59 protein-coding genes, 1 pseudogene and 1 riboswitch (1 of these 61 running past the window's edge) are annotated in these 53,447 nt (G+C 70.3%); of the genes and pseudogenes, 34 read left to right on the forward strand and 26 right to left on the reverse strand.

Translation table 11 applies throughout. From position 1 onward, the window contains the following. Window positions 1–118 precede the first annotated feature (118 nt). From DDZ18_RS14305 to DDZ18_RS10680, 6 genes and pseudogenes are all read left to right on the forward strand, one after another. Window positions 119–241: pseudogene (locus DDZ18_RS14305) on the forward strand (hypothetical protein); the annotation flags it as partial. 201 nt (window positions 242–442) lie between these two features. Then, window positions 443–742, forward strand: a complete 300-nt coding sequence (locus DDZ18_RS14140; RefSeq protein ID WP_233245807.1) for a hypothetical protein — start codon at window positions 443–445, stop codon at window positions 740–742. A gap of 424 nt (window positions 743–1,166) precedes the next feature. Continuing rightward, complete coding sequence (locus DDZ18_RS10665) at window positions 1,167–1,577, forward strand: TonB-dependent receptor (RefSeq protein WP_109253387.1); 411 nt, start codon at window positions 1,167–1,169, stop codon at window positions 1,575–1,577. 41 nt (window positions 1,578–1,618) lie between these two features. Further along, a riboswitch (yybP-ykoY riboswitch) is annotated at window positions 1,619–1,724 on the forward strand. Window positions 1,725–1,821: 97 nt separating this feature from the next. Further along, on the forward strand, window positions 1,822–2,100 hold the full coding sequence (locus DDZ18_RS10670) for a TMEM165/GDT1 family protein (RefSeq protein ID WP_109253388.1): 279 nt from the start codon (window positions 1,822–1,824) through the stop codon (window positions 2,098–2,100). 72 nt (window positions 2,101–2,172) lie between these two features. Continuing rightward, complete coding sequence (locus tag DDZ18_RS10675; protein WP_233245808.1) at window positions 2,173–2,511, forward strand: PadR family transcriptional regulator; 339 nt, start codon at window positions 2,173–2,175, stop codon at window positions 2,509–2,511. Then, window positions 2,508–3,155, forward strand: coding sequence for a permease prefix domain 2-containing transporter (locus tag DDZ18_RS10680; protein ID WP_109253390.1), 648 nt, complete (start codon window positions 2,508–2,510; stop codon window positions 3,153–3,155). The genes DDZ18_RS10675 and DDZ18_RS10680 overlap by 4 nt, the downstream gene beginning before the upstream one ends. On the opposite strand, the gene DDZ18_RS10685 is transcribed toward DDZ18_RS10680, so the two are convergent. Next, complete coding sequence (locus DDZ18_RS10685; RefSeq protein ID WP_109253391.1) at window positions 3,152–3,967, reverse strand: class I SAM-dependent methyltransferase; 816 nt, start codon at window positions 3,965–3,967, stop codon at window positions 3,152–3,154. The genes DDZ18_RS10680 and DDZ18_RS10685 overlap by 4 nt on opposite strands. A 393-nt stretch (window positions 3,968–4,360) precedes the next feature. Here DDZ18_RS10685 and crcB point away from each other — a divergent pair, with 393 nt between their 5' ends. The 6 genes from crcB to DDZ18_RS10715 all read left to right on the forward strand — a co-directional run bounded on the left by crcB (window position 4,361) and on the right by DDZ18_RS10715 (window position 9,562). After that, the gene (gene crcB / locus DDZ18_RS10690) at window positions 4,361–4,747 is read left to right on the forward strand and encodes a fluoride efflux transporter CrcB (RefSeq protein ID WP_109253392.1); all 387 of its coding nucleotides are present in this window, start codon (window positions 4,361–4,363) and stop codon (window positions 4,745–4,747) included. Beyond that, window positions 4,744–5,730, forward strand: coding sequence for an RluA family pseudouridine synthase (locus DDZ18_RS10695; protein ID WP_109253393.1), 987 nt, complete (start codon window positions 4,744–4,746; stop codon window positions 5,728–5,730). The genes crcB and DDZ18_RS10695 overlap by 4 nt, the downstream gene beginning before the upstream one ends. After that, on the forward strand, window positions 5,727–6,416 hold the full coding sequence (locus tag DDZ18_RS10700; RefSeq protein WP_109253394.1) for an HAD-IA family hydrolase: 690 nt from the start codon (window positions 5,727–5,729) through the stop codon (window positions 6,414–6,416). The genes DDZ18_RS10695 and DDZ18_RS10700 overlap by 4 nt, the downstream gene beginning before the upstream one ends. Further along, the gene (locus DDZ18_RS10705) at window positions 6,413–7,153 is read left to right on the forward strand and encodes an ATP12 family protein (protein ID WP_109253395.1); all 741 of its coding nucleotides are present in this window, start codon (window positions 6,413–6,415) and stop codon (window positions 7,151–7,153) included. Before DDZ18_RS10700 ends, DDZ18_RS10705 begins: the two co-directional genes overlap by 4 nt. Before the next feature lie 925 nt (window positions 7,154–8,078). Continuing rightward, window positions 8,079–9,179, forward strand: a complete 1,101-nt coding sequence (locus DDZ18_RS10710) for a hypothetical protein (RefSeq protein ID WP_109253396.1) — start codon at window positions 8,079–8,081, stop codon at window positions 9,177–9,179. A gap of 92 nt (window positions 9,180–9,271) precedes the next feature. Beyond that, window positions 9,272–9,562, forward strand: coding sequence for a hypothetical protein (locus DDZ18_RS10715; protein WP_109253397.1), 291 nt, complete (start codon window positions 9,272–9,274; stop codon window positions 9,560–9,562). A 7-nt stretch (window positions 9,563–9,569) separates the two neighbouring features. Here the strand turns inward: DDZ18_RS10715 and DDZ18_RS10720 are convergent, their stop codons facing one another. From DDZ18_RS10720 to DDZ18_RS10730, 3 genes are all read right to left on the reverse strand, one after another. After that, on the reverse strand, window positions 9,570–10,877 hold the full coding sequence (locus DDZ18_RS10720; protein WP_109253398.1) for a replication-associated recombination protein A: 1,308 nt from the start codon (window positions 10,875–10,877) through the stop codon (window positions 9,570–9,572). An 88-nt stretch (window positions 10,878–10,965) separates the two neighbouring features. Continuing rightward, entirely contained in the window at window positions 10,966–11,268 is a 303-nt protein-coding gene (locus tag DDZ18_RS10725; protein WP_109253399.1) for a hypothetical protein, read from the reverse strand. Between the two features lie 124 nt (window positions 11,269–11,392). Next, entirely contained in the window at window positions 11,393–11,713 is a 321-nt protein-coding gene (locus DDZ18_RS10730; protein ID WP_158272131.1) for a hypothetical protein, read from the reverse strand. A gap of 315 nt (window positions 11,714–12,028) precedes the next feature. On the opposite strand from DDZ18_RS10730, the gene DDZ18_RS10735 reads away from it, so the two are divergent. Next, window positions 12,029–14,413 (forward strand): cell wall-binding repeat-containing protein, encoded by a 2,385-nt coding sequence (locus DDZ18_RS10735; RefSeq protein ID WP_109253401.1) that lies wholly within the window; start codon window positions 12,029–12,031, stop codon window positions 14,411–14,413. 92 nt (window positions 14,414–14,505) lie between these two features. Continuing rightward, window positions 14,506–14,901 carry a DoxX protein gene (locus DDZ18_RS10740; protein ID WP_109253402.1) on the forward strand — a complete coding sequence of 132 codons (396 nt, stop codon included), beginning with the start codon at window positions 14,506–14,508 and terminating at the stop codon, window positions 14,899–14,901. Between the two features lie 348 nt (window positions 14,902–15,249). On the opposite strand, the gene DDZ18_RS10745 is transcribed toward DDZ18_RS10740, so the two are convergent. Beyond that, complete coding sequence (locus DDZ18_RS10745) at window positions 15,250–15,624, reverse strand: 6-pyruvoyl trahydropterin synthase family protein (RefSeq protein WP_109253403.1); 375 nt, start codon at window positions 15,622–15,624, stop codon at window positions 15,250–15,252. A 10-nt stretch (window positions 15,625–15,634) separates the two neighbouring features. Further along, complete coding sequence (locus DDZ18_RS10750; protein WP_109253404.1) at window positions 15,635–16,624, reverse strand: calcium/sodium antiporter; 990 nt, start codon at window positions 16,622–16,624, stop codon at window positions 15,635–15,637. 359 nt (window positions 16,625–16,983) lie between these two features. Between DDZ18_RS10750 and DDZ18_RS13910 the strand changes: the two genes are divergently transcribed. From DDZ18_RS13910 to DDZ18_RS10760, 3 genes are all read left to right on the forward strand, one after another. After that, complete coding sequence (locus tag DDZ18_RS13910) at window positions 16,984–17,127, forward strand: hypothetical protein (protein WP_158272132.1); 144 nt, start codon at window positions 16,984–16,986, stop codon at window positions 17,125–17,127. 140 nt (window positions 17,128–17,267) lie between these two features. Continuing rightward, window positions 17,268–17,609 carry a hypothetical protein gene (locus DDZ18_RS10755; protein WP_109253405.1) on the forward strand — a complete coding sequence of 114 codons (342 nt, stop codon included), beginning with the start codon at window positions 17,268–17,270 and terminating at the stop codon, window positions 17,607–17,609. Window positions 17,610–17,747: 138 nt separating this feature from the next. Continuing rightward, the gene (locus DDZ18_RS10760) at window positions 17,748–18,059 is read left to right on the forward strand and encodes a hypothetical protein (RefSeq protein ID WP_109253406.1); all 312 of its coding nucleotides are present in this window, start codon (window positions 17,748–17,750) and stop codon (window positions 18,057–18,059) included. On the opposite strand, the gene DDZ18_RS10765 is transcribed toward DDZ18_RS10760, so the two are convergent. Further along, on the reverse strand, window positions 18,056–18,826 hold the full coding sequence (locus DDZ18_RS10765; RefSeq protein ID WP_109253407.1) for an SDR family oxidoreductase: 771 nt from the start codon (window positions 18,824–18,826) through the stop codon (window positions 18,056–18,058). The genes DDZ18_RS10760 and DDZ18_RS10765 overlap by 4 nt on opposite strands. Before the next feature lie 82 nt (window positions 18,827–18,908). Here DDZ18_RS10765 and folB point away from each other — a divergent pair, with 82 nt between their 5' ends. From folB to DDZ18_RS10795, 6 genes are all read left to right on the forward strand, one after another. Next, entirely contained in the window at window positions 18,909–19,313 is a 405-nt protein-coding gene (gene folB, locus DDZ18_RS10770) for a dihydroneopterin aldolase (RefSeq protein WP_109253408.1), read from the forward strand. A gap of 346 nt (window positions 19,314–19,659) precedes the next feature. After that, window positions 19,660–21,582, forward strand: a complete 1,923-nt coding sequence (gene uvrC, locus DDZ18_RS10775; protein ID WP_109253409.1) for an excinuclease ABC subunit UvrC — start codon at window positions 19,660–19,662, stop codon at window positions 21,580–21,582. After that, on the forward strand, window positions 21,575–22,174 hold the full coding sequence (locus DDZ18_RS10780; protein WP_109253410.1) for a CDP-alcohol phosphatidyltransferase family protein: 600 nt from the start codon (window positions 21,575–21,577) through the stop codon (window positions 22,172–22,174). The genes uvrC and DDZ18_RS10780 overlap by 8 nt, the downstream gene beginning before the upstream one ends. 125 nt (window positions 22,175–22,299) lie before the next feature. After that, complete coding sequence (locus DDZ18_RS14255) at window positions 22,300–23,664, forward strand: globin-coupled sensor protein (protein ID WP_109253411.1); 1,365 nt, start codon at window positions 22,300–22,302, stop codon at window positions 23,662–23,664. 137 nt (window positions 23,665–23,801) lie between these two features. Beyond that, the gene (locus DDZ18_RS10790; protein WP_109253412.1) at window positions 23,802–24,512 is read left to right on the forward strand and encodes a response regulator transcription factor; all 711 of its coding nucleotides are present in this window, start codon (window positions 23,802–23,804) and stop codon (window positions 24,510–24,512) included. Beyond that, window positions 24,509–25,831, forward strand: a complete 1,323-nt coding sequence (locus DDZ18_RS10795; protein WP_109253413.1) for an ATP-binding protein — start codon at window positions 24,509–24,511, stop codon at window positions 25,829–25,831. The genes DDZ18_RS10790 and DDZ18_RS10795 overlap by 4 nt, the downstream gene beginning before the upstream one ends. A gap of 6 nt (window positions 25,832–25,837) precedes the next feature. On the opposite strand, the gene proC is transcribed toward DDZ18_RS10795, so the two are convergent. The 3 genes from proC to DDZ18_RS10810 all read right to left on the reverse strand — a co-directional run bounded on the left by proC (window position 25,838) and on the right by DDZ18_RS10810 (window position 27,595). Beyond that, the gene (proC, locus tag DDZ18_RS10800; RefSeq protein WP_109253414.1) at window positions 25,838–26,680 is read right to left on the reverse strand and encodes a pyrroline-5-carboxylate reductase; all 843 of its coding nucleotides are present in this window, start codon (window positions 26,678–26,680) and stop codon (window positions 25,838–25,840) included. Between the two features lie 9 nt (window positions 26,681–26,689). After that, window positions 26,690–27,187: a type III secretion system chaperone family protein gene (locus tag DDZ18_RS10805; RefSeq protein ID WP_109253415.1), complete on the reverse strand. Its 498-nt coding sequence runs from the start codon at window positions 27,185–27,187 to the stop codon at window positions 26,690–26,692. A 105-nt stretch (window positions 27,188–27,292) separates the two neighbouring features. Then, entirely contained in the window at window positions 27,293–27,595 is a 303-nt protein-coding gene (locus tag DDZ18_RS10810; protein WP_109253416.1) for an accessory factor UbiK family protein, read from the reverse strand. A gap of 108 nt (window positions 27,596–27,703) precedes the next feature. On the opposite strand from DDZ18_RS10810, the gene lgt reads away from it, so the two are divergent. The 3 genes from lgt to DDZ18_RS10825 all read left to right on the forward strand — a co-directional run bounded on the left by lgt (window position 27,704) and on the right by DDZ18_RS10825 (window position 30,712). Then, window positions 27,704–28,573, forward strand: a complete 870-nt coding sequence (gene lgt, locus DDZ18_RS10815; protein WP_109253417.1) for a prolipoprotein diacylglyceryl transferase — start codon at window positions 27,704–27,706, stop codon at window positions 28,571–28,573. Then, entirely contained in the window at window positions 28,570–29,700 is a 1,131-nt protein-coding gene (locus DDZ18_RS10820; RefSeq protein WP_233245809.1) for a class I SAM-dependent methyltransferase, read from the forward strand. The genes lgt and DDZ18_RS10820 overlap by 4 nt, the downstream gene beginning before the upstream one ends. Before the next feature lie 79 nt (window positions 29,701–29,779). Next, window positions 29,780–30,712, forward strand: coding sequence for a ribose-phosphate pyrophosphokinase (locus DDZ18_RS10825; RefSeq protein ID WP_109253418.1), 933 nt, complete (start codon window positions 29,780–29,782; stop codon window positions 30,710–30,712). 305 nt (window positions 30,713–31,017) lie between these two features. Here DDZ18_RS10825 and DDZ18_RS10830 read toward each other — a convergent pair whose 3' ends face one another. Then, complete coding sequence (locus DDZ18_RS10830) at window positions 31,018–31,653, reverse strand: DUF6629 family protein (RefSeq protein ID WP_109253419.1); 636 nt, start codon at window positions 31,651–31,653, stop codon at window positions 31,018–31,020. A 184-nt stretch (window positions 31,654–31,837) separates the two neighbouring features. On the opposite strand from DDZ18_RS10830, the gene DDZ18_RS10835 reads away from it, so the two are divergent. The 4 genes from DDZ18_RS10835 (at window position 31,838) to ychF (ending at window position 34,711) form a co-directional block, all read left to right on the forward strand. Next, window positions 31,838–32,533, forward strand: a complete 696-nt coding sequence (locus DDZ18_RS10835; RefSeq protein ID WP_109253420.1) for a 50S ribosomal protein L25/general stress protein Ctc — start codon at window positions 31,838–31,840, stop codon at window positions 32,531–32,533. Between the two features lie 78 nt (window positions 32,534–32,611). Beyond that, window positions 32,612–33,217 carry an aminoacyl-tRNA hydrolase gene (gene pth / locus DDZ18_RS10840; protein ID WP_109253421.1) on the forward strand — a complete coding sequence of 202 codons (606 nt, stop codon included), beginning with the start codon at window positions 32,612–32,614 and terminating at the stop codon, window positions 33,215–33,217. Between the two features lie 84 nt (window positions 33,218–33,301). Then, a complete protein-coding gene (locus DDZ18_RS10845) occupies window positions 33,302–33,484 on the forward strand; it encodes a YegP family protein (RefSeq protein ID WP_109253422.1) in 183 nt (60 codons plus the stop codon). Window positions 33,485–33,613: 129 nt separating this feature from the next. Continuing rightward, window positions 33,614–34,711: a redox-regulated ATPase YchF gene (gene ychF, locus DDZ18_RS10850; RefSeq protein WP_109253423.1), complete on the forward strand. Its 1,098-nt coding sequence runs from the start codon at window positions 33,614–33,616 to the stop codon at window positions 34,709–34,711. A 328-nt stretch (window positions 34,712–35,039) separates the two neighbouring features. Here the strand turns inward: ychF and DDZ18_RS10855 are convergent, their stop codons facing one another. The 5 genes from DDZ18_RS10855 to DDZ18_RS10875 form a co-directional block, all read right to left on the reverse strand. Further along, the gene (locus tag DDZ18_RS10855; RefSeq protein WP_109253424.1) at window positions 35,040–36,872 is read right to left on the reverse strand and encodes a M61 family metallopeptidase; all 1,833 of its coding nucleotides are present in this window, start codon (window positions 36,870–36,872) and stop codon (window positions 35,040–35,042) included. Window positions 36,873–37,083: 211 nt separating this feature from the next. Next, entirely contained in the window at window positions 37,084–37,668 is a 585-nt protein-coding gene (locus DDZ18_RS10860; protein ID WP_109253425.1) for a hypothetical protein, read from the reverse strand. Further along, window positions 37,665–38,783, reverse strand: coding sequence for a M48 family metallopeptidase (locus tag DDZ18_RS10865; RefSeq protein WP_158272133.1), 1,119 nt, complete (start codon window positions 38,781–38,783; stop codon window positions 37,665–37,667). Before DDZ18_RS10865 ends, DDZ18_RS10860 begins: the two co-directional genes overlap by 4 nt. Before the next feature lie 85 nt (window positions 38,784–38,868). Then, the gene (locus DDZ18_RS13915) at window positions 38,869–39,579 is read right to left on the reverse strand and encodes a hypothetical protein (protein WP_158272134.1); all 711 of its coding nucleotides are present in this window, start codon (window positions 39,577–39,579) and stop codon (window positions 38,869–38,871) included. A gap of 74 nt (window positions 39,580–39,653) precedes the next feature. Then, on the reverse strand, window positions 39,654–40,541 hold the full coding sequence (locus DDZ18_RS10875; protein ID WP_109253428.1) for a formate/nitrite transporter family protein: 888 nt from the start codon (window positions 40,539–40,541) through the stop codon (window positions 39,654–39,656). A gap of 100 nt (window positions 40,542–40,641) precedes the next feature. Between DDZ18_RS10875 and DDZ18_RS10880 the strand changes: the two genes are divergently transcribed. Both DDZ18_RS10880 and DDZ18_RS10885 read left to right on the forward strand, forming a co-directional pair. Then, window positions 40,642–41,523 (forward strand): enoyl-CoA hydratase-related protein, encoded by an 882-nt coding sequence (locus tag DDZ18_RS10880; RefSeq protein WP_109253429.1) that lies wholly within the window; start codon window positions 40,642–40,644, stop codon window positions 41,521–41,523. Window positions 41,524–41,760: 237 nt separating this feature from the next. Continuing rightward, window positions 41,761–43,008 carry a multidrug effflux MFS transporter gene (locus DDZ18_RS10885; protein ID WP_233245810.1) on the forward strand — a complete coding sequence of 416 codons (1,248 nt, stop codon included), beginning with the start codon at window positions 41,761–41,763 and terminating at the stop codon, window positions 43,006–43,008. A 6-nt stretch (window positions 43,009–43,014) separates the two neighbouring features. Here DDZ18_RS10885 and DDZ18_RS10890 read toward each other — a convergent pair whose 3' ends face one another. Together DDZ18_RS10890 and DDZ18_RS10895 are read right to left on the reverse strand one after the other, a co-directional pair. After that, window positions 43,015–43,908 (reverse strand): 23S rRNA (adenine(2030)-N(6))-methyltransferase RlmJ, encoded by an 894-nt coding sequence (locus tag DDZ18_RS10890; RefSeq protein WP_109253431.1) that lies wholly within the window; start codon window positions 43,906–43,908, stop codon window positions 43,015–43,017. A 44-nt stretch (window positions 43,909–43,952) separates the two neighbouring features. After that, on the reverse strand, window positions 43,953–44,171 hold the full coding sequence (locus DDZ18_RS10895) for a hypothetical protein (RefSeq protein ID WP_109253432.1): 219 nt from the start codon (window positions 44,169–44,171) through the stop codon (window positions 43,953–43,955). 247 nt (window positions 44,172–44,418) lie between these two features. On the opposite strand from DDZ18_RS10895, the gene DDZ18_RS10900 reads away from it, so the two are divergent. Next, window positions 44,419–45,936: a S10 family peptidase gene (locus tag DDZ18_RS10900; RefSeq protein ID WP_109253433.1), complete on the forward strand. Its 1,518-nt coding sequence runs from the start codon at window positions 44,419–44,421 to the stop codon at window positions 45,934–45,936. 429 nt (window positions 45,937–46,365) lie between these two features. After that, on the forward strand, window positions 46,366–47,208 hold the full coding sequence (locus tag DDZ18_RS10905; RefSeq protein WP_109253434.1) for a class I SAM-dependent methyltransferase: 843 nt from the start codon (window positions 46,366–46,368) through the stop codon (window positions 47,206–47,208). A 212-nt stretch (window positions 47,209–47,420) separates the two neighbouring features. Here DDZ18_RS10905 and DDZ18_RS10910 read toward each other — a convergent pair whose 3' ends face one another. From DDZ18_RS10910 to DDZ18_RS10945, 8 genes are all read right to left on the reverse strand, one after another. Further along, a complete protein-coding gene (locus DDZ18_RS10910) occupies window positions 47,421–48,077 on the reverse strand; it encodes a hypothetical protein (RefSeq protein ID WP_109253435.1) in 657 nt (218 codons plus the stop codon). A 26-nt stretch (window positions 48,078–48,103) separates the two neighbouring features. Continuing rightward, complete coding sequence (locus tag DDZ18_RS10915; RefSeq protein ID WP_109253436.1) at window positions 48,104–48,634, reverse strand: adenine phosphoribosyltransferase; 531 nt, start codon at window positions 48,632–48,634, stop codon at window positions 48,104–48,106. A gap of 75 nt (window positions 48,635–48,709) precedes the next feature. Continuing rightward, on the reverse strand, window positions 48,710–49,006 hold the full coding sequence (locus tag DDZ18_RS10920; protein WP_109253437.1) for a hypothetical protein: 297 nt from the start codon (window positions 49,004–49,006) through the stop codon (window positions 48,710–48,712). A gap of 195 nt (window positions 49,007–49,201) precedes the next feature. Further along, the gene (locus DDZ18_RS10925; RefSeq protein WP_109253438.1) at window positions 49,202–49,546 is read right to left on the reverse strand and encodes a UrcA family protein; all 345 of its coding nucleotides are present in this window, start codon (window positions 49,544–49,546) and stop codon (window positions 49,202–49,204) included. 391 nt (window positions 49,547–49,937) lie between these two features. Beyond that, window positions 49,938–50,630: a trypsin-like serine peptidase gene (locus tag DDZ18_RS10930; RefSeq protein WP_109253439.1), complete on the reverse strand. Its 693-nt coding sequence runs from the start codon at window positions 50,628–50,630 to the stop codon at window positions 49,938–49,940. Between the two features lie 4 nt (window positions 50,631–50,634). Then, window positions 50,635–51,516: an S-methyl-5'-thioadenosine phosphorylase gene (locus DDZ18_RS10935; RefSeq protein WP_109253440.1), complete on the reverse strand. Its 882-nt coding sequence runs from the start codon at window positions 51,514–51,516 to the stop codon at window positions 50,635–50,637. Between the two features lie 91 nt (window positions 51,517–51,607). Beyond that, the gene (locus tag DDZ18_RS10940) at window positions 51,608–52,411 is read right to left on the reverse strand and encodes a cytochrome c1 (RefSeq protein WP_109253441.1); all 804 of its coding nucleotides are present in this window, start codon (window positions 52,409–52,411) and stop codon (window positions 51,608–51,610) included. Window positions 52,412–52,423: 12 nt separating this feature from the next. Further along, window positions 52,424–53,447 carry the 3' portion of a cytochrome b gene (locus DDZ18_RS10945; protein ID WP_109253442.1) on the reverse strand. Its footprint extends 287 nt past the window's final position, so 1,024 of the gene's 1,311 nt are visible here — the last part of the coding sequence; the start codon falls outside the window, past its right edge; the stop codon is at window positions 52,424–52,426.

Genomic DNA, 53,447 nt, shown 5'->3' on the forward strand with positions numbered 1-53,447 from the left:
CCCTCCGTCAGCTTCGCTGACACCTCCCCCGCAAGCGGGGGAGGAAATCGCTACTCGCCGCCGTCTGCGATTGGCCACAGATATCCCCCGCCCCGGCGGGCGGGCGTAAGCTGGTCCCATGCCCGGACGGCCGAGATCGACCACCGAGCGCGCCCGCCTCGAGGCGCGCGCCAGACGGATGCGCGAGGCCGGCCGCGAGATGAACGACATCGTCCGCGCGACCGGCGTGGCGGGCTCGACGCTCTATCGCTGGGCGGCGGAAAACCGCTGGCGGGCGTGCGATCTCGTCGCGGAGGCGGAGGCGGCGTCTGAAGCGGAGCCCCCTCTCCCGATATCATCCACATCGCTCTTCCCCGACGAAAGTCGGGGCCCAGAGAGCGAAGGGCTCGGACATTCGCGTTCATCCTCACCTGGGTCCCGGCTTTCGCCGGGAAAGAGACATTTGGAGGAAGACGCCCCCGACCCCAAGCAGGCCGCCGCCGAGCACGCGCTGGGCCTGGCGATGACGCTCGCGCGGACGGGGCGGCTGCGCGAGGCCGAGGCCGCGATGCGACTGGCCGACCGCTTCGCCCGCGCCGCCGCCGATCCGCCGATGACGCCCGAGGCCCGCGCGGCGAAGGCCGCCCGCGACAAGGCCGAGGAGGAAGAATCCCTCGCCGCGGCGCGCGCCGAGCTCGAGGCCCGGCTCGACCGCCTGGCCGCGCAGCTGCGCGCCGAGGAGGGGGCGGCGGAGGAGGAATGAGGCGGCCCTCGTCCTTCGAGACGCCCCGATCCCCGTCCTTCGAGACGGCCTGTTCCCTCATGCTGAGGGCGAGCGTCAGCGAGCGTCTCGAAGCGCGAGGGAACAGGCCTCCTCAGGATGAGGGGATCGGGGCCCTCAGAGCCTGCCCCGGACGTGATCCGGGGATGAGGGCCGCGGAGAATGAGAGCAGCGCCTTCGGCCGGTCCCGGGTCTCCCCGCCCTGTCGGGCGGTTCGCCCGGGATGACGCGGATCGGGATGCGACGGGCGGAGCGCCCTCGCTCCCCGCGAGGGGGAGGGAGGGCGCCGATCGCGAACGTGCGCGCGCGGCCTCGCCCCCCGCGCATTTTCTCTTGCCGACCGCGCGCCGGCGTCGTCGAATACGGTATTCGCCGCTGGGGGCGATGGTTATCGGGGACGCACGTCATGAAGATCGAACGCCTGCATCTTCTCATCGGACTGGCCTGGCTGCTCGCCGGCATGGGGCTGGGCGACGCCATGGGCCGCTCGGGCGATCACGGCCAGATGCCCACCCACGCCCACATCATGCTGCTCGGCGGCGTGCTGTCGGTGAGCTGGGCGGTGCTCTACCGCGTGTTCGCGCTGGCCCAGGGCCTGGTGGCGTGGATCCAGTTCGTCCTGCACCACGCCGGCGCGGCGGTGATGGTCGGCGCGCTCTACATGCTCTATGGCGGCCGCGCCGAGGAGGCCGCGCTGGGCCCGGTGCTGGGGATCAGCGGCTATCTCGTCATGGCCTCGGTGCTGGCGATGATCTGGCTGGCCGCCGCCGCGACGGGGGCGAAGACGGCCGACGCCGCGCCGGCCGCCGCCGAGTAGGGCGGGGCTTGCGCCGGGACGCGGGCGCGGCCTATACCGCGCCCGCTGTCTCAGGGGAGTAGCCGCTCCTCCCGCGCGTTCGGGAGGAGGCGCGCGTCAACACGATCGGCCGGCAGGCCGTGGCGCGCGAAGCCGATCCGGTCGGCCCGGCGAGACCTGCGACGAGCCGTTCGGGCGGACGGGAGCCGGCCGGAGCGGATCGTCGTGGTTTCGCGAACCCGGCTCCCGGAGAGGTCCGATCCCCATGTCGCAGATCATCGCCATCTTCGCCGCCGTCTTCCTCGCCGAGCTCGGCGACAAGACCCAGCTCGCCACCGTGCTGTTCGCCTCCGAGGGGCGGACGCCGCCCCTCCTCGTCTTCCTCGCCGCCGGCGCGGCGCTGCTCGCCTCGACCGCGCTCGCCGTGGCGCTGGGCGTGGCCGCCGAGCGCTGGCTCGCCGGGGCGCCGCTCAAGCTGATCGCCGGGATCGGCTTCGTCGCCATCGGGCTGTGGACGATCCGCGAGCACTTCGCCGGCGGCTGAGCGGCTTGCCGTCGGCCCGCCGCCCGGCGTATTGATACGCGCTTGTAGATGAAACCGCCGGAGGGGCGCCGCGTGAGCAAGGGCCGGAATCTGGGCGAGTTCGAGATCCTCGTGCTCGCCGCCGTCATGCGCCTGGGCCCGGAGGCCTACGGCGTCGCCGTCCGCGAGGAGATCGCCGCCCGCGCCGCGCGCGACGTCGCCATCGGCGCGGTCTACGCCACGCTCGACCGGCTCGAGGCCAAGGGGCTGGTGACCGCGCGCCTGGGCGAGGCCACCGCGCGGCGCGGCGGCCGGGCGAAGAAGTATTTCGACGTCACCGCCGAGGGCGCGCGGCGCCTGCAGGAATCCGCCGCCGCGATGGGGCGCATGCTCGACGGGGTGGTCTCCTGGACCGCCCGGAGGGCGGGATGAGGCGCGACGCGCCGCGCCGCCCGCCCGCTCCGGCGCGCTGGCTGATCGCGGCGCTGGCGCCGGCGCCGGCGCGCGAGCCGGTGCTCGGCGATCTCGAGGAGAGCTTCCACGCCCGCGCCGACCGCGACGGCGCGGCGGCGGCGGCGGCCTGGTACTGGCGCCAGGCGCTGGGCTCGGCGCCGCCGCTGGCCGCGGCGCTGACCCGGTCGAGCCTGGCGGTCACCGCGCTGGTGGCGGTGCTCGCGGGCTACTGGCTCGGCATCGGCTGGTACACCATCGCCATCCACGGCGTGCAGCGCTTCTACGATTCCGGCGTGGTGTTCCGCTCCGACGTCGGATTCTTCTATGACGGCTCGCTGATGGGGCTGTCCGTGCGGCTCGCCGTCGAGTCCAGCATGAACGCCGTCGTCGGCGCGGTCGCCGCGCTCGCGGCGGCGACCTCGAACCGCCGGGGCTGGCGCGATCTCCTGATCGTGCTGGCCGTCGTCGCGATCGCCTTCGGCCTGCTGGAGGTGGTCGCGCTGATGCGCGGCGCGCCGGCCATGCCCGCGCCCTATATCGCCGCGCGCGCGATCGTCATCTATCCCGGCCTGCTCGCCGGCGCGGCGCTCGCCCGGGCGCTGCTGGCGCGGTTGCGGGGCTAGGACGGCGCTTCCGCCTCCACGACATGCGCCTTCAGCGACACCGTCCCCGGCTCGGGCCCGAAATCGGCGCGCAGCGCCCCGGCGAGCGCGGCGACGAGGTCGTCGGGATCGGTTCCGCCGCGGCTGCGGACCTCCTCGGCGGTCGGATTGCCGTGCACGAGCCCGCGGGCGAAGCTTTCCCAGGACTCCACGGGCGAGTCGACGGCCACCGTCTCGCTGCCGGCGACGGCGAATCCCGCCGCCTCCAGATCGCCCGCGATCGTCTCCGGGTCGGCGTAGCCGAAGGGCGTGTTCATGAAGGCCGGCGGGTAGTCGGGAAAGACGCGCTCCATGACGGCCTGCGCGACCAGGGTGAACGGGTTGTCCTCCATGCCCGCCCAACTGTTGAAGACGTAGCGGCCGCCGGGCTCGAGCACGCGCAGCGCCTCGCGATAGGCCGCGGCGCGGTCGGGGAAGAACATCACCCCGAACTGGCAGGCGACGAGGTCGAAGGCGTCGTCGGGAAAGTCGAGCGCCGCGGCGTCGCACGCCGTGAACTTCGCCCCGGCCGCGTCGGGCAGCTTCGTCCGCGCGATCTCCAGCATCGGCGCGTTGAGATCGGTGACGACGAAGCGGTCGATCTCGCCGAGCGCGCCGTGCAGCCGCTCGGTGAGGATGCCCGTGCCCGCGGCGAGTTCGAGCACGCGCGCGGGCGACCCGCGCGCCGCGCGCCGGGCCAGATCATCGGCGTAGGCCTCGAACAGGACCGGGCCGAGATGGGCGTCGTAATTCGCCGGGATGTCGCCGACGAACTGGGCGTCGGATTCGCGCATCGTCGCCTCCGGACTGCGGGTCGGCGACAGTCTACCCCGCGGACCGGGGGCCTGGCGAGGGAGGGGGTTGTTCCTCCCTCGCCCTCCGTGGGGAGGGTGGCTGCGCCGAAGGCGCAGACGGGTGGGGCGCGTTGCTTATGAAACCCCGGCCGACCGGAGGGAGAGCCGGGGCCTCCCGGCGGCCAATCGCGAAGAGGTCCCGGATCGCGCCTGCGGCGCGCCCGGGATTTCAATCACCCCGCCCCCCTCGGATTCGCCTCGGGACCCTCCCCATCAAGGGGAGGGAGGGTGATAATCGCTGACCAAATCTTGCCTCGCCTCGCCCCCAGCCCCCGCCCCCGCCCACGCCCCCGCCTCTTGCCCGAAACGCCCCCACGCCCTAAGCCGCGGCCCATGAACCATGTGCTTCTCATCGCGCTGGGCGGCGCGCTGGGCGCGGTGTCGCGCCATTTCGTCGGCCAGGCAGGCATGCGCTGGATCGGGCCGGAGTTTCCCTACGGCACGTTCGCGGTGAACGTCGTCGGCGGATTCCTGATCGGGCTCCTGGTGGGCTGGCTGGCGCTGGCCTGGCGGGCCGACGCCACCGAGCTGCGCTACGCGCTGGGCGTAGGCTTTCTCGGCGCCTTCACCACGATGAGCGCGTTTTCACTCGACATCGTTCTCATGATCGAGCGCAAGACCTACATGACGGCCTTCGCCTACGCGGTCTCCACGGTCGGCCTGTCGGTCGCCGCGGTGATGGCGGGGCTGTTGCTGGCGAGGCGGTTCGCGGGATCATGAGCGGAGTCCAGACGATCGAGGTCAAACCCGACGAGGCTGACGTGCGCCTGGACCGCTGGTTCAGGCGGCGCTTTCCCCACGTGCCCCACGGCATGGTCGCCAAGCTCCTCAGGAAAGGCCAGATTCGCGTCGACGGATCGCGGGCGAAGGGCGATCGCCGGCTCAAGCCCGGCGAGACGATCCGCGTGCCGCCCCTGCCCGACCCCGACGCGGTGAAGGAGACGCCACCGCTGTCGCGCGAAGACGCCGACTTCGCCCGCTCGCTGGTTATCTACGAGGACGACGAGCTGATCGCGCTGAACAAGCCCGCGGGCCTGGCCGTGCAGGGCGGCTCGAAGATCACGCGTCATGTCGACCGGCTGCTCGACGCCTTCGGCAGGGGCGACGAACGCCCGCGCCTCGTCCACCGCCTCGACAAGGACACCTCGGGCGTCCTGGTCGTGGCGAAGACCGCCGCGTCGGCCGCCCGCCTGTCGAAGCTGTTCCAGGGCCGGGCGCTGAAGAAGACCTACTGGGCCGTCGTGCTGGGGACGCTGATCCCCAAGGCCGGCGAGATCAGCGGCTTTCTCAAGAAGGACGTCGCCGGCGGCGAGGGCGATCGCGAGATCATGGTCGCCGCCGCCCACGGCGAGGACGCCGCCCGCCACGCGGTCACCCGCTACGCCGTCGCCGACGAGGCCGGCCAGCGCGCGAGCTGGGTCGTGCTGAGACCCGAGACCGGGCGCACCCACCAGCTGCGCGTGCACATGGCCGCCGCCGGCCGGGCGATCCTGGGCGACCGCAAATACACCTGCGACGTGCCGGTTCCCGAGGGCCTGCCCGAGGCGCTGCACCTGCATGCCCGCAAGCTGGAGATCCCGCGCAAGGGGAAAGCGCCGCTGGTCATCGAGGCGGACCTCCCCGACCACATGAAGGAGACCTTCGCCACGCTCGGCTTCAACGAAGACGACGACCTCACCCTCGTCGAGGCGGCGCTTTCATGAGGCTCAAGCTCGCCGTGTTCGACGTCGACGGGACGCTGGTCGACTCGCGCCAGGTGATCCACCGGGCGATGACGCGCGCCTTCGAGCGCGCGGGCCTGGGCGAGATCGCATACGACCGCGTGCGCACCATCGTCGGGCTGGAGCTGACCGAGGCGGTGCTGAGGCTGGCGCCGGCTGACTACCCGGCCGAGCGCATCCCGGAGCTGGCGACGTACTACAAGCAGGCCTTCGTCGAGCAGCGCGCCGAGACAGGCTTTTCCGAGCCGCTCTACGAAGGCGCGAAGGACACCGTCGAGCGCCTGGCCGACGAAGGCTGGCTCCTGGGCGTGGCCACGGGCAAGGCCCGGCGCGGGCTCGACATCGTGTTCGACCATCACGGCCTGCATCGCTATTTCCAGACTTTCCAGACCGTCGATCACGGCCCCGGCAAGCCGCATCCGCGCATGGTGCTCGACGCCATGGCCGAGACCGGCGCGGCGCCCGCCGAGACCGTCGTGATCGGCGACACCAGCTTCGACATGGAGATGGCGCGCGCCGCGAAGACCCGCGCGCTGGGCGTCGCCTGGGGCTTCCACACGCCCGACGAGATCGAAGCCGGCGGCGCCCACGAGATCCACCACGATTATGACGGCCTCAACGCGGCGCTGGATGCGTTCGCCGACGGGCTGGAGGGAGATGCGGCATGAGCATGTCGAAGGCCAAACCCGAAAAGCCCGAGCTGCCAGAGCGCTTCTACGAGACCGCCGGGGTCGCGCGCGCGCCCGAGGGCTGGACGGTCACGCTCGACGGCCGGCCGGTGAAGACGCCCGCCAGGAACGCGCTCGCCGCGCCCGCCGAGGCGCTCGCCGAGGCGATGGCCGCGGAATGGGACGCCCAGGACGACGTCATCGATCCCTTCGCCATGCCGCTCACCCGGCTCGCCCATGTCGCCATCGACCGCATGGGCGAGGCCCGCGCCGCCGCCGCCGCCGAGATCGCCCGCTACGCCAGCACCGACCTGCTGAGCCACCGCGCCGAGGAGGCCGAACTCGCCGCGCGCCAGGCCGAGGCCTGGGACCCGTATCTCGCCTGGGCGGCGACCGCGCTCGACGCCGAGCTCAAGCATGCGGCCAGCCTGCTCGCGCTGGAGCAGCCGCCGGAGGCGATCCAGGCGCTCCACGCCCGCGCGACCGCGCTCGACGACTGGCGGCTGACGGGGCTGGCCAGCGCGGTCCCGCTGACGGGCTCGGCTGTGCTGGGCTTCGCGCTCCTAGAGGCCGAGGCGACGGGCGAGGACGTGTTCGCCGCGGCCACCCTCGACGAGACCTTCCAGGCCGAACGCTGGGGCGAGGACGCCGAGGCGGCCGAAGCCGCCGCCGCCCGCAAGCGCGACCTGCTGGCCTGCGAGAGGCTGTTCCGGCTCCTCGACGCCGCGGAGGGGTGAGGGGGCGCAAACCCTCATTTTCCCAGCGCAAGCCGGGACCCAGAGAGGACGCGCGTCGGCGTTCCACGCTCTCTGGGTCCTGACTGGAGTTCACCCCGGACCCCGATCCGGGGTCAGGAAAACGGTGAGGGGGATGCCGCGTACAAACCCTCGTTCTCCCAGCGAAAGCTGGGACCCAGAGGAGGCCGGGCGCCGCCGCCGGCGTTCCACGCTCTCTGGGTCCTGACTTTCGTCAGGAGAACGAAGAGAGCGACGAAGAGCGCAAACTGTCGTTTTCCCAGCGCAAGCCGGGACCCAGAGGAGGCCGGGCGGCGACGGCGGCGTTCCACGCTCCCTGGATCCTGACTGGAGTTCACCCCGGACCCCGATCCGGGGTCAGGAAAACGGTGAGGGGGATGCCGCGTATAAACCCTCGTTCTCCCAGCGAAAGCTGGGACCCAGAGGAGGACGGGCGCCGCCGCCGGCGTTCCACGCTCTCTGGGTCCTGACTTTCGTCAGGAGAACGAAGAGAGCGACGAAGAGCGCAAACTGTCGTTTTCCCAGCGTAAGCTGGGACCCAGGAGAGGCCGGGCGCCGGCGTTCGCGTTCTTCGATCCCTGGGTCCTGACGTTCGTCAGGAAAACGAGGAGGAGGACGAGGCGCGCGAACCCTCGTTCTCCCAGCGAAAGCTGGGACCCAGGGGAGGACGGGCGCCGCCGCCGGCGTTCCACGCTCTCTGGGTCCTGACTGGAGTTCACCCCGGACCCCGATCCGGGGTCAGGAAAACGCTGCGAACGACGCCGCGTATAACCCCCCGCCCTCCCGGCGAACCCGCGCCCCGGAGCGGCCGCGCGCCTGCTGGTTGCATTATTCTTGAGCGCTTCGCGCGGAATGGTTAACGTCCGTCGTCGCGCCGCGAGGGGGCGCGCCCGGGGGGAGCGACACGATGGCGGCGCGCCATTCGCCGGAAAGCCCGCTTCAGACGGTGCACGAGCGGAATTTCGCCCTGCGCGCAAGCGAGTGCGGGCGGTACTCAATGGCCGACCGGTTCGGCGGCCGCGGTCTGGACGACTGCCCGGCCTGCTGGGCCTGTCGCGTCGTGCTGGTCCTGCTCGTCGTCCTCGCCGCCACGGCGCTCGCCGCGGCGGCCGGACCGGGAGTCGCACCGCCGGCGACCTACGCCGACTGCCTCGTCCCGCCGTTCTTCAATGGCCGGATCTGCCTGTCGCCGGGGCCGGCCTGGATGGAGTGGGCGCTGTGGATCGAGATCGGGGCGATTTCGCTGTTCGGACTGATCTGCGCGATCTGCTGCGCCTTTCCGCGGCCGCGAACGCGCGAGCCGCACCGGCCGATCGACCCGGGCAGCGAGGAGCTGAGGATCGAGATCGGCGACGAGGGCCTGCGCCTGCGCGGGCATCGCCGCGAGATCCGGCTCGGTTGGAGTGCATTCGACGCGCATGCGCTATTCGAGCAGGATTCCTATCTCGGCCAACCGCGTTGGCACGACCCGACCATCGACGCCCATCCCGGCACCCCCGTGCGGCTGGACGACCTCTTAAACGATTTGCATGGCGCACCTCCTCACTCCGCTCTGGGACGCCTGCGCGACAGCATGCGCAATCGTTACGGCGCAGGGCGGCCGCAGCCGCAACGGCGCATTCCTGCAGAGCAGCAACAAGCCATCGTCGAAGGCCTGCAACGGGAAATCGCGGAGGCCGCCTCGCGGGGTGATACCGAAAGCATTGGAGAGCTCAGGCTACGGCTCGAGGACGCACAGGCAGGCTATTATCCTAAGGAGGAAGCCCCGTCCCAGGGCAACAAGTCCATCCTTCTTCCACTGCGGCGGGACGCTGCGGCCGAGCGCAGGACGCCGGCCCGCGAGCGCCAGATGCAGCGCGAGGGACTGAGCCGGCTGACCTGGAACGAATACATCACCATCCCGCGGCGCTTCTTCGAGGGCGCCAGCTCGCAGATCGACTGGCCGGACTTCGTCGCCGCGTGCGCCTGGATGATCCGGCTGGCCAATCCGAAGCGCGGCGAGCAATAACCCCAGGCGCTGAGCGCGGCCGCGCTCGCGAAGTCTTAACCCCTCGCGGGCAGACTGTCGGGCGGTTCCGCAATGCGCTGCAGGACGCCCCCATGGCCCATTTCGTCATCGACCGCGACCCCCAGCCGGTCACCGGCGAGAACCTCGTCCATCACCAGGACTGCGCGGGCTTTCCCACGCGCTATCACGATCTCGGCTGGCAGCCCGACGCGACGCGCGCCCTCGAGATCGCGCTGAGGGACTTTCCCCTGGCCAACGCCTGCGTGCGCTGCTGCCCCGACGCGGTGGACCGCGAGGAGCCCGCCCCGGAGCGCGCGAGCGCGACGACGGAGGCGATCACGCGCTTTCGCGGCCGGCGCCCCGGCGGCCGGCGCCGGGGCTGAGCGGGCCTCACCCGCGCCGGTCCTTCCTCAACCCCCGCCAGCGCTCGAGGCGCTCGCGGATCGCCGCCTCGCGGCCGTGATCGGTCGGGGAGTAGAAAACGGGCCGGTCGGTCATCGCCTCGGGGAAATAGTCCTGGCCGGACACCCCGCCCTCGACGGCGTGGTCGTACTCGTAGCCCGACCCGTAGCCCTCGGACTTCATGAGCTTGGTGGGCGCGTTGAGGATGTGCTTGGGCGGCATGAGCGAGCCGGTCTGCTTGGCCGCGCGCATCGCCGCGCCGTACGCCTTGTAGACCGCGTTCGACTTCGGCGCGCAGGCGAGATGGACGACGGCCTGGGCGAGCGCGAGCTCGCCTTCGGGCGAGCCGAGGAAATCGTAGACCTCCTTGGCCGCCAGCGCGGCGTGGACCGCCGTCGGGTCGGCCAGGCCGATATCCTCGTTGGCCATGCGCACGATGCGCCGGGCGAGAAACAGCGGGTCCTCGCCGCCGGCCAGCATGCGCGCGAGCCAGTAGAGCGCCGCGTCGGGATCCGATCCGCGGACGGATTTGTGCAGCGCGGAGATGAGGTTGTAGTGCTCCTCGCGGTCCTTGTCGTAGACCGGCGCGCGGCGCTGCAGCACCTCGCCCAGGTCGGCGAGTTCGAGCGGCTGTTCGGCGTCGAGCGCCAGCACCTCCTCGGCGAGATTGAGCAGATACCGCCCGTCGCCGTCTGCCATCGCGATCAGGCCCTCGCGCGCCTCGGCCGTCAGCGGGAGCGCGCGGGCCTCGGCGGCCTCGGCGCGCTTGAGCAGCGTCTCCATCGCGTCGGCGTCCAGGCGTTTCAGGACCATCACCTGGCAGCGCGAGAGCAGCGCGGCGTTCAGCTCGAAGCTGGGGTTCTCCGTCGTCGCGCCGACGAGCGTGATCACGCCCTCCTCGACGACGGGCAGGAAGCCGTCCTGCTGGGCGCGGTTGAAGCGGTGGATCTCGTCGACGAACAAGAGCGTGCCCTGGCCGCTCGCCCGGCGGGCGCGGGCGCGGTCGAAGGCCTTCTTGAGATCGGCCACGCCGGAGAACACCGCCGAGATGGCGTCGAACTCGAGCCCGGCGGCGTCGGCGAGCAGGCGCGCGATCGTCGTCTTGCCCGTCCCCGGCGGGCCCCACAGCACGATCGAGGACAGCCGCTTCTGCGCGACCATGCGCCCGAGCGGGCCGTCGGGGCCGAGCAGGTGGTCCTGGCCGACCACCTCGTCGAGGGATTGCGGGCGCAGCCGGTCCGCCAGCGGCCGCGGCGCGCCTTCGTCCAGTCCCGACGCTTCGAACAGATCGCTCATCGCAGGGCGCGCGCTCCCCAGGCTCGGCGGGAGCATAGGACGCGCCGCGTTGAGCGTTCAAAGAAAAGACTGCAGGACGCGCCGGCGATCAGCCGGGATTGCAGGCCTGGTTCTGGCTCGTGCAGAGCGCGCCCGCATCCTGCCAGTCGCGCATCGAGCGCCCGGCCTCGTCGGGATCGCCCGGGCGCAGCACGCCCGGCTCGCACTGCAGCACGCGGCGGGTGCGGAACCCGGTTTGCTGACGATATTCGCATTCGCCCGACGCCAGCGCCGCTTCCAGGCGCTCCTCCGACATCTCGCGCTGCGCCTCCTCGTCGGCCTGCGCCTCCTGGTACGCCGCCAGCTCCTCCGGCGTCGCGCACGCGGCCACTCCGAGCAGAAGGCCCGCCATCGCGGCCCGCCGGACACGCCCCCTGATGATCCGTGGATTCATCGGCTTTCCCCTTGTCTCCCGGCCCCGCACAGGACCGCATGATGCCTTCATCCGCCGCCCGAGACAAACCGGCGCCGCGCCGTCATCCGCCCGGCAGGTTGCTGCCGACCGCGCCCGAGTTCTGCCAGTCGCGGATCTCGGCCTCGGCGCCAGTGGCGTCGCGCGGGCGGAGCACGCCCGGCTCGCATTGCAGCACCTTGCGGGTGCGGAAGCCGGTCTGCTGACGATAGCGGCAGGCGCCGCTCTCCAGCGCCGCGGCGATGCGCTCGCGCGCGCGCTCCTCGGCGGTGGCCTGCTCCTCCTCGTAGGCGTCGAGCTCCTCCGGCGTGGCGCAGGCCGCCAGCATCGCCGCCGCCCCGATCGCCGGCGCCAGGCGCGCCGCGTATCGCGATATGGTCCGCATGAACATGGTCTCCCCTATTGCGTGTTTCGCGCGGCCCCTCGCTCATGGACGACCGGTCGGCGCCGGCGCGTCGCCACGAACGACCGAATTATATCCTCTACAAAATTGTACTTTCAACCATCAAGACGGCGCCGCGCCGGCGGCCGCCTTGACGAAGGCGCACGGCGGCGCGGTCGCGGTCTCGACCCCGGCTCGATCGGAGGCGCGCCTGCATTTGACTCGCGCCAAGGGCGCAGCCGACACTCGTCAGGATGCTGACCCGCCCGCGCCGGGGACAGGCAAACGGCGCGGGCCGCAACCCCCCGGGGGACGCCCATGAAAACGCGCCGCTTTTTGGTTCCGTCCGCCGCGTGCGCCGCGGCGGCGACGCTCGCGCTCGCGCCCGCCGCGCTGGCCGCGCCGCCGACCGGCGGCCACGGCCACTCGACGCCACAGGCGACCTCGCAATACGCCACGACGGGACCGGCGGGACCGGGGATGGCCTACGCCGTCGATCTCGACATCGAACTCCGCAGCGAGCCCAACGGCGCGCTGCTGGCGGGCAACGGGCTGGTGATCCTGCAGGGCCGCATCGCCACCGACCTGCCCGAGACTGCCGAGAACGAGGCCGAGGAGCCGCGCGAGGCGCTGATCGCGGTGGACCCGGAGACCGGCGAGCATGTCTGGACGACGCTCGACATCGCCGAGACCTGCATGCCCGCCGTGACCAGCGACGGGCGCATCATCGCCCAGCTCGAGGGCCAGACCCCGACCAAGCCGGATTTCGACGACTCCCTGGTGGCCATCGACGAGGACACCGGCGCCATCATCCCTGACCAGATCTACGACGCCGACGCCGTCGACGCGCCGCGCCTGAGCGCCTGCCGCGACCGGATCCTGCTCAGCGACGACGAGTCCCACGCCCTGCTGGCGGGCTCTTTCGCCTTCAGCAACATGGTGCGCGCGATCGATATCGGATCCTGGTCGGAGAGCTGGGCGATCGATCTGCACAACGCCCAGGGCGACGACTCGCCGCGCTTCGGCGGGCGGATGATCACGAGCGATTACGGCGACGGCTTCTACGTCGTGCTCAAGTGGGACGACGAGGTCACGCCCCAGATCTGGCGGCTGATCAAGTTCGACTGGTCCGGTTCGGAGATCGATTCCGTCGACCTGCCCGGCCGGCCCGGCGGGTTCACCGAGCGCACCATGCTGGCCAGCGACCGCGGCGTCGCCATGGCGCTCAACGATTGCGCCGGCGCGCCGGAGGACGCCGGCGACGAATGCCTCGTCTTCTATGACGATGACGGCGGGCTCAGCCAGCGCTGGATCGCCTACGAGCCCGATACAGGCGGCAACAATTTCTTCCAGTCGCTCGCCCGCGCCGACGGCGACAAGCTCGTCGGCTGGAGCGAACTCGAAACCGGCGCCGACATCGCCGCCATCGACGTCGACACCGGCGCGATCGAATGGGCCTATGCGACCGGCGACACCAACAATGGCGGGCAGCTGATCACCGACGCCGCCGGCAACGCCTATTTCGGCGCGTTCGGCGGGCTTCATCTCGTCTCGCTCACGGCCGACGGCCAGCTGCGCTACGCGATCGACGGCGACGCCGTCGGCGGCGTCAACGAGCCCGACATCCTGGCCGCCATCACGCCGTGGGGTCAGGTGATCACCATCCACGCCGACGACGACAAGACCGAGGTCGTGCGCGCCTTCTGCACGCCGGGCGACGCATGCGAGCGCGTGGGGGAGGACGACGAGCGGGAGATCGAACGCCTGGAGACCGCCGTCGAAGTCTCGCAGGCGAGCTTTCCCGCCGACGGCTCGGCGGACACGGTCGTGATCGCCACGGCGTACAACTATCCCGACGCGCTCGCCGGCGCGCCGCTGGCCCGCTCGCTCGACGCGCCGATGCTGACGACGCCGCCCGACGCCCTGTCCGCCTCCATGCGCGCCGAGATCGAGCGCCTGGGCGCGACCCGCGCGGTCGTTATCGGCTCCACCGCGTCGATCAGCGACGCCGTCGAGAACACGCTGGAACAGGACATGGGCCTCGCCGTCGAGCGCATCGCCGGCGACAACCGCTTCGACCGGGCCGCCCGGATCGCCGAACGCGTTCCGGCTTCGACGGTCTATGTCGTCCAAGGCGCCAACGCCGATCCGAATCAGGGTTGGCCGGAGGCGCTCAGCGTCTCGGCGCTCGCCGCCTTCGAACAGCGCCCGATCCTGCTGGCGACCCGCGACGTCGTCCCGCGCGAGACGCTCGACGCGATCGTCGAATTGGGCGCCGACCGCGTCGTCGTGGTGGGCGGAACCGCCGCGATTTCGGATGGCGTCGCCGACGCCCTGCGCGACCCCGACCGCGACGGGGTCGACGACGTCGACGTCGAGCGTCTCTCCTCGGGACCGAACCGCTACGCCCTGTCGGCCGCGGTCGCCGACCGTAATATCGACGCCGGCGCGTCGCCCGCCGAGGTGTTTCTCGTGACCGGCCGGTCGTTTCCTGACGGACTCCCCGTCGGGCCGGCGGCGGCGAAATCCGGCGGCGTCCTCCTGCTCGTCGACGGTCAGGCCCCCGAAGGCGGCCAGGAGGCCCGCGACTGGATCGCCGAAAGCGCCGACGCAGTGCGGCGCGGCTGGATCGTCGGGAGCGAGGCCGCCATCACGAACGACGCCGCCGAGGCGCTGCTCGAGTCCGCCGGACTGGAGGAGTGAAGCGTCCGCGATCACAAGCCCGCGAGGCGGGTTTGCTCCGGCGAGCGCGCGGGTTTGGATGATCCGTCCGAGCCGAACGCCGGGAGGCGCCCATGAAACTGCAGGTCTCGCTCTTCGTCATGCGGCTGACCATGGCCGCCTTCTTCGCGGTCTGGGCCGTGGAGAAGATCCTCCACCCCGACCGGGCGGCCAGCGTGTTCGAGGCTTTCTACGGAATCTCGAATCTGCCGGCAGCCGCCGCCATCGCGCTCGGCGCGATCCAGCTCGGCTTCATCCTGGCTTTCCTCTTCGTCGGCCGATTCCGCTTCGTCACGGTCGGCGGGCTGCTCGTGATGCACGCCGTCAGCACGGCCTCGAGCTGGAGCCAGCTGATCAATCCCTATGAGGGCGGCAATCATCTGTTCTGGGCGGCCGTGCCCACGCTCGGCGCGCTGATCGCGCTGTTCCTCCTGCGCGACGAGGACAGGCTGTACATGGTGGGGCGGTAGGCGCGGGCGGCGCGCCTATCCCCCTCACCTGACCTCTCCCCCTTGAAGGGGGAGAGGAATCCTGACGCGCGCCTCGGCGATCGGCGCAACGTTCTCGCGAAGCGGAGCGATTGGGAGCGGCCGGCTGCGCTGGCGCCCCCTCTCCCCTCGGGAGGGGAGAGGGTCGGGGTGAGGGGTTCAACCCCGACTGAATATTTTCACCTCCGCCGCACGACGGCCTTAAGGACGGGGCGTTCACTCCTGAAACCCCGGCCGACCGCAGGGAGAGCCGGGGCCTCATCGCGAAAAGTCGCCGGGAGGTCCCGGATCGCGCCTTCGGCGCGTCCGGGAATTCAATCGCCTCGCCCCCTACCCCCGCCGGACGACGGCCTTCTCGCCGCAGCTGGGCCGGCGGATCTCGACGGCGATGAGGCCGGGCAGAACCGGATCGAGGCGTTCGAACACCCAGCGCGCCAAGGCTTCCAGCGAGGGGTGCTCCAGCCCCTCGACCTCGTTGAGCAGGCGGTGATCGAGCTGGTCGCGCAGCTTGGCGATCTCGGCGTCGATCTCCCAGAAATCCTTGACCATGCCGCTCTCGGCGGCCGGCTCGCCCGACAGCGTCACCGTGCCGGCGAAGGAATGGCCGTGCATCCGCGAGAACGGATGGTCGCCGTCCTTGAACTGGAAATAGTGGGCGGCGTCGAAGGCGAAGTCCTTCGAGATCTCGAGGCGAAGATCGGACATGGGGGCGCGGTCAGCTGAGATTGATCCAGGCGAGCGCGCCGATATAGCCGCAATAGCCGAGGAACAAAACCGCGCCGGCGCCGCGCGAGATCGGCCGGCCCAGGAACACGAAGGCCGCGATCGCCGCGCCCGCGGCCAGCATCACCCAGTAATCCACGCGGAAGAATTCGGGATCGATGGCCACGCCGTTCTGCGTCATTCCCGCCGCGACGCCGGTGATGCCGCCCACCGCGAACACGTTGAACACGTTCGAGCCGAGGACATTGCCGATCGCCACCTCGGCGTGGCGCCGGAAGGCCGCCACCATCGAGGTCGACAGCTCGGGCAGCGAGGTGCCCAGCGCCAGCACGGTCAGCCCGATCACGGACTCCGGCACGCCCAGCCGGTCGGCGAGGTCCGCGCCGCCGGTGACGATCAGGTGCGCGCCGATGGGCAGGGCGACGACGCCGATCAGAAGCGAGACGGCGATCCCGGCGCGCCCGCCGACGCCGGCGCCGACCGAATCCACGTCGGTGAGCTCCTGGATGACGGGATCGTCCTGGGCGCGGCTGGCCGCGATGGCGAGATAGAGGAGGTAGACGCCGATGCCGACGGCGAGGATGACGCCGTCGCGCAGGTCCAGCATGCGGTCCCAGGTCAGCGCGACGAACAGCACGCTGGCGGCGAAGGCGATCACCGCGTTGCGGCGCACGCCGGGCGCGGTCGTCGCCATCGGGATCATCAGCGCGGGCAGGCCGAGCACCAGCAGCACGTTGGCGATGTTGGAGCCGACGATATTGCCGACCGCCAGGCCGGGCGCGCCCGACATCGCCGCGGCCACCGAGACCACCATCTCCGGCGCCGACGTGCCGAAGGCGACGATGGTCAGGCCGACCAGGAGCGGCGGGATGCCGCCCTTGCGCGCCAGCGCCACGGCGCCGCGGACCAGGAAATCGCCGCCGAACAGCAGGACGACGATTCCCGCGATCACCATGACCAGGTCGATGAGAGGTTCGGTCATCGCGGGCTCGCCTGTCGCGGCTTCGGGGCGGAGGCGCGCCTAGTCGAGGCGCTTGTACTCGATGAGATTGAGCAGCGCGAAAACCGCCACGCACAGACCGATCGCGACCAAAGCGGCCATGGTCCCCTCCTTCGTTCAGGGCGCCGCGGCCCCCGGCGGCGGCGCGTGTTCATCCTCATCGCGTCTATAACGCGGGCGCCTCCGCCGCGCCAGAGGCGGCCGGCGCCGCTGCGGCGGAAACGCAACCGCGCCCCGCCCCATGGCGTTCATCGAAAGAATCCATGGCCCGGTCCGGTTGAGACCGCGCCGCGCCGGGCTAGCTGCCGAGATGTCCGCAGCGAACGAAGGAGACCGGCGCCATGACCGTCAAGCTCGACAGGGAAGACGCCCGCCAGGGCGAGAAGCGCGAATTCCAGCAACGCATCTTCCTGCTTTCGACCATCGGCGCGGCCGCCGCGCTGGGGCTGGCGCTGATCGTCATTCTCGGGCTCAGGCCGTTCTGACGGATCGGCGCGCCCGCACGGGGGGCGCTCAAGTTCCTCTTCAGAAACGCGTTTGCAGACCTCCATTGACACGAATGACGAGTTGTTAACCATGCGCGGACGGGCTGGGGGCCCGTTTCAGGGACAGGAGGGAATCACCCATGAAGACCATCGCATTCGCCGCCGCCGCCGCGTTCGGCCTGTCAGCCGCCGCTTTCGCCGATCACCACATGGCCGGTCCGGCCGGCCAGAGCTTCGAGATCTCGAGCGGCGAGGAAAGCTATGTCGGCACGTTCAACGCCGACGGCACCTACACCACCGACACCGGCGCCGAGATGGGCTGGACCTTCGAGGAAGGCGAGCTCTGCCTCACCGCCATGACCGAGGAAGGCGAGGAAGACACGACCTGCAACGCCTGGGAAGGCATGGCGGTCGGCGACTCCGTCACGACGTCCGAGTGGTCGGACGACGGCTCGGAGATCACGATCGAGCGCATCGAGTAGACCCGCGCTCGTTCCCCTATTGGCGGCGCGCCCCCGGGGCGCGCCGTTTTTTTATGGGGCGCCGCGGCCCGCGACTCCGGGCCGCGGCTTTGCTAAGCTCGACCCGATGCGGGGGACTGAAGAGAGGGGAGCACCGCCATGGGCATCGGCTTGATACTGGGACGGACCGCCAACGCCACGGCGACTATCTTTCTGTCGTTCATCCTGTCCTATGTGATGTTGATCGGTCTCGGACTGATCTGGCCGGAGGGCCTCAACGGCCTGATCCTGTTCGCCGAACGAGTGGAAGACTGGATCGAGTCCAGCTACGTGCCCGTGCGCTATGGCGTTTGGGTCCGCCTGCTCATCGAGGAAGGCGCGATCCTGCTGCTCTTCTTCACGCTGATCGCGCGCATCCTGATCGCGCTCGTGGCCTCTTCGTTCATGGCCGCGGTCAATCCCAAGCGCTAGTCCCCGAGCGCGCCGAACACGTCGCGGGTCAGGCGCCGGTCGAAATGCTGGCCGCCGTCGACGGCGAGGATCTGGCCCGAGACCGACGGCGTGTCCCGGAAATATCTGAGCGTGGCGACGAGATCGGCCGGCGTCGGGCCGCGTTCGAGCGGGTTGTCGTCGTGGAGCCGCGCGAACTCGGCCTCGGAGTGATACGGGCTCGGAAGCGTCAGCCCCGGCGCGGCGGCGTTGACGCGCACGCGCGGGGCGAGCGCGCGGGCGAGCATCTCGGTGACCGATTTCAGCGCCGCCTTCGAGACCGTGTAGGAATAGAAATCCGCGTTGATGTTGAAGAGCTTGTAGTCGAGCAGGTTGAAGATCAGCGATCCCCGCGGCGCCTGGGCGGCGAAGGCCTTCGAGATCAGCACCGGCGCCAGCGCGTTGACGTCCATGTGGCGGCGGAAGCTGTCGGCGGTGACGTCGGGAGGCATGTCCTCCTCGAACACCGAGGCGGAGTTGACCAGCACGCCCAGCGCGCCGAGCGCGTCGACGGCGCGTTCGACCAGCGTCTCGGCGGCCGCGGCGTCGGCGAGATCCGCCCCGATCGCGGCGGCCCGCCCGCCGGCGGCGCGGATTTCTCCGGCCAGCGTCTCGGCCTCGCCCGCCGAGCTGTTGTAGTGGATCGCCACCGGATGGCCGTCGGCGGCGAGCGCCTCGACGAAGGCCCGGCCCAGCCGCTTGGCGCCGCCGGTCACCAGGGCGGCGGGTCTCGACGTCTCGTCGCTCATGCAGTTCCTCCGCTGCGGGCAGTTCAGTTCGCGGCCGATCCGCCTTATACCGGCGCGCGACGCTTCTTATAGAGGTCTGCCGATGAAACTCGACGCGCTCAAGCCCCGTCCCGACGCCGCGCCGCTGGCCGGCGAGCGCATGAGCGTGCGGGTGCGCGGGCTGAAGCTCGACGCCGAGGTCGGCGTCTACGCCTCCGAGCACGGGCGCAAGCAGCCCATCAGCGTCGATCTCGAGGCCGAGGTCAGCGCCGCGGCGATGGCGCCGTCGGCGGACCTGGGAAGCGCGGTCAATTACGCCGCGCTGGCCGAGACCGTCCGCCAGGTCGTCGCCGCGCGCCATCACGAGCTTCTCGAGGACCTCGTCCAGGACATCGCCGACGTGGTGTTCGCCGACGACCGCGTGCTGCGCCTGGCGATCACGATCGACAAGCTCGCCGCCCTCGACGACGCCGACGCCGTCGGCGTGAGCTATGAAAGGTGGCGGTAGGGGGCGCTCGCGTCGGCCCGGCCGAAGCGCGAGGCGCGCCCGGGCGCCGGCGTTTAAGCATGGGCGATGGCCCCCCCCCCCCCCCCCCGCGGGGAGGGTGGACGGACCGACGGTCCGGCCGGGTGGGGGGCGAACGTAGAACGCCCTTCGGCCGTCACCCCACCCCGCTCGCTGCGCTCGCGACCCTCCCCATCAAGGGGAGGGAGGGCATCAACATCAAGGGGAGGGAGGGTGCATCAACGGCGCTTGATCCGAACACGCGGATCGTCCGCGACCGCACGCCCCGTTGCTGGTGAAGCCGCCTCCGCCCCTGACGGGCGCGTCCGAACCGCTTATCTATAGGCCCATGTCCAAGGCCGCCCGCCCCGAGACCCCGCCCGAGATCCCCGGCGTCGACGCCGGCGGCGCGCCCGCCGACGCGCCGGCGGGCGCGGAGACGCGCTCGGGTCCGGAGATCATCGCCGACTACGTCAAGCGCCTGCCCGACAAGCCGGGCGTCTACCGCATGTACGACGCCGCCGGCGAGGTGCTCTATGTCGGCAAGGCGCGCAAGCTGAAGACGCGCGTGTCGAGCTACGCCAAGTCGGGCGGCCACACCAACCGCATCGCGTTGATGATCGCGCTCACGCGCTCGATGGAGTTCGTCGTCACGGCGACCGAGACCGAGGCGCTGCTGCTCGAGGCCAATCTGATCAAGCGGCTGAAGCCGCGCTTCAACATCATCCTGCGCGACGACAAGTCGTTTCCCTACATCCTCATCCGGCGCGACCACGCCGCCCCGCAGATCCTCAAGCATCGCGGGAGCCGCAAGGCGAAGGGCGACTATTTCGGCCCGTTCGCCAGCGCCGGAGCGGTGAACAACACGCTGAACACGCTGCAGAAGGCGTTCGGGCTGAGGACCTGTTCGGACAGCGTCTACGAGGGCCGGACCCGGCCGTGCATGCTCTACCAGATCAAGCGTTGCGCGGGTCCGTGCGTCGGGCTGATCTCGGAAGCCGACTACGCCAAGCGCGTCGACGAGGCCGTCGAATTCCTGCGCGGAAAATCGAACGCGCTGAGGGAGCGCCTGCAGGCGGAGATGGGCGAGGCCGCCGAGGCGATGGACTATGAACGCGCCGCCCGGCTTCGCGACCGCATCCGCGCGATCTCGGCGGTGACCACCGTGCAGGGGATCAATCCCGAGGGGCTCGAGGAGGCCGACGTCGTCGCCGTCCACCAGGAGGGCGGACGGAGCTGCGTGCAGGTCTTCTTCTTCCGGGCGGGCCAGAACTGGGGCAATCGCGCCTTCTATCCCCGCCACGAGGCCGAGGCCGGCCCCGCCGAGGTGCTCGCCGCCTTCCTCGCCCAGTTCTACGACGACAAGCCCGCGCCGAAGCTCATCCTGGTCTCGCACGCCCCCGACCAGTCCGGGCTGCTCGCCGAGGCGCTGGGCGTGCGCGCCGGTCACAATGTCGTGATCCGAAAGCCGCAGCGCGGCGCCAAGCGCGATCTCGTCGACCAGGCCGCCTCCAACGCGCGCGAGGCGCTCGGCCGCAAGCTCGCCGAGACGCGCTCGCAGGCCCAATTGCTCGACGGCGTGCGCAAGGTCTTCGATCTCGAGGCGACGCCCGAGCGCATCGAGGTCTACGACAACTCCCACATCCAGGGGACGAACGCGCTCGGCGCGATGATCGTCGCCGGCCCGGAGGGCTTCGAGAAGAACCAGTATCGCCGCTTCAACATGAAGGGCGAAGACGCCGCGACCGACGACGACTACGCCATGATGGCGGCCATGCTGCGCCGGCGGTTCGCGCGGCTTCAGAAGGAGCGCGAGTCCGGCGCGCCGGTCCCCGACCTCGCCCTCATCGACGGCGGCAAGGGCCAGCTCTCCGTCGCGCTGGAGGTCATGGAGGAGCTCGGCGTGACCGACGTGCCCGTCGTCGCCGTGGCCAAGGGCCCCGAGCGCGACGCCGGCCGCGAGGTGTTCTACACGGCCGGCCGGACGCCGATGCGCCTGCCGATGAACGACCCCGTCCTCTACTATCTCCAGCGCCTGCGCGACGAGGCCCATCGCTTCGCGATCTCGGGCCATCGCGCGAAGCGCTCGAAACAGGTGCGCGACAATCCGCTCGACGAGATCCCCGGCGTCGGCGGCAAGCGCAAGTCGGCGCTCTTGCACCATTTCGGCTCGGCCCGCGCGGTCAGCCGCGCCGCGCTCGCCGATCTCGAGGCCGTCGAAGGGGTGTCGAAGGCGCTGGCGAAACGGATATACGAGCATTTCCATGACTGACGCGCCCTCGCCCCTCCTCCGCCAGCTGCCCAACGCCGTGACCGTCGCGCGCGCGATCGCCGGCCTCGTCGGCGCGTGGGCCTTCGTCCGCGGCGGCGCGCTGGTCGAGGGCGGCGCGGATGCGGCGGCGTCGAACTGGGCGATCGCGGCGGGCGTGATTTTCGTCCTCGCCGCGGCGAGCGACTATCTCGACGGCTGGCTCGCCCGGCGCTTCGGCGCGGAGAGCCCGCTCGGCGCGCTCATGGACCCGATCGCCGACAAGATCCTCGTCGACGCCTATCTCGTCGGCTTTCTCGCGGCGTTCGAATTCGATCCCTTCCTCGCCGTCCCCGTGGCGATCATCATCCTGCGCGATCTGCTGGTGACGGGGCTCCGGCTGAACGGACTCAGCGAGACCGACACGCCGCTGGCGGTGACCGAGGAAGCCAAGTTCAAGACCGGCGTGGTGATGATCCTCGTCGCCCTGCCCTTCCTGCTCGCGCTTCTGAACATCACGGGTTGGTTCTATATCTGGGTCGGCGGGGTCTGGTTCGCCGCGCTGCTGTCGGCCTGGACGGGCTGGCCCTATCTGCGCGCCGCGCTGAAGCGCTGAGCCTTCGCGGCGAGACGCCGCACCTGCAAATTCTTCCAGTCATCACAAGATTTTGTTAACCGCGCTCGGCGACCGGTTGAGCGTATTCAGCATATAATTTCCTGGGACCGGAGGGGTGTGCGGGGATGGCGGAAACGGCGTTCGATTTCGACCAGAGGCTGGCGTTCATGCGTTTCACGGCGGAGGACCGCGCCGTGCTGCGCGGCCTGCGCCCGGTCGTGGAGAAGCGCCTGCCCGGCGTGCTCGACGAATTCTACGACCATCTCCGGAAATGGCCCCAGGCCGCAGGAAATTTCGACGGCGACGCCGCCATGGACCGCGCCAAGACCAAGCAGATCGACCATTGGCTCAGGATCGTCGACGCGCGCTTCGACGCCGACTACGAGCGCTCGGTGCGCCGGATCGGCGAGACGCACGCCGCGCTCGGTCTCGCGCCGGAATGGTATTTCGGCGCCTACAACATCCTCATGCGCGGCCTGATCCGCGCCGTTCTCTCCGAGACCGGCGGCGGAGGGCTGATGGCGCGGCTCAAGGGCGGCGCGCCCGACGACGCCTGCCGCCGGGTGGAGGTGCTTGTCTCGGCGGTCACGCTCGACATGGAGCTTGTCATGTCGACGATTTACGAGCGCATGGAGGCCGACCGCCGCGGCCAGCTGCAGAGCCTCGCCTCGGATTTCGAAACGAAGGTCGCCCAGATCGCCGCCGCGGTCGCCGACGCCTCGGAAGAGCTGTCGGGCACGGCGCGGGCGATGTCGGCGACGGCGGATTCCACCAACGAGAAATCCTCCGCCGTGGCCGCCGCCGCCGAGGAGGCGACCGCGACGGCGCAGTCCGTCTCGGCCGCCGCCGACGAGCTCACCCGCGCCATCGGCGAAATCTCGGCCCGCGCGGGCGAAGCCGCCGAGACCTCGTCGACGGCGTCGGCCGACGCCAAGCGCACCGGCGAGACAATGAACGAGCTGGCCGAGGCCGCCGAGAAGATCGGCGACATCGTCAATCTCATCTCCGACATCGCCGAGCAGACCAATCTGCTGGCGCTGAACGCCACCATCGAGGCCGCCCGCGCCGGCGAGGCCGGCAAGGGCTTCGCCGTCGTGGCCAGCGAGGTGAAGTCGCTGGCCAACCAGACCGCGAAGGCGACCGAGGAGATCTCCGGCCAGATCTCCAGCGTGCAGCGCATCGTCGGCGACGCCGTCGGCGCGATCGAGACCGTGTCGGGCTCGATCGAGCAGGTGAACACCGTCTCGGCGTCGATCTCCGCGGCCGTCGAGCAGCAGAACGCCGCGACCGCCGAGATCAGCCGCAACACCGAGCAGACCGCCGAGAGCGCGGGCTCGGTCTCCCAGACCATCACCGAGGTGCTCGCCGGCGCCCAGGAAGCCAGCCAGTCGGCGGGCGCGCTGGTCGGCGCCGCCGACGGGCTCGGCCGTCAGGCCGAGCAGCTGCGCGTCGATGTCGGCGCCTTCCTCGACAAGATTCGCGCCGCCTGATCTCCCCAGACCTGGCGCCGCGAATAAGACGCCCGTCGCCGTTTCCGGCGGCGGGCGTCGCCTTTTCAACGACCTGGCCAGCTTGCCCCGGCGCGCGGCCGCGGCCATCTTGGCGGCGATCAGCTGACCGAGCGGCCATGTCCGACCCCGACCGCGCCCCGCACGTTCTCGTCGTCGACGACGACGACCGCATCCGCGACCTGCTCGCGAAGTTCCTGCGCGCGCAGGGCATGCGGGTCTCGACCGCGCCGAACGCGGAGAAGGCGCTGGCGATGCTGCGCTCGCTCGCCTTCGACCTGCTCATCCTCGACGTCATGATGCCGGGCATGAACGGGTTCGACCTGACCCGCGAGATCCGCGCGACGCGCGACTGCCCGATCCTGCTGCTGACCGCGCGGGGCGAGCCGGAGGACCGCATCAAGGGATTGTCGCTCGGCGCCGACGACTATCTCGCCAAGCCGTTCGAACCCGAGGAATTGCTGCTGCGCGCCCAGGCCATATTGAGGCGCATGCTGCCGCGCACCCAGGGCCCGGCGGCGGTGCGCTTCGGGCCGTGGCGCTTCGAGATCGACGCGGGACAGCTCACCCGCGGCGAGGAGCGCGTCCGGCTGACCGGCGGCGAGGCCGCCCTGCTCGGCGCGCTGGCGGGCGCGGCCGGCGAGCCCGTCAGCCGCCTGGCCCTGTCCGAGCGCGCCGGGGCGGGCTCGGGCGAGCGCGCCGTCGACGTCCAGATCACGCGGCTCAGGCGCAAGATCGAGGACGATCCCCGCGATCCGATCTGGATCCAGACCGTGCGCGGCGAGGGCTATCGCCTCGTCGCCGAACCCGAGTTCGAGACCGTCCAATGAGCCGGCTGCGCCTGGGCATCAAGCGCTACCTGCCCAAGGGGCTGTTCGCGCGCTCGCTGCTGATCATCGTGCTGCCGGTGGCGCTGATGCAGATCGCGGTGACCTGGGCGTTCTTCGAGCAGCACTGGGAGACCGTCACCGCGCGGCTGTCGGAGGGCGTGGCGGGCGACGTGGCCATGGTCGTCGAGCTCTACGAACAGGGCGGACCCGAACAGTTCGACGCCGTCGCCTCGACCGCGTTCAACACGATGGGGCTCTCCGTCGACCTGCGCGAGTACGAGCGCCTGCCGACGACGCGAAGGACGGCCTTCTTCCGCACGCTGGACCGGACGCTCAGGCGCGCGCTGGCGGCCAATGTCGACCACGAGTTCTGGTTCGACACCACGCGCTATCCCGAATATGTCGACATCCGCGTCGAGGTCGACGAAGGCGTGCTGCGCTTCATCGCCGTGCGCGAGCAGGTCTTCGCCACGACGGGCCACATCTTCATCCTGTGGATGGTCGTCGCCACCAGCCTGCTCACCGCGCTGTCGATCGTCTTCATCCGCAACCAGGTCAAGCCGATCCGCCGGCTCGCCGAAGCCGCCGAGGCCTTTGGCCGCGGCCAGGACGTCCCGAGCTTCAAGCCCGCCGGGGCGCGCGAGGTGCGCCAGGCCGCCCACGCCTTCCTCGACATGAGGAACCGGCTCACGCGCCACATGGAGCAGCGCACCGCCCTGCTGGCGGGCGTGAGCCACGACCTGCGCACGCCGCTCACCCGCCTGCGTCTGCAGCTCGCGCTGATGCCCGAGAGCGAGGAGCGCGAGGCCGCCCGCCGCGATCTCGACGACATGGAGGCCGCGCTCGAGGAATATCTCTCCTTCGCCCGCGGCCAGGCCGCCGAGGAGACCGCCCCGGTCGACATCGCCGGCCTGTGCCGCGCCGTCGCCGAGGACGCCGCCCGCGACGGCGCGGAGATCGACACCGAGATCGGCGACGATCTCGTCGTCGACGGCCGCGAGGCCTCGATCAAGCGCGCGCTGGCCAATCTCGTCCAGAACGCGGCGAGCCACGCCGACACGGTCCGGCTGAGCGCGTGGAGCGCGGACGACCGGGTCTATGTCGCCGTCGACGACGACGGGCCGGGCATCCCCGAGGACCAGCGCGAGGAGGCGTTCAAGCCGTTCAGCCGGCTCGACGAGAGCCGCAACGCCAACCGCAAGGGCGTCGGGCTGGGGCTGGCCATCGCGCGCGACGCCGCGCGCGCCCATGGCGGCGAGCTGGGTCTGGAGGACTCCGAAATGGGCGGGCTCAGGGCGGTGATGCGCCTGCCGGCGTGAAGCGGCCTACTCGCTCTCGTTGCCCAGCTGCCGTGAACGCCGCTCGGCGGCGCTGACCGCGTTGCGCACCAGGCTCGGCAGGCCGGAACCCGCCATCAGCGCGTCGAGCCCGGCCTGCGTCGTGCCGCCGGGCGAGGTGACCATGCGGCGCAGCTCGCGCGCGTCGCCGTCGCCGGCCTCGAGCATGGCGCCCGCGCCGGAGACGGTCGCCACGGCCAGGCGCTCGGCGAGATCGCGCGGCAGGCCCTCGGCCTCGCCGGCCGCGGCCAACGCCTCGCAGAACAGGAAGACATAGGCCGGCCCGGATCCCGACACGCCGGTCACCGCGCCGAGCAGGCGCTCGTCGTCGACCCATTCGACCTGGCCGCCCGCCTTGAGGAGCTTCGTCGCCTTGTCGCGGATGGCCGTGTCGTCGGCGGCTTCATTGGCCACGCAGACCGTCACGCCCTTGCCGATCGCGGCGGGCGTGTTGGGCATGGCGCGCACGACCGGACGGCCGGCCAGGCGCTTGTCGAAGGACTTGAGGGGCACGCCGGCGGCCACCGAGATCACCAGCGCGTCGTCCGGCAGGCGCCCGGCGAGCGCGTCGAGCGTCTCGCCGACGAGGCCGGGCTTGACCGCCAGCACGACGCGATCGACGCCCTTGGCGGTCTCGGCGTCGAGTTCGGAAACATGACGAATCCCGTAGGTCTCGGCCAGCTCGGCGGCGCGGCCGGCGAGCTGGGGATCGACGAAGACGAGCTTGTCGGGCGCGACCCCGCCGCGCGTCTTCGCCAGCCAGCCCGCGGCGAGCGCGGAGCCCATGCGGCCCGCCCCGATCAGGGCCAGCGTGCCGTCACCGCCGCTCATGGCGCCGCCTCAGGCCTCGCCGACGGTGTCGAACATCGCCGCCGACACCGACTCCTCGACGCTCTTGCCGCTCCACATGAGATAGTTGAAGGCGGGATAGATCCGCTCGCCGGCCTCCTTGGCCGCCGCGATCAGGCCGGCGGCCTGCGGCGCGGACAGGCCCTCGCCGGCGGGCGTCGTCACCGCGTGGCGGAAGATGATCGAGCCGTCCTCGGCCCAGACGTCGAAATGGCCGAGCCAGAGGCGCTCATTGATCCGCGCGACCAGCTCGCACACGTCGCGATAGCGCCCGTCGGGCGCCTTGAGCTCGAGGCTGGCGCAAACGTGCATGACATTGATCTCGGGGCGCCAGGCGAACCAGATCTGGTGATCGCGCCACTCGCCGGGCACGGCGAGATGCAGCTCCATGTCGTCGCGCTCGTACGGGTGCTGCTCGGCGATCACCGCCTGCTCGACGGCTTCGAGCGGGTCGAATCTCTCGACGGTTTCGTCAGTTTCTAGATGCATGGCGTGCGCCTCCCCTCGAAGCACCGGCGACTCGCGCCCTTGTTCGACCGTACGCCCGTCCTTCGGGCGCGCGCAACAGCGCCGGCCGCCGGCGGTTCAAGGTGTTCAGCTGGAAGATTTTTTCGTCGTCTTGCGGGGCGTCGTCGATTTCGAGCGCGCGGGCTTCTTCGCCGCGGCCTCGAGTTTTTCGACGCGGGCGCGCAGTGATTCGACCTCCTCGGAGGCGGCCGCGGCCTGGGCCCGGACGGCCTCGAATTCCTCGCGCGTGACCAGGTCGAGTTCGGCGGCCATGCGCTCGGCGCGGGCGTGGAACACCGCGCGCGCCTCCTCGCCGGCGGCCTGGGCGGCGCTGAACGCGTCCGTCATCAGGTCGGCCATGTCGGAGAGAAAGGGATTGCGCGACTGCATGACATCACCGCGTGCTCTGCTATAGAGCCCATATAGGCGCTCGACGGCGGGCCGCGCAATGCGGCGCGCCAGCGCGCGCCCGTGTCCGCGACCAGCCGGAGCCCCGCCATGGAGCCCTGCCAGCCCAGCTTCGACCTGCTCGATCCCGTGCTCGTGAGCATCGGCCCGATTCCCATCCGCTGGTACGCGCTGGCCTATATCGCCGGGCTGTTCGGGGGCCTGTTCTACCTGATCCAGCTGGTGAAGCGCCCGCAGCTGTGGAGCCGCGACGCGAACACCGCCGCGGCGCCCTATGACCGGCGCTTCCTCGACGATCTCCTCCTGTGGGTGATGGTCGGCGTGATCGGCGGCGGCCGACTCGGCTATGTCCTGTTCTACCAGACCGCGGCGATCTGGGAGCGTCCGCTCTGGGTCGTCACCGGCATCACGGAAGGCGGCATGAGCTTCCACGGCGGGCTGATCGGCGTGGCGCTGGCGATGGTCTTCACCGCGCGCGCCCACAAGGCGCCGCTCATGCGCGTCGCCGACGGCGTCGCCGCGGCCACCCCGATCGGGCTGTTCTTCGGCCGGCTGGCCAATTTCATAAACGGCGAGCTGTGGGGCCGGCCGACCGACCTGCCCTGGGGCATGCGCTTCGCCGCCGATCCGCTGTGCCTGGAGCGCCATCCCAGCCAGCTCTACGAGGCCGGGCTGGAGGGGCTCGCCCTGTTCGGGATTCTCGTCTTCGTCATCTTCCGCCTGCGCGGGCTGGCGCGGCCGGGCCTCGCGACCGGCGTCTTCCTGGCCGGCTACGGCGTGTTCCGCAGCCTGGTCGAGCTCGTCCGCGAGCCCGACGCCCACATGCCCGAGGCGCTGCAGGGCTATGTCACGATGGGCATGATCCTGTCCCTGCCGCTGATCATCGCCGGCGGGTATCTGATCTGGCGGGCGTTCAACCGCGCCCCCGTCGGCGGGACGGCGCGGCCGGCCGAAGCGTGACCGGCGACGCCGACGCCCCCGCCGCGCGCATCGCCGAGGCGCTGCGCGCGCGCATCAAGTCCGAGGGCCCCCTGCCCGTCTCGGCGGTCATGGCCGAGGCCCTGTTCGATCCCGTCGCGGGCTTCTACGCGACCAAGGACCCGCTGGGCGCGGGCGCCGACTTCATCACCGCCCCGGAGATCAGCCAGATGTTCGGCGAGCTTGTCGGGCTGTGGGCGGTCGAGAGCTGGCGGGCGATGGGCGCGCCGAACCCGGTCCGCCTGGTCGAGCTGGGCCCGGGCAAGGCCACGATGATGCACGACGCGCTGCGCGCGGGCCGGCTCGCGCCGGACTTCCTCCACGCCGCGCGGGTGACCCTGGTCGAGGCGAGCCCGGCGCTGAAGATGGTCCAGGCCCGCACGCTCGCCGACAGCCCGGTCCCGGTCGACTGGGCCGGCGCGCTGGAGGACGTCCCGGCCGGTCCGTCGATCGTGCTCGCCAACGAGTTCCTCGACTGCCTGCCGATCCGCCAGGCGGTGAAGCACGAGGGCCGCTGGCGCGAGCGCTGCGTCGGCATCGATCCCGAAGACGAGACCGGCTTCGCCTTCATGCTGGGCGCCGCGCTCGGCGCCGACGAAACGCTGATCCCCGCCGCGCTGCGCGGCGCCCCCGACGGGACGCTCGTCGAGCTCAGGCCCGGCGACGCGCAGATCGTCGAGACGCTGGCCGGCCGCTTCAGGACCGATCCCGGCCGGGCGCTGTTCATCGATTACGGCGCGGCCGAAAGCGAGGCCGGCGACACGCTGCAGGCGATCCGCGCCCATGAGAAGGTCGACCCGCTCGACGCGCCCGGAACCGCCGATCTCACCGCCTGGGTCGATTTCGCGCGCCTGGCCGAGACCGCCCGCGCGGCGGGCCTCGCCGTCCACGGCCCCGCCGGGCAGGGCGACTTCCTGGCCGGTCTGGGGATCGAGGCCCGCGCCGCCGCGCTCGCCCAGACGCGTCCCGACCGGAAGGCGACGATCGCCCGCCAGCTCCACCGCCTCACCGACCCCGCCGAGATGGGCGCGCTGTTCAAGGTGATGGCGATCTCGAGCCCGGCGCTTCCCGACCCGCCGGGGCTTTCTCCGTACCCGGACGGGGATTGATCGCGCCGCACGCCTTCCGGCGCGCGCGCGGCTCTGCTATGAGCGCGGCGACCCCAGTCCGGAAGAGGCCCGTTTCCCGATGAAGCTGATGTGCGGAACCGCCAACAAGCCGCTGGCGAAGGCGATCGCGGACTATCTCGACGCGCCGCTGTCGAACGTGGAGATCGAGACCTTCGCCGACGGCGAGCTGTTCGTGCGCATCGACGAGAACATGCGCGGCGAGGACGTGTTCCTCATCCAGCCGACCTCGAAGCCGGCCAACGACCATCTCATGGAGCTGCTGATCTGCATGGACGCGCTCAACCGCGCGAGCGCCCGGCGGATCACCGCGGTCATCCCCTATTTCGGCTACGCCCGGCAGGACCGGAAGACCGGCGGGCGAACCCCGATCACCGCCAAGCTGGTGGCCAACCTGATCGCCGGCGCCGGCGCCGACCGCGTGCTCACGCTCGATCTCCACGCCGGCCAGATCCAGGGCTTCTTCGACATCCCCACGGACAATCTCTTCGCCACCCCGGCGATGGAGACCGACATCCGGATGAACTACGACACCGACAACCTGATGATCGTGTCGCCCGATGTCGGCGGCGTGGTCCGCGCCCGCGCGCTGGCCAAGCGACTGGGCGCCGACATCGCCATCGTCGACAAGCGCCGCCCGCACCCGGGCGAGGCCGAGGTGATGAACATCATCGGCGACGTCGACGGCCGGCGCTGCATCATCTTCGACGACATCATCGATTCCGGCGGCACGCTGTGCAACGCGGCCGCCGCGCTGAAGGAGCGCGGCGCCACCGAGGTGTCGGCCTACATCACCCACGGCGTGCTCTCGGGGAAGGCCGTCGAACGCATCGGCGAATCCGAGATGGCCGAGCTGGTGGTCACCGACTCCATCGACTCCAACGACAAGCTGGTCGGCGCGAAGAATGTCCGCGCGCTGTCCGTCGCCCCGCTGCTCGGCGAGGCCATCCGCCGCATCGCCAACGACGAGTCGGTCTCCAAGCTGTTCGATTAGGGGGCGTCCTTCCCCTCTGGATCCCCGACAGCCTTCGGCTTCGGGGATGACGAACGAAAAGTAGAGCCCCCTACGTCGTCATTCCCGCGAAAGCGGGAACCCAGAGAACTTGAAGCGCCCGCGATCGCGAACCGGGCGCCCCACCCCCTCACCTTCGCCTCTCCCCCTTGAAGGGGGAGAGGGACTGGAGCCCGGCTCGACCGTTCAGGATTCGGACGCCGACGCCGGCGTCTCTTCTCCCCTCATGGAGGGGAGAAGTAAGATGAGGGGAGGAGGCGCGGCGCGTTTCAACTCGCGGCGAGCCGCTATCGCCGGCGAAAGAAATGAAACACCAGGACCGCGCTCGCCGCCGCGGCGAAGAAGCACCACACCGAGGCCCGCCCCCAGGGCAGGCCGAAATAGCTCACCGCCGCGCCCGCGGCGACGACCGCGCCGAAGACCTGGACGGCCCGATGCGAACTGATCGCCAGCGGACCGATCACCGCGACGGCGTAGGCGAGCTCGACGGCGAGCGGAGGATCGGCGTCGGCGAAATAGGCGATGTGGCCGTCCCGGGCCTCGGCCAGATAGGTCCCGGTCGCCAGCGTCCACAACAGATAGAACGCGACGCCGGCGCCCAGCCCGGCCGCGGCGAGCATCGCCTTCCGGCGCAGGCCATTTGGCTCGATGAGCCAGGCCGCCGCCGGCGTGATCGCCGGCCAGACCACGTAAGCGAATGCGAGATAGATCGCCGAAAGACCGGGCAGCGCGCCCTCGCCCGCCCCGGGCGCGTCGGCGAGCCTGAGCCAGATCACGCCCTCGACCGCCTGCTGGACGGCGAACAGCGAAGGAAAGGCGGCGAGCAGGCGTTCGCGCGGGTCGCGCGCGCCGACCTGGCAGGCGACGCCGGCCGCGGCGAGGCCGGCGGCGGCGGTGAAGCTCGCGGCGGCGGAAAAGCACATGCGTGCGGAGGCTCCCCCCTGACTGCGCTTCGCCGCGAGAATCCCGGCCGGAGTGTTGCACGGTCCGGCCTGATGGGCTATTAGCCGCCGCTCGAAACGCGATGGACGGCCGTCGCGCCCGAACGCCGCCGCCGACGGCGGCGTTCGCGTTTGATACGGCGTTTGTTTTTTAAGGACCGGACCGATGAGCGATATCGTTCTCTCCGTCGAGGTGCGCGAGCGCACCGGCAAGGGCGGCGCCCGCGAATCCCGCCGCAATGGCGAAGTCCCCGGCGTGCTCTACGGCGGCGGCAAGGACCCCGTCGCGATCAGCCTCAAGTCCAACGAGGTGGTCCGCGCGCTCAACTCGGGCCGCTTCCTGGCCAACATGGTCAAGCTCGACCACAACGGCGAAAAGCAGTCGGTGCTCACGCGCGACGTGCAGTTCCACCCCGTGCGCGACGAGCCGATGCATGTCGACTTCTACCGCGTCGAGGCCGACACCATCATCACCGTCGAGGTGCCCGTCCACGTCATCAACGAAGAGGAGTCGCCGGGCCTGAAGATCGGCGGCGTGATGAACATGGTCCGCCACTCCGTCGAGGTGGACTGCCCGGCCGGCTCGATCCCGGAATATCTCGAAGCCGACGTGGCCGGCCTCGAGATCGGCGACTCGGTGCACATCTCGTCGATCAATCTGCCCGAGAAGGTCACGCCCACGATCACCGATCGCGACTTCACCATCCTGACGATCCAGGGCTCGCGCGCCCTCGTCGAGGAGGAGGAGCCCGCCGAGGAGGAGATCGAGACCGAGGTCATCGCCCAGAAGGGCGAAGAGGGCGAGGAAGCCGAGGGCGAAGAAGGCGGCGAGGAAGGCGAAGAGGGCGAGAAGTCCGAATAGGCCTCCGCCTCACCGCGAGTTTCCAGGGCGGCCCGAAACCCTTTCGCGGCCGCCCTTTTTCCATCCGGAGACGGCGTCATGCTGCTGATCGTCGGGCTGGGCAATCCGGGCGGGAAATACGTCGCCAACCGGCACAATGTCGGGGCCATGGCCGTCGAGGCGATCGCCCAGGATCACGGGTTTTCGCCCTGGCGGGAGAAGTTTCAGGGGCTGGTGAGCGAGGGCGTGCTGCAGACGCCGGCCGGCCCGGTGAAGACGCTGCTCCTGCGCCCGCAGACCTATTACAACGAGTCCGGCCGCTCGGTCGGCGCGGCGACCACCTTCTACAAAATTCCACCCGAGGACATCGTCGTCTTCCACGACGAGATCGACCTCGCGCCGGGCAAGTTCCGCTTCAAGACCGGCGGCGGCCACGGCGGCAATAACGGCATGCGCTCGATCTCGTCCCACGTCAGCCCCGACGTCCGGCGGTGCCGCATCGGGATCGGCCATCCCGGCGACAAGAACCGGGTGAGCGGCTACGTGCTCTCGGACTTCTCCAAGGCCGAGGAGCAGTGGCTCGGCCCCCTGCTCGACGCCATCGCGCGGGCCGCCCCGCTGCTGGCGGCCGGCGAGCACGACGCCTTCCAGACCAAGGTCACCCATCTCGCCCCCGCGCCGGGGAACGGGGAGGCCCGCGACTGATCGTCCCGGCGGCGCCGCAAGCCGGGTCCGGGGCGGGCGAGCCGCGCTATCATGACCGCGCCACCTGAAACGGGAGACGCAGTCATGGCCGGCAAGTTCGAACTGAAGAAGTCCTCCAACGGAAAGATCTACTTCCTGCTCAAGGCCTCGAACGGCCAGGTCATCGCCCAGAGCGAGATGTACGAGAGCAAGGCCGCCGCGATGAACGGCATCGAGTCGGTGAAGTCCAACGCGCCGGGCGCGCAGATCGACGACCAGACCGACTGACGGCCCGCGCGACCGGCCTGCTGATCGGTCCCATTTGCAGCATCGCCGACGGGAAAGATTGATCCCGGCGGGCGCGGGCGGCTATGTCATCGCCTCTTCCAGCCGGCCGTCGTCGAACAGGACCGATCCATGGGCTTCAAATGCGGCATCGTCGGCCTGCCGAATGTCGGCAAGTCGACGCTTTTCAACGCGCTCACCCAGACCGCCGCGGCTCAGGCGGAGAACTTCCCCTTCTGCACCATCGAGCCCAACGTTGGCGACGTCGCCGTGCCCGAGCCGCGGCTGGGCAAGCTCGCCGACATCGCCGGCTCGGCCAAGGTCATCCCCGCGCGGATGAGCTTCGTCGACATCGCCGGCCTGGTGAAGGGCGCGAGCCAGGGCGAGGGGCTCGGCAACCAGTTCCTGGCGAATATCCGCGAGGTCGACGCGGTGGTCTACGTGCTGCGCTGCTTCGAGGATCCCGACGTCTCCCACGTCGCCGGGACGGTCGACCCGATCGCGGATTTCGAGACCGTCGAGACCGAGCTCATGCTCGCCGATCTCGACAGCCTGGAGAAGCGCCGGGTCAATCTCGAAAAGAAGGCCAAGACCGGCGACAAGGAGGCGAAGACCCAGCTCGGCCTCGTCGATCTGGCGCTCGAGCAATTGCGCGAGGGCAAGCCCGCCCGCCATGCCGAGGTCCCGGAGGACAAGCGGCGCGAATGGCGGATGCTGCAGCTGCTCACCGCCAAGCCGGTCCTGTTCGTGGCCAATGTCGACGAGGAAAGCGCCGCGACCGGCAACGCGTACTCGCGGAAGGTCGAGGAACGCGCCGCCGAGGAAGGCGCGGCCTGCGTCGTCATCTCGGCGAAGATCGAGGCCGAGCTCGCCGTGCTCGACGATGAAGAGCGCGCCGAATTCCTCGACTCGCTGGGCCTCGAGGAGCCGGGCCTCAACCGCCTCATCCACACCGGCTACGAGCTCCTGGGCCTGCAGACCTATTTCACCGCCGGGCCGAAGGAGGCCCGCGCCTGGACCGTGCCGAAGGGCTGGACCGCGCCGAAGGCCGCCGGCGTCATCCACGGCGATTTCGAGAAGGGCTTCATCCGCGCCGAGACCATCGCCTTCGACGACTACGTCGCCTGCGGCGGCGAGGCCGGCGCGCGCGAGGCCGGCAAGCTCAGGCAGGAAGGCAAGGACTACGTCGTCAAGGACGGCGACGTGATGAACTTCAAGTTCAACGTTTAGGGGGAGGCCCTCATCCTGAGGGCCCCGATCCCCGTCCTTCGAGACGCTCGCTTTGCTCGCTCCTCAGGATGAGGGGATCGGGGCGTCTCGAAGGACGAGGGCCGACCACACCCAGACGCGCCCATCAAATTGTCATCCCGGAAGCCGCGAAGCGGCTATCCGGGACCTACCGGAATCGCGAACCGATGTCGGGAAGCTCTGTCGGGAGGCCCCGGCTCTCCCTCCGGTCGGCCGGGGTTTCATAAGCAACGCCCCCCACCCGTCTGCGCCTTCGGCGCAGCCACCCTCCCCGCAAGGGGGAGGGAGGGCGCGTGGCTCTGCGCGCCCCCTACTCCGCGCGACTCTCCAGCCACGCTTCGCGGAAGCGGCGCTGGGACCGCGACAGGCGCCGGTCCTGGCTCTCGAAGGTCACGACCTCGAGCGCGGGATCCTCGGCGAAGGTGAGTTCGGCGCTCATCGTCTCGCCCAGCCGGACGAAGACGATCTCGGCGGTGTCGCCGGGGTCGTGGCGCGACACCGCCCGGTCCCAGTCCTCGGGGCTGTCGATGGCCAAGCGGCCGAGGCGCACGACCTCGTCGCCGCGATCGAGCCCGGCGGCGTAGAGCGGCTGGCCGATGATGGTGTTGGCCGACAGGACCATCGCCTCGCCGTTCTGATCGAAGCGCGCCCGGCCCGGCCAGGCCGCGCCCGGGTTCTTCCGGCGCAGGACGAGCCCGGCCTGCTCCAGCAGCGGGGCGAAGTCCGGCAGACCGCTGTCCTCGATGTAATTCGCGAAGAAGGCGCGGGCGAACGCCGCATCCCCGCTCGTCTCGGCGAGCGCGGCCTCGAGATCGGCCTGCGTATAGGGCGTTTCGCTGCGGCCATGGGTTTCCCAGAGATGGCGCATATAGGCGTCCAGCGTCGTGTCGTGATCGCGCCGGAGCGTGAGGTCGAGCGCCAAGCCGACGACCGCGCCGTAGGGATAGTAGGAGGTGAAGATGTTGGCGTTGTTGTCCGGATCGATCGCGGTGGCCGCGTCGACGAAGGGCGCGCGCAGGCTCATCGCCTGGGGTCCGGCGAAGCGCCGGCCCGGCGCGTTCACGATGTAGTTCAGCAGCCCGCCGATATCGTCGGCGAAGGCGTCGAGATCCTCGACGCCGGCGCGGTGGATGGTCAGCCCGTCATAATACGAGGTGAAGCCCTCGGCGAACCACAGCGCCGGCGTCGGGTTGGCGCGGGTGAAGTCGAACGGCTCAAGCTCGGCCGGACGCAGGCGCTCGACGTTCCAGGCGTGGAGAAATTCGTGGCTGAGCGTGCCGAGCTGGGAGTACTCCGACTCGTACAGCCCGCTGCTGCGCGTCAGGATCGTGGAGTTGCGGTGCTCCATGCCGTCGCCGCTGACATGGGGCAGGTAGTCGGCGATGAAGGTGTAGGTCCCGTAGTCGAAGTCCGGGACCTCGCCGAACAGGGCGATCTGCTCGTCGACGACGAGCCTGGCGCGGCGGGCGAACTCGTCGACGTCGTCCTCCGTCCCGGCGTGATGGACGGCCAGCCGGATCGTCTGCGCGGCCTCGCCTTCGCCGACAGTCCATTCGCGCAGGTCGAAATCGCTGAGCTCGGTCGGGCTGTCGAGAAAATATTGGAGATCCGGCGCGCGGAAGACGTAAGGCTCGTCAGTGGGCGCGAGCTGGGTGGCGACGCGCCAGTCGGCGTCGAACGGATCGAAGCGGATCTCGATCAGCCGGTCGGCCAGGCCCTCCGCCCAGGCGAAGCTCGCGGGCATGTTGAGATGGGCGTGGCTGGGATCGACCTGGGAATAGGTGCCGTCGGCGCGGTCGGCGTAGAGCGTGTACGAAAACCGGACCTCGCCGTCATGCTCGGGGACGGTCCAGGAATAGGGATCGTCGCGCACGATCCGAAGCGGTTCGCCGTCCGCGTCGGTCGCGGTCACGCCGTAGACGTTCTTGGCGAATTCGTGGATGGCGTAGCGCCCCGGCGAGGATCGCGACATGCGCACGGTCAGCGGCTCGTCGCCCAGCTCGGAGAAGGTGATCGCGATCCGCGCCTCGTTGTGGACGGCGTTGTCGAAGGCCGCCTCGTAGACGACGGGCGGCGCGTCCTCCTGGGCCAGCGCGGCGGACGGAGCGAGCGCGAGAAGGACGGCGAGCGAGCGAACGGACATGGGACCTCCGGAGGGCGGGCGAATGACGGGCGCGATCAAACACCGCCCCGGCGCCGGCCTCAAGGCGGGGGGCGCGAGACGCCGAGAGCGGATGTCATCCCTGAACCCTGCAAGCCCCTCCGGGGCCTGCCTTGAACGCTTCCCGAAATCGATTCGCGAGTCCGCCCGGCCCCGGCTCGGCGCAACTTTCGCCGGAACCGGGCGGGGCTCCTCAAGCAGCCGACCGCGCGGCCGAGCGCATGATCGCCTCGACATCGTCGGCGTAGGCCTCATAGTAGTGCTCGCCAGGCGCAACGAAGAGGATCAGGTCGAGCGCGCCGTCCGACGCCGCCGCCAGCGCCGTGCCCCGAATGACCAGTCCGGATTCCAGCGTCGCGGCGAGGTCCATCCTCACCCCGGGCGTTCCCGCCAGATCCTGCGGCCGGATATCGGCCGTCTCAACGTCGTGAAACTCGAGGGCCGCGAGGCTGTCGGCCACGAACTCGGCCAACTCCAGCTCGCTCATGCCCGAGCGGAATGCGGGGACCGGCTGCTCCTCGTTGCGCTCGCGAACGATCCCCTCCCCGTCCTCGATGCCGCCCGCCACGAACACCATGTTGAGAAGCGGGCCGTCGACAGTGAGATAATCGACCGTCACGCGCCGGTCGACGCCCGCCGGCATCAGGGTCCACTCGCGGTCGAGGGCGATGGTGTAGCTCTCGGCGCCGGCGTATCGACCCGGCTCCACGAGGCTCGGCCCGGCCGCGCACGCCGTCAGGGTGAGCGCCGCGGCCGTCGCGATGATCGCTCTCATCATGACGTTCCCTCCAGGTTTTCTATGTAATGTTCGATGAAGGCGCGGTCGGGCGCATCGGGTCGCTTGTCGAGATAGGTCCGGAACGCGGCGAGCGCCGGCGCGCGCTCGCCAGCGGCGCGGTGAAGCAGGCCCAGCTGCCGCCAAGTCTCCGGCGGCGCGTCCGGCCAGCCTGCCGCCGCCGCGTAAGCCTCGCGGGCGCGAGCCTCGTCGCCCTCTTCATCTCGCAGCCGATAGACCTCGCCGAGATGGTGGTTGAGCACGCCCTGATCGCGTCCGCGCGCCAGCAGTCGCTCAATCAGGTGCAGGCTCTGGCCGTAATCGCCCCGTTGCACCTCCTGATCCAGCCAGTCGTGCAGATGGGGCGCAATCGCCTCGGCGTGGCGTCCTCCGGATGCGTCGCGCCCTCGGGTCGGATTACCTAGCTCGCCGGCCAGCGCGTCGAGGGTCTCGATGCGTTCGCTGGTGAGGGGGTGAGTCGCGAAGATGTTCGCCCGGGCGCGCCGCTCCCGGACCTCCTCGAAGCTCGAGGCCTCGGCCTCCTCGACGAGCCGGCGCCAGACTTCGGCCGCCGCGGCGGGATCATAGCCGGCGTCAGACTGGAAGCGCAGGCCCAGCGCATCGGCTTCACGCTCGTTCTCGCGGGAGAAGCCGTAGATCGAGGCCAAGGTCGCCAGCTGACCGATATTGGAGAGCTCCGGCGCGCCGGCTGCTGCGACGCCAAGGCTGAACACCGTCGCCAAACCGGTGTTGTTCCGCGTCGTGCGCCACTGTTCGATGGAATGATTTTCGACGAAGTGCGCGGCCTCGTGGCCGAGCACGAACGCCAGCTGATGCTCGTTCTCCGCGCGGAGCAGCAACCCCGACCAGACTTCCGAGTAGCCGTTGGGCGCCATGCTCGCGTTGAAATAGGGCTGGTCGAGCACATAAACGCGGATATCGGAGCAGTATTCGTCCGCCACCCGGCACATCACCTCGGACACGTAAGCGTTCAGCGCCGGCTCGGCGTTGAGCCGCGGGGAACGCCGGATCTCCTCTTCGCGGTCCTCCATGGCCCGCCAGAGCCCCGCCTCGTCAGTGTCCAGGTTCGGCGTGGCCCCCACCTCGCGGCTGGCCACGTCCGTGGTCGTGCAAGCCGCAAGAAGGCCAGCCCACAGCGGAACGATTGCGGCGATCCGGATCGCGCCGGCCGATTGCATCGCTCTAGAAAGGCGCATCGCTGAACAGGCGGTCGACGAGATTCGCCGCGCCCTCCTCCTCGCGCGGATCGTGCCCCAGCTGATAGGACATCCACACGATGTCTCCCGTCTCGAGATCCACCAGCGACGCCACCGCCAGACGCTGACCCTGCGGAACGGAGACCCCGAGGGCGGCCGCGAAGAGGCCGGTCGCGATGCGCCCCGCGCTGGCGTAGGAGCCGTTCGCGAACAGGAACAGGCCCAAATCGGCGTCATAGGCATCCTTGAGGACTTCCGTGCCTTCGCCCAACGTCCAGTCCCACTCCTCCTGCTTGGTCGGCAGCGGAAGCAGCACGCCGTCCGGTCCGTGGATGAAGGCCGAACCCGCAACCGCCTTGTGCAGAACCACGAGCTGGCGCTGGCGCTCGGCGGCGTCGATCCCGGAATCGAATTCTACGACGACGTGCTCGCGGGCTTCGATCTGGTCCACCATGGCGGCAGTCAGATTGTCTTCCGCGCTTTGCGACCAGTCGGCGCGCGGCTCGACGAGGCCGCCCGTCGTCAGAAGCCCCATCTCGACTTCCGGCTCCATGAGAACGATCCGCGCCGGCGGCGCGACCGGCCCGTAGTCGGTCGCAATGCGCGGATTTGATGCGCATGCGGTCAGCCCCGCGAGCATCGCGCAAGCAAGAACATTCCTGATCATGATCCCCCGCCCGGTTCCCCAGAAATTCATACACCAGGAGAAAAGCGCAGATCGAATGCACGTTCAAGTGCATCCGGCGACCAGCGGACGTGACGCCCGCCCCCTCAGAACATCCGTTCGCGGACGCCGGCGCGGACCTCGTCGCGGATCTGGGCGTAGGCGAGCATGGCGAACAGCGCCGCCCCCCCGATCATGTTGCCGACGAAGGCGGGCAGGATGAATCCGAGAAGCGCCTTCACCGCGCCGATCTCGCCGCCGACGAGCAGGAGGAAGGCCTCGGCGGCGCCCACGATGGCGTGGGTGAACTCGCCGAGCACCAGGACATAGATGATCGCGGTGACGACGAAGAACTCCGCGCCCTTGGCGCTGGGCAGCATCCACACCATCGCCGCGATCAGGAAGCCCGCCGGCACGGCGCGCGCGAGCACCTCGCCCCAGCCGGGCTCCAGCGCGTGGCGCGACACCGCCAGCAGGCCGGCGAGGTCCGTCTCGGTCAGCACGGGAACGTAGCGCAGCACGATCGCGGCGATCAGAGCCCCGGCGAGATTGGCCGAGAACACCACCGCGTAGAGCCGGCCGACGCTGACGAGATTCTCGGTCGTGGGATTGGCCGCCAGCGGCAGCACCGCGGCGATCGTGTTCTCGGTGAACAGCTGCAGCCGGCCGAACACCACGATCAGGAAGCCGATCACGTAACCCAGCGGCATCAGCAGCTCGCGCGCCGGCCCCGGCGGCAGCGCGGCGTGGATCATGCCCGCCGTCGCCGCGCTCATCGCCAGCGCCAGGCCGGCGGCGACGCCCGACCACCACAGCGAGCTCGCCGGGCGCTGCAGCTCCTCGGCGCCTTCGCGGCGGACGATCTCGAAGATGGCGAGCGCGCCCAGGCGCACGCGCTGGGTGACGCGCTTTTCGGCCTTCTCGCCCTCGACGGTGCTCGCCTTGGCGACGGCCTCCTCGCGCTGTTTCGGGGTCGGCTGCTTGTTGTCGGACATTGAGCCTCGCGGCGCGGCGGTGCACGGTTGCGGAAACCGAGATTACGCGCAATGCGCGGGCTTCGGCCAGCGCCGCGTCGCCTTCAGGAGCCCGCCGGTTATGAGCGATTTCGCCACCATCGACTACGCCGTCGAGGACAGTATCGCGATCCTCACGCTCGACCGTCCGGACGCGATGAACGCCTTCACGCCGAAAATGGGCGAGGAGGTCGCCGCGGCCTTCGACATGAGCGACGCCGATCCCGAGGTGCGCGCGGTGATCGTGACCGGCGCGGGGAAGGCCTTCTGCGCCGGCGCGGACCTGTCGACGGGCGCGGAGACGTTCAACGCGGTGGCGCGGGCCGCCGAGACCGGCGAGTTCGACGAGACCGACCCGCGCTGGCGCGACACCGGCGGGGTGATGAATCTGCGCATCTGGGCGAGCGAGAAGCCGGTGATCGCCGCGATCAACGGCGCGGCGGTCGGCATCGGCGCGACCATGATCCTGCCCATGGACGCGCGCATCGCCGCGGCGGGCGCGAAAATGGCCTATCCCTTCACGAAGCGCGGCATCGCCTGGGACGGCTGCGCGAGCTGGTTCCTGCCGCGCATCGTCGGGATCGAGACCGCGCTCGACTGGGCGCTGTCGGGGCGGACCTTCCGCGCCGAGGAGGGCCTCGAGAAGGGCCTCGTTTCGACCGTCGTCCCCGCCGGAGAGGTGCTCGAGGCGGCGAAGGCGAAGGCGCGCGAATTCACCGAGGCGACCGCGCCGGTTTCGGTGGCGATGATGCGGCGCATGGCCTGGCGGATGCTCACCGCGAGCCACCCCATGGACGCCCATCGCCAGGAGACCCGCGCCATCCTGCATCGCGGCATGAGCGCCGACGCGGCCGAGGGCGTGATGAGCTTCCTGGAAAAGCGCGCGCCCGCATTTCCCGGCCGCGTCCCGAACGACTACCCGCCCGGCTGGCCCTATGACGACGAGCCCGGATATGAGGGGTGAGGGGCGAGGACGCGGTCGCTCTTTGAGGGCCCTCATCCTGAGGGCCCCGATCCCCGTCCTTCGAGACGGCCGCTTCGCGGCCTCCTCAGGATGAGGGGATCGGGGCGTCTCGAAGGACGAGGGCCGGCCTCACCGGGGATGCCGAAACGAAAGTCGACGCCCCCACCCCGCCCTATCCAAACGCGCGCCCAGCCAATACCGTTGGCCATCGCCGATTCGTCGAGCGGGGGCGTACGCGTGCGGCTTTCATCGCCCGATCCGAAACGGCCGTCGCTTTCGACGGCGGAGCTCGTCGCCATGGTCGGCGGGCTGATGATGCTCAACGCCTTCTCCATCGACATCATGCTGCCCGCCCTGCCCGACATCGCGCAGGATTTCGACCAGCCCGGCAACGCGCGCCAGCTGGTGATCACCGCCTACGTGTTCGGGTTCGGAATCGCCCAGCTCGTCTTCGGCCCGGTCGCCGACGCCATCGGGCGCAGGCGCACGCTCATGCTCTCGCTGGCGGGCTACGCCGCCGCGACCGGGCTGTGCATCGCCGCGCCGGGCTTCGAGTGGCTGCTGGCCGCCCGCGCCCTGCAGGGCGCCGTCGTCGCGGCCAGCCGCGTGGTGGCGATGGCGGTGATCCGCGACCTCGTCTCCGGCCGGCGCATGGCCGAGATCATGAGCTTCGCCATGACGGTGTTCATGGCCGCGCCGATCTTCGCGCCCACGATCGGCCAGGGCATCCTGTTCGTCGGCGGCTGGCAGTACATCTTCGCCTTCCTGCTGGTCGCCTCGGGCGGGCTGTTCGCGTGGATGCAGATCCGCCTGCCCGAGACGCTGCCCGAGGACGCGCGCATCCCGTTCAATGTCCGCGCGGCGACGCGCAATTACGTGCTCGCCGCCAGGAGCCGCGTCACGGTCGGCTACATGGCCGCCGGCGGGCTCATCTTCGGCTCGCTGTTCGCCTTCCTGGCCTCTTCCGAGCAGGTGATCGGCGGGCTCTACGGGCTCGAGGCCTGGTTCGGGCCGCTGTTCGCAGGCGTCGCGATCGGGCTCGCCCTGGCCAACATCGTCAACGCCCGCCTCGTCGGCCGGCTCGGCATGCGGCGGCTGTCGCACACCGCGCTCGTCCTCTTCATCGCGATCAACTCGGTCCACGCCCTGCTGTCGTTCTCCGGACCGCTGCCCTTCTGGGCCTATTACGCGCTCACCTGCGCGGCGATGATGCTGTTCGCGATGATCGGGGCGAACTTCTCCGCGCTCGTGATGGAGCCCGCCGGCGAGCGCGCGGGCACGACCGCGGCGCTGTACGGCGCGACGACCTCGCTGGTGGGCTCGGTGCTGGGCTCGGCGATCGGACAGACCTATGACGGCTCGGTCACGCCGCTGGTGGCCGGCATGGCGCTGCTGGGCGCGATCGCGCTGATGATCGTCGTCATCACCGAGCGCGGCCGGCTCTACGCCCTGCCCGGCGTCCATGAGGAAGAGCCCGCCGAATAGGGGGCTCTAGAATTCCTCCGTCGTCAGACTTTCCTCGGTGAACGCCCCGTCGAGGCGCCAGCCCGCGCCCTCGCCCTGCGCGAGCGTTTCGGCGAGCCAGGGCAGCGCGGCGAGCAGGTCGGCCTCGAGCGTGAAGGGCGGATTGATCACCACCACGCCCGCCCCGGCGAGCCCGTCGCCGACGTCGAGATCGCGGACCCACAGATCGGCGCGCAATATCTTCTCCGGGGCGAAGCCCTGCTCGGCGATCAGCCATTCGGCGAGCCCGACGTCGAAGCGCTCGGCGGCCCAGATATCGGTGAGCGGGCGCCAGAAAACGTACGTTCCCGTCGGCCATTTCGGGATCGCGGCGGCGGCGGCTTCGGCCATCCAGGCCATCTCGTCGGGATCGGCGAAGCCCGGATCGACGAGGACCAGGCCGCGCTTCTCCTTCGGCGGGACCAGCGCGGCGATCGCCTTGAAGCCGTCGCGCGTCTCGACCTTGACCCGGCGGTCCTTCGCATACCGGGCGTCGAGCGCGGCGGCCGCGTCTTCATCGGTTTCGCACAGATGCAGCCGATCGGTATCGCGCATGAGATGCGCGGCGATCGCCGGCGAGCCGGGATAGATCGCGAGACCGCCGTCCGGATCGGCCGCGCGCACCGCGTCCAGCCAGGCCGCCAGCACACGCTCCACATCCTCCGGTCGCTCGGCGTCGAGGACACGTCTGACCCCGTCGACCCATTCCGGCCGCGGCGGGGCGGCCGCCGGGGCGAGCTCGTAGACCCCGCGCCCGGCGTGCGTGTCGATCACCGCACACGGCTTGTCCTTCTTCCTCAGGTGCTGAAGGCACTGGGCGAGGACGACATGCTTGAGCACGTCGGCGAAGTTTCCCGCATGGTCGGCGTGGCGATAGGTCATGGCCCGCGATTTACCGCCTCGGCGCCGGCGCGGCCAGAGCCGGCTCAGCGATCCGCATCCGGGGCGCCGCGGGCGAGCCCTCCGTGCGGCTCGACCGGCGGGCGCTCGCTCACCTCGAAGCGCGCGCGCTGCATGTGGCGGACGAGATCGCCAGCGGCCGCCCGACAGGCGTCGAGCGATTTCAATTCCTTGCGCCAGGGCGACCGCCACAGCGCGTAGGCCAGCGCCTCGCGCAGCGCGCGTTCCGTGTCCGCTTCCGTCATGGAACGTATGATGAACACAGGCGCGCGGCCGACGCCAGCGTCACGGCGCCGCAGCCGGGCGAATCTTGCAGCAGTTTAATGCGCGCGGGCTTCAGCCCCCGGGCGGGGCGGCGTAAGGTGCCGCGCGACAGAGCCGGGGGAGGCTGACGGCGACTCCGACCAGACGACGCGACTCACCGCGCCGATCCGTTTCGGCCGGCCCGCCGCGCCCCGGCGACAGCGAATGCACCGCAAGGAGACAGTACGCATGCTCAGATCGATCGCCGCCGCCTTCGCCGCGGCCATGCTGGCCGGCGCGCCGCTCGCCGCGCAGGAGGACGCCGGAAACGGCGCCGAGGAGACGCGCGAGCCGCGCGAATGGACCAATCGCGGCCAGGTCGAGACCCGCGAGGGCCGCATCCGCTACACGGTCCGCGCCGGCGAGACCTTCCTGCGCGACGAGGACGGCAACCCGACGGCCTCGATCTTCACCACGACCTACACGCGCGACGGCGTCGACGACCCCGCCGAGCGTCCGGTCGCCTTCGTGTTCAACGGCGGGCCGGGCTCGGCCTCGCTGTGGCTGCACATGGGCGTCGTCGGCCCGCGCCGGCTGGTCCTGCCCTCCGAGCCGCCGGGCGACGACGGCGCGGCGCCGTTCGACGTGCGCGACAATCCCGAGAGCCTGATCGGGATCGCCGACCTGGTCTTCATCGATCCCGTCGGCACCGGCTGGAGCCGGGCGCTGGGCGAGACCGATCCGGCCGAGGAATTCTGGGGCGTCGACGAGGACGCCGAGTCCATCGCCGAATTCATCCGCATCTGGCTCACCGAGAACCGCCGCTGGGCCTCCCCGAAATACCTGATCGGCGAGAGCTACGGCACGACGCGCATCGGCGCGCTGATGCGCCAGCTCGAAGCGGGCTGGAACGATGTCGCGATCAACGGCGTCGTGCTGGTCTCGGTCGTGCTCGACTTCAAGCTCGACCACACCGCGCCGGGCAATGACGTGGGCTATGTCGGCCTGATGCCGAGCTACGCCGCGACGGCCTGGTATCACGAGAAGGTCGATCGCTCGGCCTGGGGCGGCGACTACGACGCCTTCCTGGAGGACGCGCGCGACTTCGCCACCGACGAGTACATGCCCGCCCTGCTGCGCGGCCAGGACATCGATCCCGATCGCCGCGACGCGGTGATCGCGCGGCTGGCCGAGTTCACCGGCCTGTCGGAGACCTATATCCGCCGCGCCAACATGCGCGTGAGCCTGTCGAACTTCCGCACCGAACTGCTGCGCGACGAGGGCCTCTCGGTCGGCCGCTTCGACGGCCGCTTCACCGGGGTCGAGCCCGACGCGGTCTCCGACAGCCCCGAGGGCGATCCCTCCGGCTACGGCATCGACGGCGGCTACACCGCGGCCATGCTCGACCACTTCACCCGCGAGATCGGCGTCGACATCACCGAGCCCTACACCACGCTCGGCGGCGTGCGCGAGTGGAACTGGGACGCCGGCCCGGCCGGCGGCGACAACTCCTACGTCAACGTCTCGATCTGGCTCGAGCGCGCGATGCGCCAGAACGCCGAGCTGCGCGTGCTGGCGACCAACGGCATCTACGACATGGCGACGCCCTTCTTCGCCACGGAGATGACGTTCAACCGGCCCGGCTACGACCCCGACCGGGTGAATCTCACCTACTACCCGGCCGGCCACATGATGTACTTGCACCAGCCCTCGATCGAGCAGCTGGCCCAGGACATCCGCGACTTCGTCGCCGAGGGCGAGCGCTAGGCGCGCCGGCGCATCCGTCCGTCATTCCCGAAGCCGAAGGCTGTCGGGAACCCAGAGAGCGCAGGACGCCGTTCAGTCCTCTCTGGGTTCCCGCCTTCGCGGGAATGACGAAGGAAGGCGGATCGAGCCTGGCTCCAATCCCTCTCCCCCTGAAAGGGGGAGAGGTCAGGTGAGGGGGTCGTCGGCGATGCCCCGCCCCATGGCTGAAAACCGCGCCTCCTCCCCTCATCTTACTTCTCCCCTCAGGGAGGGGAGAAGGGACGTCGGGGTCGAGCATCATCCCGAACAGTCGAGCCTGGCTCCAATTCCTCTCCCCCTTGAAGGGGGAGAGGTCAGGTGAGGGGGTCGTCAGCGCTTAAGCGCGCGCCGATTTCCCTTTTCGACCGCCCCGGCGCATAGTCCGCGCGCCGCCGGAAGGGAGACGCGCGGATGACCCGCATCGCCGATTTCATGGCCGGGCGCTCGACCGCCGAGGTCTACGAGGCCCGTCTCGCCCCGGGCGTGTTCGCGCCGTGGGCCGAGCGTCTCACTACCGAAGCGCCAGAGGGCGCGGCCTGTCTCGACATCGCCTGCGGCACCGGCGTGGTGGCCCGCGCGATCGCCCGCCGCGATCCGTCCGGCGCGGAGATCGCGGGAACCGACGTCGCCGAACCGATGATCGCCGAGGCGACGCGGCTGGCCGCCGCCGAAGGGCTCGCCGACCGCATCGCCTACCACGCCGCGCCGGCCGACGCCCTGCCCTATGACGACGACGCCTTCGACGCGGCCTTCATCCAGCAGGGCCTGCAATTCTTCCCCGACAAGCCGGCCGCGCTGGCCGAGGCGCGCCGGGTGCTCAAGCCCGGCGGACGGCTCGTCGCCGCGGTCTGGACGGCCGTCGACGGCGCGCCGGTCTATGCCGCCTGGGAGGCCGCCGTCGCCGACCGGCTCGGCGCGGACCTGACGCCGCTCAAGCCGTTCTCTCTGGGCGACGCCGATGCGCTGCGAACGCTCGTCGAGGATGCGGGCTTCGCGGTGCGATCGCTGGAGCGGGAAAGCCTCATGACGCGCCTGCCGGATCTCGAGACCCTGCCGCTGTTCGACATCCGCTTTCTCGCCCGGCCGGACGCCGACGGAACGCTGACGCCGATCGTCGATCCCGACGATCCCGCCAGCGACGCCGTGGTCGCCGGGCTGATCGAGGCGTTCGCGGCCCGCCTCGGCGATCATCTCCGGGCCGACGGGACGCTCGTCGCGCCGATGGCGGCGCACGTGGTGACGGCGGAGGCGTGAAGCCGACGGTTCGGCGATCGCGGCGCGCCCTCCCCTCATCTTACTTCTCCCCTCAAGGAGGGGAGAAGGGACGTCAGGGTCGCGATTTATTCTTCAACGTCGACGCCGGACGCAAATGCCCAAAGCTTCCACCCCGCATCGCCATAGCGCCCCCTCTCCCCCTTTCGAGGGGGAGAGGGTCGGGGTGAGGGGGTGAGCGGCGCCCCCCGCCCCTACTTCGCCTGTCGCGTCCGGTCGACGCCCCAGGCCGCGAGCGTGAGGATCAGGAACACCGCCGTCGTCGACAGCCCGACCATGACGCGGCCGCCCTCGGGCGGGTTGGTCAGGTGAAAGCCCTCGAACAGGCCGAGCAGCGCGACCAGCCCCCATGGCGTCCAGCGCCCGAGCGGCGTCTTCGGCCGGGTCGCGGCGAGATAGAGCGCGAAGCCCGCCAGCAGCACGACGACCTCGAGCCCGAGCGCGGCGGGATAGTTGTTCCACAGCCCGAAGCCGACCTTCGGCCCGCCCGGCCAGAGCGGCAGGTCCGGGACGTGGACGATCAGGTCCAGAAGCCAGTGCGAGAACGAGGCGAGCCCCATAACGACCGCCCCGGCGATCCGGTCGGCGCGGGCGAAGACCGCGTAGACCGCCCCGATCGCGACCGCCCAGGCCAGCGCGGCGAGGAGCGAGTGGGTCCAGGGCATGTGATAGAGGTCGAACGGGCTCATCGCGGTGAAGCCCGGCTCGACGCGCACGCGCTCGATCCCGAGCGCGACGAATATTCCCCAGGCGACGTCGACGATCTGCACCGACAGGAACAGCGCCCAGAGCGGCACGGTTTTCACGAAGCGCGGCCCGGCGAAGGCGGGCCCGTAATGGCCGATGAACATGGGGCTGTCCCTCCTCTCGCGCCGGTTCAGTCTCCCTCGAACGCGACGAGGCTCGCAACCTTGACCCCGAGCGCCTCGATCCGCTTCGCCCCGCCGAGATCGGGCAGGTCGACGACGAAGGAGCAACCGACGACGTCGGCGCCGGCCCGGCGCAGGAGCTGGATCGCGGCCTCGGCGGTGCCGCCGGTGGCGACGAGATCGTCGACGACGAGGACCTTCTCGCCGGGCGTCACCGCGTCGGCGTGGATCTCGACGGCGTCGGTCCCGTATTCGAGCTCGTAGGATTGGGAGAGCGTTTCGGCGGGCAGCTTGCCGGTCTTCCTGACCGGCAGGAATCCGACCGAGAGCTGGTGGGCGACGGCCCCGCCGAGGATGAAGCCGCGGGCTTCAATGCCGGCGACCTTGTCGATCTTGGACCCGGCGTGGGGAAACACCATGGCGTCGACGGCGGCCCGGAACGCGGAGGCGTCGCCGAGCAGGGTCGTGACGTCGCGGAACATGATCCCGGGCTTGGGATAGTCCGGGATGGTCCGGATGGCGTCCCTGATATGATTCATGAGCAAACGACTCCCCGCGCTGAAATCGCGCGGAGAGTCCAGAGGCCCGGACGCGGCGTCAAGCCGCGCAGCGCGTCAGGCCGCGCTGTCGCCCCCGCCGCCGGCGAAGTCCACGACCGTGTCGGTCGGGTGCGGGTCGATGCCGCCGAGCTGGGTCTTGTCCTCGTCGGCCCAGACGGCGACGACGACAGCGCGCGCGGCGTCGTTCTCGTCCTCGGTCTCCTCGAAGATGATCAGCCCGTTGGCGTCGAGATAAAAGGTATGATCGCCGAACGCCTCGGTGAGCTGGCCAACGGCCGGCTCGTCGGACGGGATCGGATCGGCGCCCAGCTGCGCCTTGACCGTGGCGGCCTGGTCTTCAGACAGTTTCATGGCAGTCCTTCGGATTCGTGACGGTCGGCGGCGCGCCGCCGGAAAGGATGGAGCCGACCGCTCTGCGGCTTGAGACGACGCTTGCCTCGAAGGCCTAGCAGCCGTGCGCGGCGCGCGCAAAGCCTTCGCTGCGAAAGAGAGGGCGCCTCCGGTCTCCCGGAGACGCCCCGTCCGTGCGAAATCGCCTCGCAGCGGTCAGCCGCCCGGGCGCGTCGAGACGTTGTAGCGGCGCGCCTCGCCGCCGCGCTCGCGGGCGTGAACCGCGTCGAGCTCGGGATGGCCCACGCGCGCGACCACGGTCGAGACGACATCCTCCACGCAGGCGGCCTCCGCGGCGAAGCGATCGCAATAGCGCCGCGCCTCCTGCGTCAGGCGGCGATAGACGACGCGCGCGTCGGCGCGGCTGTCGAGATTCTCGCGCGCCACCGAGAAGGTGAAGTCGGAGGCGGCGTGCGGGCTCTGGGCTCCGGCGGCGGCGCCGGCGGACAGCGCCAGCGCGGCGCCGGCGAAACTCGCGCCGAGAAGCGTCCTGATGGTCATGGTTTCGTCTCCCTTCGCCGTCGTTCTGATCACGACGGTCTGATGTTGGGATCGAACCGCTCGCCTTCGGACGCAGGCCGGGTCTCCTGCGGAGGGGTTCAGGCGGCGTCGATCCGGTTGTTGCGTTTATGACACCGGACTGTCATGAAACTGTAATCGATCCGGATGCGGAGAAAAAGCCGCAGGGTGGAAATTTCACAAACCCGCCGCAAGCAATTGTTTTCATTAAATTGATGGGCGAAATGCGCCGCGCTTCAGGACCTCGGACGGTATCGTATACATGCATTTCCCGCGCGTCGAACGGGCCCCGACCTGCGGATATCGGCTACGCGATGCGACGCCTTTTTCACAGAATGTGGATAAATCTGATTAAGGACAAGAAATCATAGACTTAGCCGCTGAGCGTGGCGATCGCGCCGAGGATCTCCGCATCGAGCACGCGGACGCGCCCGGCCGCGCGCCGGCCGCTCCTGAGATCGATGACGCTGCCGAGATGGACGCCGACCAGGTAGGGTCGCCCGCCCATCTGGGCGATGACCGGCGCGCCGGAATACCCCGGCAGCGACGGACAGGTGTGCGCCCGGATGCGCTCGCGCGGCGCGTAACCGCCGGAATCCTCCGCCAGCCGGCAGCCCGGCTGCCGGCGTTCATCGAGCACGACGCGCACGGGAATGGCGCGCACCTCCGGGCCGAGCCGGGCCGGAGTGAAGCGCGGCGTATCGTCGTCGAACCGTCCCTCGGCGACGAGGACGGCCCAGTCCGCGGCGTCCGACCGCCCGCTTCCGGCGTGCACGCGCGAGAGCCGCAGCCGTTCTCCGCCGGCGGTCAGCACGCAGTGACGCGCCGCCGCGCGCGGATCGCCGCCCAGCCCGTGGGCCGCCGTCAGCGCGACCTCGTCGCGCCCGCCGCGCTCGAGCAGGGCGACGGTCATCACGTGGCGCACCGTCTCGTCGGGAAATTGGCAGACGACGCGCACGCCCGAGCCGGCCAGGGCGAGGCGCCCGGGAATCTGGACCTCGGAGGCTGCAGCCGCCATCGAGACGAACGCGGCTGCAAGGCCCGCGATCGTCAGGCCGCGCATCATGGGCTCAGCTTATAACGCGCCCCGCGACCGCGTCGAGTTTCGCCAGGAGCTCGGGCTCGCGATGCTCCGGCGGGGTGATGATCGCCGTATCAAGCACGGTCTCGATCCCGTCCGGGCTCGGCGTGCGCGGCGTCGCGGCCATCGTCGCGGCGAGATTGCGCACCAGCGCCGCGGCGTTCGCGGCGTTGTCCTTCAGCACGGCGAGCACGTCGGTGACGCTCACCTCCGCGCCCTCGAACTTCCAGCAGTCCCAGTCGGTGACCATGCCGACGCTGGCGTAGGGCAGCTCGGCTTCGCGGGCGAGCTTGGCCTCGGGCATGTTGGTCATGCCGATGAGATCCATCCCCCAGGACCGGTAGAGATGGCTCTCGGCGACGGTGGAGAATTGCGGCCCCTCCATCACCAGATAGGTCCCGCCCTCGTGGACCTTCTTCGGCCCGGCCGCCCGCGCAGCGCCGGCGGCCATCGCCGACAGCCGCGCGCAGACCGGCCGCGCCATCGAGACGTGGGCGACGCAGCCCTCGCCGAAGAAGCTCTTCTCGCGCGCGAAGGTGCGGTCGACATACTGGTCGACGACGACGAACGTCCCCGGCGGCAGCGACTCCCTGAGCGAGCCGCAGGCCGACAGCGACAGCACGTCGGTCACGCCGGCGCGCTTGAGCGCATCGATATTGGCCCGGTAGTTGATCGCGCCGGGCGGGATGCGGTGGCCCTCGTCGTGGCGGGGCAGGAAGACCACGTCGACGCCCTCGAGGCGCGCCTTCACCAGCGGCCCCGACGGCTCGCCCCAGGGCGTGTGCACGCGCTCCTTGCTCAGGACCTCCAGCCCGTCCAGCTGGTAGAGCCCCGAGCCGCCGATGATCCCGAGCACCCAGCGATCGCTCATCGCGTCCTCTCCCTTTCGCCGGCGGGCGGCGGTCGCGAAAAGGGCCGCCCGATCGCCCGGGCGGCCCCCTGTCTTTCCGGTGCGGCCGGGATCAGTGCTCGATCCGCGACCAGACCTGCTTGTAGGCCGCCCACAGCAGGGCGCACAGGATGAGCAGATAGATCATCACCATCATGCCCATGCGCTTGCGGGCCTCCATGTGCGGCTCGCCCGCCCAGGTCAGGAAGGCGACCACGTCGTGGGCCATCTGATCGGCGGTGGCCTCGGTGCCGTCGGCGTACTCGACGAGGCCGTCCTGCAGCTGCGGCGGCATCGCGATCAGCCCGCCGGAGAAGTACGGGTTGTAGTAGAGCCCGGGGCGGACATTGAGGTCCTCGGGCGGCTCCTCGCCGTATCCCAGCAGCAGCGACCGGATATATTCCGGGCCGCCCTGGCGGGCCTTGGTGATCACGGACAGGTCCGGCGGCAGCGCCCCGCCATTGGCCGCGCGGGCCTGCTGGTCATTGGCGTAGGGGCTGGGGAAATTGTCCGCTGGCCGGCCGGGACGCTCGAACATGTCGCCGAAATCGTCCGGCCCGTCGGTGATCATGTACTCCGCGGCGATGGCGCGCACGACCGGGTTCTCGTTCGGATTGGCGTATTCCTCGTTATGGAACGGGCCGCCCTCCCGGCCGAGATCGGCGAAGGAGACGTAATCCAGCGAGTGGCACGCCGAGCAGACCTGCTCGTAGACCTGGAAGCCCCGCTGCAGCGCGGCGCGGTCGAACGTGCCGAACGGCCCCTCGAACGACCACTGGTGCTCCTCGGGATGATGGGTTTCCTCGGCGGCCAGACCCGGCGCGGCCAGCGACAGCGCGGCGGCGGCGGCGATCAGGAGACGGTTGATCAGTCGCATCGGTCCAATCTCCTATTCGGCCGGGGCCGGCTGCGCGGCGGCGTTCGGCTCGCTCTTGCCGCCGAGCACCGAGGCCTCGATCGAGGCCGGGCGCGGCTTCGGCTTCTCGATGAAGCCCAGCAGCGGCAGGATCGCGAGGAAGTAGGCGAAGTAGTAGACGGTCAGCACGCGGGCCAGCCACAGGAAGTTGACCCCCGTCGCCTCGCCCTCGGCGTTGGTCCCCATCGGGAAGGCGATCTCGTCCGGGCTCTTCGCGCCGCACCAGCCCAGGCCCAGGCAGGCGATGATGAAGAACAGGAAGAACCAGCGCGCCAGCGGACGGTAGCGCATCGAGCGCACCTTCGAGGTGTCCAGCCAGGGCAGGATGAACAGCACGCCGATCGAGCCGAACATCAAGAGCACGCCCATGAGCTTGCTCGGGACCGCCCGCAGGATCGCGTAGAAGGGCAGCAGATACCATTCCGGCACGATGTGGGACGGCGTCACCAGCGGATCGGCCGGGATGTAGTTGTCGGCGTGGCCGAGCGCGTCGGGCCAGTAGAAGACGAAGAAGGCGAAGATCACGAGGAACACGACCAGCGCGAAGCCGTCCTTCGTCGTGTAGTACGGGTGGAAGGGCAGCGTGTCGCGCGACGACTTCACCGAGATGCCCGTCGGGTTGTTGTTGCCCGGCACGTGCAGCGCCCAGACGTGCAGCCCGACCACGCCCGCGATCAGGAACGGGATCAGGTAGTGCAGCGAGAAGAAGCGGTTGAGCGTCGCGTTGCCGACCGAGAAACCGCCCCACAGCCACTGCGTCACCGGCTCGCCGATGATCGGCAGCGCGCCGAACAGGTTGGTGATCACGGTCGCGCCCCAGAACGACATCTGGCCCCAGGGCAGGACATAGCCCATGAAGGCGGCGGCCATCATCAGGATGAAGATCACCACGCCCAGGATCCACAGCAGCTCGCGCGGCGCCTTGTAGGAGCCGTAATACAGCCCGCGGAACATGTGCAGATAGACCGCCAGGAAGAACATCGACGCGCCGTTGGCG

The organism is Marinicauda salina (assembly GCF_003122085.1).
GTDB lineage: Bacteria > Pseudomonadota > Alphaproteobacteria > Caulobacterales > Maricaulaceae > Maricicauda_A > Maricicauda_A salina.

Bases quoted from the DNA above. Each gene is read 5' to 3' on its own strand.
- proC (WP_109253414.1), bottom strand. From the start codon at position 26,680: ATGAGCGGCGGTGACGGCACGCTGGCCCTGATCGGGGCGGGCCGCATG.
- DDZ18_RS10920 (WP_109253437.1), bottom strand. From the start codon at position 49,006: ATGAAACTGTCTGAAGACCAGGCCGCCACGGTCAAGGCGCAGCTGGGC.
- DDZ18_RS10825 (WP_109253418.1), top strand. From the start codon at position 29,780: ATGAAGCTGATGTGCGGAACCGCCAACAAGCCGCTGGCGAAGGCGATC.
- DDZ18_RS10915 (WP_109253436.1), bottom strand. From the start codon at position 48,634: ATGAATCATATCAGGGACGCCATCCGGACCATCCCGGACTATCCCAAG.
- DDZ18_RS10740 (WP_109253402.1), top strand. From the start codon at position 14,506: ATGAAACTGCAGGTCTCGCTCTTCGTCATGCGGCTGACCATGGCCGCC.
- DDZ18_RS10745 (WP_109253403.1), bottom strand. From the start codon at position 15,624: ATGTCCGATCTTCGCCTCGAGATCTCGAAGGACTTCGCCTTCGACGCC.
- uvrC (WP_109253409.1), top strand. From the start codon at position 19,660: ATGTCCAAGGCCGCCCGCCCCGAGACCCCGCCCGAGATCCCCGGCGTC.
- DDZ18_RS10855 (WP_109253424.1), bottom strand. From the start codon at position 36,872: ATGTCCGTTCGCTCGCTCGCCGTCCTTCTCGCGCTCGCTCCGTCCGCC.
- DDZ18_RS10715 (WP_109253397.1), top strand. From the start codon at position 9,272: ATGGCCCATTTCGTCATCGACCGCGACCCCCAGCCGGTCACCGGCGAG.
- DDZ18_RS10705 (WP_109253395.1), top strand. From the start codon at position 6,413: ATGAGCATGTCGAAGGCCAAACCCGAAAAGCCCGAGCTGCCAGAGCGC.
- DDZ18_RS10750 (WP_109253404.1), bottom strand. From the start codon at position 16,624: ATGACCGAACCTCTCATCGACCTGGTCATGGTGATCGCGGGAATCGTC.
- DDZ18_RS14255 (WP_109253411.1), top strand. From the start codon at position 22,300: ATGGCGGAAACGGCGTTCGATTTCGACCAGAGGCTGGCGTTCATGCGT.
- DDZ18_RS10725 (WP_109253399.1), bottom strand. From the start codon at position 11,268: ATGGCGGGCCTTCTGCTCGGAGTGGCCGCGTGCGCGACGCCGGAGGAG.
- DDZ18_RS10905 (WP_109253434.1), top strand. From the start codon at position 46,366: ATGACCCGCATCGCCGATTTCATGGCCGGGCGCTCGACCGCCGAGGTC.
- DDZ18_RS10735 (WP_109253401.1), top strand. From the start codon at position 12,029: ATGAAAACGCGCCGCTTTTTGGTTCCGTCCGCCGCGTGCGCCGCGGCG.
- DDZ18_RS10665 (WP_109253387.1), top strand. From the start codon at position 1,167: ATGAAGATCGAACGCCTGCATCTTCTCATCGGACTGGCCTGGCTGCTC.
- DDZ18_RS10940 (WP_109253441.1), bottom strand. From the start codon at position 52,411: ATGCGACTGATCAACCGTCTCCTGATCGCCGCCGCCGCCGCGCTGTCG.
- DDZ18_RS10710 (WP_109253396.1), top strand. From the start codon at position 8,079: ATGGCGGCGCGCCATTCGCCGGAAAGCCCGCTTCAGACGGTGCACGAG.
- DDZ18_RS10760 (WP_109253406.1), top strand. From the start codon at position 17,748: ATGGGCATCGGCTTGATACTGGGACGGACCGCCAACGCCACGGCGACT.
- DDZ18_RS13915 (WP_158272134.1), bottom strand. From the start codon at position 39,579: ATGAATTTCTGGGGAACCGGGCGGGGGATCATGATCAGGAATGTTCTT.
- crcB (WP_109253392.1), top strand. From the start codon at position 4,361: ATGAACCATGTGCTTCTCATCGCGCTGGGCGGCGCGCTGGGCGCGGTG.
- DDZ18_RS10880 (WP_109253429.1), top strand. From the start codon at position 40,642: ATGAGCGATTTCGCCACCATCGACTACGCCGTCGAGGACAGTATCGCG.
- DDZ18_RS10890 (WP_109253431.1), bottom strand. From the start codon at position 43,908: ATGACCTATCGCCACGCCGACCATGCGGGAAACTTCGCCGACGTGCTC.
- DDZ18_RS10730 (WP_158272131.1), bottom strand. From the start codon at position 11,713: ATGCGGACCATATCGCGATACGCGGCGCGCCTGGCGCCGGCGATCGGG.
- DDZ18_RS10805 (WP_109253415.1), bottom strand. From the start codon at position 27,187: ATGCATCTAGAAACTGACGAAACCGTCGAGAGATTCGACCCGCTCGAA.
- DDZ18_RS10925 (WP_109253438.1), bottom strand. From the start codon at position 49,546: ATGACCATCAGGACGCTTCTCGGCGCGAGTTTCGCCGGCGCCGCGCTG.
- DDZ18_RS10895 (WP_109253432.1), bottom strand. From the start codon at position 44,171: ATGACGGAAGCGGACACGGAACGCGCGCTGCGCGAGGCGCTGGCCTAC.
- DDZ18_RS10845 (WP_109253422.1), top strand. From the start codon at position 33,302: ATGGCCGGCAAGTTCGAACTGAAGAAGTCCTCCAACGGAAAGATCTAC.
- DDZ18_RS10670 (WP_109253388.1), top strand. From the start codon at position 1,822: ATGTCGCAGATCATCGCCATCTTCGCCGCCGTCTTCCTCGCCGAGCTC.
- DDZ18_RS10810 (WP_109253416.1), bottom strand. From the start codon at position 27,595: ATGCAGTCGCGCAATCCCTTTCTCTCCGACATGGCCGACCTGATGACG.
- DDZ18_RS10700 (WP_109253394.1), top strand. From the start codon at position 5,727: ATGAGGCTCAAGCTCGCCGTGTTCGACGTCGACGGGACGCTGGTCGAC.
- DDZ18_RS10935 (WP_109253440.1), bottom strand. From the start codon at position 51,516: ATGAGCGATCGCTGGGTGCTCGGGATCATCGGCGGCTCGGGGCTCTAC.
- pth (WP_109253421.1), top strand. From the start codon at position 32,612: ATGCTGCTGATCGTCGGGCTGGGCAATCCGGGCGGGAAATACGTCGCC.
- DDZ18_RS10765 (WP_109253407.1), bottom strand. From the start codon at position 18,826: ATGAGCGACGAGACGTCGAGACCCGCCGCCCTGGTGACCGGCGGCGCC.
- ychF (WP_109253423.1), top strand. From the start codon at position 33,614: ATGGGCTTCAAATGCGGCATCGTCGGCCTGCCGAATGTCGGCAAGTCG.
- DDZ18_RS10790 (WP_109253412.1), top strand. From the start codon at position 23,802: ATGTCCGACCCCGACCGCGCCCCGCACGTTCTCGTCGTCGACGACGAC.
- DDZ18_RS10830 (WP_109253419.1), bottom strand. From the start codon at position 31,653: ATGTGCTTTTCCGCCGCCGCGAGCTTCACCGCCGCCGCCGGCCTCGCC.
- lgt (WP_109253417.1), top strand. From the start codon at position 27,704: ATGGAGCCCTGCCAGCCCAGCTTCGACCTGCTCGATCCCGTGCTCGTG.
- DDZ18_RS10900 (WP_109253433.1), top strand. From the start codon at position 44,419: ATGCTCAGATCGATCGCCGCCGCCTTCGCCGCGGCCATGCTGGCCGGC.
- DDZ18_RS10910 (WP_109253435.1), bottom strand. From the start codon at position 48,077: ATGTTCATCGGCCATTACGGGCCCGCCTTCGCCGGGCCGCGCTTCGTG.
- DDZ18_RS10860 (WP_109253425.1), bottom strand. From the start codon at position 37,668: ATGATGAGAGCGATCATCGCGACGGCCGCGGCGCTCACCCTGACGGCG.
- DDZ18_RS10835 (WP_109253420.1), top strand. From the start codon at position 31,838: ATGAGCGATATCGTTCTCTCCGTCGAGGTGCGCGAGCGCACCGGCAAG.
- DDZ18_RS10795 (WP_109253413.1), top strand. From the start codon at position 24,509: ATGAGCCGGCTGCGCCTGGGCATCAAGCGCTACCTGCCCAAGGGGCTG.
- folB (WP_109253408.1), top strand. From the start codon at position 18,909: ATGAAACTCGACGCGCTCAAGCCCCGTCCCGACGCCGCGCCGCTGGCC.
- DDZ18_RS10755 (WP_109253405.1), top strand. From the start codon at position 17,268: ATGAAGACCATCGCATTCGCCGCCGCCGCCGCGTTCGGCCTGTCAGCC.
- DDZ18_RS10695 (WP_109253393.1), top strand. From the start codon at position 4,744: ATGAGCGGAGTCCAGACGATCGAGGTCAAACCCGACGAGGCTGACGTG.
- DDZ18_RS13910 (WP_158272132.1), top strand. From the start codon at position 16,984: ATGACCGTCAAGCTCGACAGGGAAGACGCCCGCCAGGGCGAGAAGCGC.
- DDZ18_RS10685 (WP_109253391.1), bottom strand. From the start codon at position 3,967: ATGCGCGAATCCGACGCCCAGTTCGTCGGCGACATCCCGGCGAATTAC.
- DDZ18_RS10930 (WP_109253439.1), bottom strand. From the start codon at position 50,630: ATGATGCGCGGCCTGACGATCGCGGGCCTTGCAGCCGCGTTCGTCTCG.
- DDZ18_RS10780 (WP_109253410.1), top strand. From the start codon at position 21,575: ATGACTGACGCGCCCTCGCCCCTCCTCCGCCAGCTGCCCAACGCCGTG.
- DDZ18_RS10875 (WP_109253428.1), bottom strand. From the start codon at position 40,541: ATGTCCGACAACAAGCAGCCGACCCCGAAACAGCGCGAGGAGGCCGTC.
- DDZ18_RS10680 (WP_109253390.1), top strand. From the start codon at position 2,508: ATGAGGCGCGACGCGCCGCGCCGCCCGCCCGCTCCGGCGCGCTGGCTG.
- DDZ18_RS10720 (WP_109253398.1), bottom strand. From the start codon at position 10,877: ATGAGCGATCTGTTCGAAGCGTCGGGACTGGACGAAGGCGCGCCGCGG.